The sequence below is a fragment of the Actinomadura livida genome (assembly GCF_014648675.1).
In the GTDB taxonomy this organism is placed as follows: domain Bacteria; phylum Actinomycetota; class Actinomycetes; order Streptosporangiales; family Streptosporangiaceae; genus Spirillospora; species Spirillospora livida.
This window is the reverse complement of sequence record NZ_BMRO01000015.1, coordinates 110,790-156,083: the sequence shown is the minus strand read 5'-3', so window position 1 is coordinate 156,083 and position 45,294 is coordinate 110,790. Positions and strand designations below refer to the sequence as shown.

47 protein-coding genes (1 of these 47 cut by a window edge) are annotated in these 45,294 nt (G+C 71.8%); 16 read left to right on the top strand and 31 right to left on the bottom strand.

From position 1 onward, the window contains the following. Window positions 1–61 precede the first annotated feature (61 nt). From IEZ03_RS30525 to IEZ03_RS30445, 17 genes are all read right to left on the bottom strand, one after another. On the bottom strand, window positions 62–970 hold the full coding sequence (locus IEZ03_RS30525; RefSeq protein ID WP_184879697.1) for an alpha/beta fold hydrolase: 909 nt from the start codon (window positions 968–970) through the stop codon (window positions 62–64). Continuing rightward, the gene (locus IEZ03_RS30520) at window positions 967–1,833 is read right to left on the bottom strand and encodes an NAD(P)-dependent oxidoreductase (protein WP_184879695.1); all 867 of its coding nucleotides are present in this window, start codon (window positions 1,831–1,833) and stop codon (window positions 967–969) included. The genes IEZ03_RS30525 and IEZ03_RS30520 overlap by 4 nt, the downstream gene beginning before the upstream one ends. 67 nt (window positions 1,834–1,900) lie before the next feature. Then, window positions 1,901–3,400 (bottom strand): aldehyde dehydrogenase family protein, encoded by a 1,500-nt coding sequence (locus tag IEZ03_RS30515; protein WP_184879693.1) that lies wholly within the window; start codon window positions 3,398–3,400, stop codon window positions 1,901–1,903. Then, window positions 3,397–3,699: an NIPSNAP family protein gene (locus tag IEZ03_RS30510; RefSeq protein ID WP_132044200.1), complete on the bottom strand. Its 303-nt coding sequence runs from the start codon at window positions 3,697–3,699 to the stop codon at window positions 3,397–3,399. The genes IEZ03_RS30515 and IEZ03_RS30510 overlap by 4 nt, the downstream gene beginning before the upstream one ends. 21 nt (window positions 3,700–3,720) lie before the next feature. Continuing rightward, the gene (locus tag IEZ03_RS30505) at window positions 3,721–4,356 is read right to left on the bottom strand and encodes a cysteine hydrolase family protein (RefSeq protein WP_184879691.1); all 636 of its coding nucleotides are present in this window, start codon (window positions 4,354–4,356) and stop codon (window positions 3,721–3,723) included. Beyond that, window positions 4,353–5,048: an MmgE/PrpD family protein gene (locus IEZ03_RS30500; protein ID WP_184879689.1), complete on the bottom strand. Its 696-nt coding sequence runs from the start codon at window positions 5,046–5,048 to the stop codon at window positions 4,353–4,355. The genes IEZ03_RS30505 and IEZ03_RS30500 overlap by 4 nt, the downstream gene beginning before the upstream one ends. After that, entirely contained in the window at window positions 5,045–6,400 is a 1,356-nt protein-coding gene (locus IEZ03_RS30495; protein WP_184879687.1) for an MmgE/PrpD family protein, read from the bottom strand. Before IEZ03_RS30495 ends, IEZ03_RS30500 begins: the two co-directional genes overlap by 4 nt. Then, window positions 6,397–6,765 (bottom strand): cupin domain-containing protein, encoded by a 369-nt coding sequence (locus tag IEZ03_RS30490; RefSeq protein ID WP_184879685.1) that lies wholly within the window; start codon window positions 6,763–6,765, stop codon window positions 6,397–6,399. Before IEZ03_RS30490 ends, IEZ03_RS30495 begins: the two co-directional genes overlap by 4 nt. Beyond that, window positions 6,762–7,625 (bottom strand): phosphoenolpyruvate hydrolase family protein, encoded by an 864-nt coding sequence (locus tag IEZ03_RS30485; RefSeq protein WP_184879683.1) that lies wholly within the window; start codon window positions 7,623–7,625, stop codon window positions 6,762–6,764. Before IEZ03_RS30485 ends, IEZ03_RS30490 begins: the two co-directional genes overlap by 4 nt. Window positions 7,626–7,689: 64 nt before the next feature. Continuing rightward, a complete protein-coding gene (locus IEZ03_RS30480; protein ID WP_184879681.1) occupies window positions 7,690–8,163 on the bottom strand; it encodes a hypothetical protein in 474 nt (157 codons plus the stop codon). Further along, window positions 8,160–9,758 (bottom strand): GMC family oxidoreductase, encoded by a 1,599-nt coding sequence (locus IEZ03_RS30475; protein WP_221480535.1) that lies wholly within the window; start codon window positions 9,756–9,758, stop codon window positions 8,160–8,162. The genes IEZ03_RS30480 and IEZ03_RS30475 overlap by 4 nt, the downstream gene beginning before the upstream one ends. 83 nt (window positions 9,759–9,841) lie before the next feature. Beyond that, window positions 9,842–11,071 carry a Tm-1-like ATP-binding domain-containing protein gene (locus IEZ03_RS30470; protein WP_184879679.1) on the bottom strand — a complete coding sequence of 410 codons (1,230 nt, stop codon included), beginning with the start codon at window positions 11,069–11,071 and terminating at the stop codon, window positions 9,842–9,844. Further along, window positions 11,068–11,964 (bottom strand): ABC transporter permease, encoded by an 897-nt coding sequence (locus IEZ03_RS30465; RefSeq protein ID WP_184879677.1) that lies wholly within the window; start codon window positions 11,962–11,964, stop codon window positions 11,068–11,070. The genes IEZ03_RS30470 and IEZ03_RS30465 overlap by 4 nt, the downstream gene beginning before the upstream one ends. Next, the gene (locus IEZ03_RS30460) at window positions 11,957–13,060 is read right to left on the bottom strand and encodes an ABC transporter permease (protein WP_184879675.1); all 1,104 of its coding nucleotides are present in this window, start codon (window positions 13,058–13,060) and stop codon (window positions 11,957–11,959) included. Before IEZ03_RS30460 ends, IEZ03_RS30465 begins: the two co-directional genes overlap by 8 nt. Continuing rightward, complete coding sequence (locus IEZ03_RS30455; RefSeq protein ID WP_184879673.1) at window positions 13,057–14,622, bottom strand: ABC transporter ATP-binding protein; 1,566 nt, start codon at window positions 14,620–14,622, stop codon at window positions 13,057–13,059. Before IEZ03_RS30455 ends, IEZ03_RS30460 begins: the two co-directional genes overlap by 4 nt. Window positions 14,623–14,629: 7 nt before the next feature. Then, window positions 14,630–15,658, bottom strand: a complete 1,029-nt coding sequence (locus IEZ03_RS30450) for a BMP family ABC transporter substrate-binding protein (RefSeq protein WP_184879671.1) — start codon at window positions 15,656–15,658, stop codon at window positions 14,630–14,632. 228 nt (window positions 15,659–15,886) lie between these two features. Further along, complete coding sequence (locus IEZ03_RS30445) at window positions 15,887–16,942, bottom strand: CapA family protein (protein ID WP_184879669.1); 1,056 nt, start codon at window positions 16,940–16,942, stop codon at window positions 15,887–15,889. Window positions 16,943–17,271: 329 nt separating this feature from the next. Between IEZ03_RS30445 and IEZ03_RS30440 the strand changes: the two genes are divergently transcribed. Continuing rightward, window positions 17,272–18,807, top strand: a complete 1,536-nt coding sequence (locus IEZ03_RS30440) for an aminotransferase-like domain-containing protein (protein WP_194506014.1) — start codon at window positions 17,272–17,274, stop codon at window positions 18,805–18,807. A gap of 65 nt (window positions 18,808–18,872) precedes the next feature. Here IEZ03_RS30440 and IEZ03_RS30435 read toward each other — a convergent pair whose 3' ends face one another. Further along, window positions 18,873–19,436 carry a dihydrofolate reductase family protein gene (locus IEZ03_RS30435; protein ID WP_184879665.1) on the bottom strand — a complete coding sequence of 188 codons (564 nt, stop codon included), beginning with the start codon at window positions 19,434–19,436 and terminating at the stop codon, window positions 18,873–18,875. A gap of 236 nt (window positions 19,437–19,672) precedes the next feature. Here IEZ03_RS30435 and IEZ03_RS38915 point away from each other — a divergent pair, with 236 nt between their 5' ends. The 5 genes from IEZ03_RS38915 to IEZ03_RS30410 all read left to right on the top strand — a co-directional run bounded on the left by IEZ03_RS38915 (window position 19,673) and on the right by IEZ03_RS30410 (window position 23,723). Next, entirely contained in the window at window positions 19,673–19,963 is a 291-nt protein-coding gene (locus IEZ03_RS38915; RefSeq protein WP_373293702.1) for a PadR family transcriptional regulator, read from the top strand. Further along, the gene (locus IEZ03_RS30425; RefSeq protein ID WP_221480534.1) at window positions 19,926–20,276 is read left to right on the top strand and encodes an HD domain-containing protein; all 351 of its coding nucleotides are present in this window, start codon (window positions 19,926–19,928) and stop codon (window positions 20,274–20,276) included. The genes IEZ03_RS38915 and IEZ03_RS30425 overlap by 38 nt, the downstream gene beginning before the upstream one ends. Window positions 20,277–20,319: 43 nt before the next feature. Further along, entirely contained in the window at window positions 20,320–20,475 is a 156-nt protein-coding gene (locus IEZ03_RS30420) for a hypothetical protein (RefSeq protein ID WP_184879660.1), read from the top strand. 389 nt (window positions 20,476–20,864) lie between these two features. Continuing rightward, window positions 20,865–22,616 carry a phospholipase D family protein gene (locus tag IEZ03_RS30415; RefSeq protein WP_184879658.1) on the top strand — a complete coding sequence of 584 codons (1,752 nt, stop codon included), beginning with the start codon at window positions 20,865–20,867 and terminating at the stop codon, window positions 22,614–22,616. Window positions 22,617–22,976: 360 nt separating this feature from the next. Beyond that, window positions 22,977–23,723, top strand: coding sequence for a DUF4386 domain-containing protein (locus tag IEZ03_RS30410; RefSeq protein WP_221480533.1), 747 nt, complete (start codon window positions 22,977–22,979; stop codon window positions 23,721–23,723). Between the two features lie 4 nt (window positions 23,724–23,727). Here the strand turns inward: IEZ03_RS30410 and IEZ03_RS30405 are convergent, their stop codons facing one another. Further along, the gene (locus IEZ03_RS30405) at window positions 23,728–24,264 is read right to left on the bottom strand and encodes an NAD(P)-dependent alcohol dehydrogenase (protein ID WP_221480532.1); all 537 of its coding nucleotides are present in this window, start codon (window positions 24,262–24,264) and stop codon (window positions 23,728–23,730) included. A gap of 75 nt (window positions 24,265–24,339) precedes the next feature. On the opposite strand from IEZ03_RS30405, the gene IEZ03_RS30400 reads away from it, so the two are divergent. Continuing rightward, entirely contained in the window at window positions 24,340–25,338 is a 999-nt protein-coding gene (locus tag IEZ03_RS30400) for a YxiH-YxzG fusion protein (protein ID WP_184879656.1), read from the top strand. A 19-nt stretch (window positions 25,339–25,357) separates the two neighbouring features. On the opposite strand, the gene IEZ03_RS30395 is transcribed toward IEZ03_RS30400, so the two are convergent. From IEZ03_RS30395 to IEZ03_RS30380, 4 genes are all read right to left on the bottom strand, one after another. After that, a complete protein-coding gene (locus IEZ03_RS30395) occupies window positions 25,358–25,723 on the bottom strand; it encodes a GntR family transcriptional regulator (RefSeq protein WP_184879654.1) in 366 nt (121 codons plus the stop codon). Then, window positions 25,720–26,499: a hypothetical protein gene (locus IEZ03_RS30390; RefSeq protein WP_184879651.1), complete on the bottom strand. Its 780-nt coding sequence runs from the start codon at window positions 26,497–26,499 to the stop codon at window positions 25,720–25,722. Before IEZ03_RS30390 ends, IEZ03_RS30395 begins: the two co-directional genes overlap by 4 nt. A gap of 62 nt (window positions 26,500–26,561) precedes the next feature. Continuing rightward, entirely contained in the window at window positions 26,562–27,521 is a 960-nt protein-coding gene (locus tag IEZ03_RS30385; protein ID WP_184879649.1) for an SDR family NAD(P)-dependent oxidoreductase, read from the bottom strand. Next, window positions 27,518–28,393 (bottom strand): NmrA family NAD(P)-binding protein, encoded by an 876-nt coding sequence (locus IEZ03_RS30380; protein ID WP_184879646.1) that lies wholly within the window; start codon window positions 28,391–28,393, stop codon window positions 27,518–27,520. The genes IEZ03_RS30385 and IEZ03_RS30380 overlap by 4 nt, the downstream gene beginning before the upstream one ends. Before the next feature lie 110 nt (window positions 28,394–28,503). On the opposite strand from IEZ03_RS30380, the gene IEZ03_RS30375 reads away from it, so the two are divergent. Continuing rightward, window positions 28,504–29,466: an AraC family transcriptional regulator gene (locus IEZ03_RS30375; RefSeq protein WP_184879643.1), complete on the top strand. Its 963-nt coding sequence runs from the start codon at window positions 28,504–28,506 to the stop codon at window positions 29,464–29,466. 98 nt (window positions 29,467–29,564) lie between these two features. Here IEZ03_RS30375 and IEZ03_RS30370 read toward each other — a convergent pair whose 3' ends face one another. Beyond that, entirely contained in the window at window positions 29,565–31,532 is a 1,968-nt protein-coding gene (locus IEZ03_RS30370; protein ID WP_184879640.1) for a DUF6461 domain-containing protein, read from the bottom strand. 399 nt (window positions 31,533–31,931) lie between these two features. Between IEZ03_RS30370 and IEZ03_RS30365 the strand changes: the two genes are divergently transcribed. From IEZ03_RS30365 to IEZ03_RS30355, 3 genes are all read left to right on the top strand, one after another. After that, window positions 31,932–33,689, top strand: coding sequence for a hypothetical protein (locus IEZ03_RS30365; RefSeq protein ID WP_184879637.1), 1,758 nt, complete (start codon window positions 31,932–31,934; stop codon window positions 33,687–33,689). Between the two features lie 106 nt (window positions 33,690–33,795). After that, window positions 33,796–34,419, top strand: coding sequence for a hypothetical protein (locus tag IEZ03_RS30360; RefSeq protein WP_184879634.1), 624 nt, complete (start codon window positions 33,796–33,798; stop codon window positions 34,417–34,419). A gap of 98 nt (window positions 34,420–34,517) precedes the next feature. Then, window positions 34,518–35,465: a hypothetical protein gene (locus tag IEZ03_RS30355; protein ID WP_184879631.1), complete on the top strand. Its 948-nt coding sequence runs from the start codon at window positions 34,518–34,520 to the stop codon at window positions 35,463–35,465. 17 nt (window positions 35,466–35,482) lie between these two features. Here the strand turns inward: IEZ03_RS30355 and IEZ03_RS30350 are convergent, their stop codons facing one another. Continuing rightward, window positions 35,483–36,466 (bottom strand): NAD(P)-dependent alcohol dehydrogenase, encoded by a 984-nt coding sequence (locus tag IEZ03_RS30350; RefSeq protein ID WP_184879628.1) that lies wholly within the window; start codon window positions 36,464–36,466, stop codon window positions 35,483–35,485. A 153-nt stretch (window positions 36,467–36,619) separates the two neighbouring features. After that, a complete protein-coding gene (locus IEZ03_RS30345) occupies window positions 36,620–37,339 on the bottom strand; it encodes a TetR/AcrR family transcriptional regulator (protein ID WP_184879625.1) in 720 nt (239 codons plus the stop codon). A gap of 123 nt (window positions 37,340–37,462) precedes the next feature. Here IEZ03_RS30345 and IEZ03_RS30340 point away from each other — a divergent pair, with 123 nt between their 5' ends. The 4 genes from IEZ03_RS30340 (at window position 37,463) to IEZ03_RS30325 (ending at window position 40,990) form a co-directional block, all read left to right on the top strand. Beyond that, complete coding sequence (locus tag IEZ03_RS30340; RefSeq protein ID WP_184879621.1) at window positions 37,463–38,230, top strand: aldo/keto reductase; 768 nt, start codon at window positions 37,463–37,465, stop codon at window positions 38,228–38,230. Window positions 38,231–38,535: 305 nt separating this feature from the next. Then, the gene (locus IEZ03_RS30335; protein ID WP_184879617.1) at window positions 38,536–39,501 is read left to right on the top strand and encodes an alpha/beta hydrolase; all 966 of its coding nucleotides are present in this window, start codon (window positions 38,536–38,538) and stop codon (window positions 39,499–39,501) included. Continuing rightward, entirely contained in the window at window positions 39,498–40,250 is a 753-nt protein-coding gene (locus IEZ03_RS30330; protein ID WP_184879614.1) for an alpha/beta fold hydrolase, read from the top strand. Before IEZ03_RS30335 ends, IEZ03_RS30330 begins: the two co-directional genes overlap by 4 nt. Then, entirely contained in the window at window positions 40,247–40,990 is a 744-nt protein-coding gene (locus tag IEZ03_RS30325) for an SDR family oxidoreductase (RefSeq protein WP_184879611.1), read from the top strand. The genes IEZ03_RS30330 and IEZ03_RS30325 overlap by 4 nt, the downstream gene beginning before the upstream one ends. 34 nt (window positions 40,991–41,024) lie before the next feature. Here the strand turns inward: IEZ03_RS30325 and IEZ03_RS30320 are convergent, their stop codons facing one another. From IEZ03_RS30320 to IEZ03_RS30305, 4 genes are all read right to left on the bottom strand, one after another. Beyond that, window positions 41,025–41,867 (bottom strand): helix-turn-helix domain-containing protein, encoded by an 843-nt coding sequence (locus IEZ03_RS30320; RefSeq protein WP_229808685.1) that lies wholly within the window; start codon window positions 41,865–41,867, stop codon window positions 41,025–41,027. Window positions 41,868–41,891: 24 nt separating this feature from the next. Continuing rightward, window positions 41,892–42,689, bottom strand: coding sequence for an alpha/beta fold hydrolase (locus tag IEZ03_RS30315; RefSeq protein WP_184879607.1), 798 nt, complete (start codon window positions 42,687–42,689; stop codon window positions 41,892–41,894). 61 nt (window positions 42,690–42,750) lie between these two features. Next, window positions 42,751–43,251, bottom strand: coding sequence for an HAD domain-containing protein (locus IEZ03_RS30310; RefSeq protein ID WP_229808684.1), 501 nt, complete (start codon window positions 43,249–43,251; stop codon window positions 42,751–42,753). Further along, window positions 43,248–44,450: a hypothetical protein gene (locus tag IEZ03_RS30305; RefSeq protein WP_184879603.1), complete on the bottom strand. Its 1,203-nt coding sequence runs from the start codon at window positions 44,448–44,450 to the stop codon at window positions 43,248–43,250. The genes IEZ03_RS30310 and IEZ03_RS30305 overlap by 4 nt, the downstream gene beginning before the upstream one ends. A 74-nt stretch (window positions 44,451–44,524) precedes the next feature. Here IEZ03_RS30305 and IEZ03_RS30300 point away from each other — a divergent pair, with 74 nt between their 5' ends. Then, window positions 44,525–44,725 carry an MmcQ/YjbR family DNA-binding protein gene (locus IEZ03_RS30300; protein WP_221480531.1) on the top strand — a complete coding sequence of 67 codons (201 nt, stop codon included), beginning with the start codon at window positions 44,525–44,527 and terminating at the stop codon, window positions 44,723–44,725. A gap of 96 nt (window positions 44,726–44,821) precedes the next feature. Here the strand turns inward: IEZ03_RS30300 and IEZ03_RS38285 are convergent, their stop codons facing one another. Next, window positions 44,822–45,294: the 3' portion of a transposase gene (locus tag IEZ03_RS38285; RefSeq protein ID WP_221480530.1), read on the bottom strand. Its footprint extends 10 nt past the window's final position; 473 of the gene's 483 nt are visible here — the last part of the coding sequence; the start codon falls outside the window, past its right edge; it ends in the stop codon at window positions 44,822–44,824.

Genomic DNA, 45,294 nt, shown 5'->3' with positions numbered 1-45,294 from the left:
TGCTGCGTGACGGGCGACTGTTCACCCCCACCCAGCCGGTCACGCAGGCGGCTTGACATCCTCATTGAGACTCCTTCGTTTCGGACGGCCCGGGGGTCATGCCGACGAGGCCCCTGCCCAGGGTGGCGGGGTCCCTCGGCGCCCATCGGCCGCCGGTGACCTTGTCGAGGAAGTCCTCGAGCACCGCGTTGAACGCCGCGGGCTCTTCCAGGTTGAGGGTGTGGCCGGTGCGCGGCAGCACCGCCAGGGCGGCACCGGGGATGGTCCGCTTGAGCATGATCTTGACGTCGAGGCAGCCGTCGTCCTCGTCGCCGACGACCAGCAGTACCGGGGTTCGCGTGGCCGCCAGGCGGTCCCGCAGGTCGTACAGCGAGGGGCGTTCCGCCAGGACCTGGGAGAACGTCAAGGACATCCCGATCGGGTCGCGGCGAGCCAGCCGGTCGCCGAACGAACGCCACCCGTCCGGGTCCTTGAGCCGGTACTGCACGCGGGTGGGGCCGTTCTGGTAGGCGTCCGCGGCGGCCCGCACGTCTTCCCGGAACATGCGGGCGGCGGTGCGCGCCTCCTCGGTGAACCCGGTCCGCTGGTGGGGGGCCGAGCCGTACCCTGCCCCGGCCACCGTGGCGCTGAGGCAGCGCTCCGGGTGCTCCAGCATCAGGTGGACGGCGCAGAAGCCGCCCATCGACGAACCGACGACGTGGGCCGCGTCGAGGCCGAGCCCGTCCAGGACGGCGAGCGCGTCCCGGACGGCGATGTGCTGCCCGTAGCGGTCCGGGTCCGCGGGGACGTCGGACGGGGGGTAGCCGCGCGCGTTGTAGCGGACGCAGGTGTACCGGTCGGCGAAATGAGCCGCCTGTGCCCGCCAGTCGTGCAGGTCACCGGCCACCTCGTGCAGGAAGAGCAGTGGCGGTCCGGAGCCTTCGACCTCGACCGCCAGGCGGGTGCCGTCGGGGGCGGTCACCGTGGTCATTCCCGCGCCTCCCCGGCCCGCGCGTCCTTCAGCGCGGCCCATGCCGGCCACACGTGCCGCATGAGCTGGAACGACAGCGCCGTGACGGGCATGGGGAAGTCGCCCTCGTCCGCTTCGCGCTGCACCGACCGCATGTCCTTCAGGAGGATGTCGAGGTCCTCGCCCGGCACGTAGTGCTCCCACCAGGGCTTGACGCGCCGCCAGTTGTCGACGACCCAGCTGCCGCCCACGCTGACCGACAGCATCTCCATCAGCCGGCCTTCGTCGACGCCGTACTCGTCGGCCAGCCGGATCGCCTCGAACACGCCCATCATGTTGATGCCGAAGGTGAGCTGCACGGCGAGCTTGGCCGCCTGCGCCGTGCCCACGTCCTCGCCGACGTGGAAGATGTTGCGGCCCATCAGGTCCAGCAGCGGGCGGAGCCGCCCGAACACCTCGGCCGGGGCGGACACCATCAGCGTCAGGGTGCCCGCCTCGGCTCCCCAGGGGCCGCCGGACATCGTCGTGTCGACGGCGGTCACGCCGTGCCCGCCGAGTTCGGCCGCCAGCGCCTTCATCGTGGACGGGTCGAGGGTGCTGGCCACGACGGCGGTGACCGGGCGGTCCGCGCGGGCGACGCCCTGCTCGCCGAGCAGGACCTCGCGCGTCTGCGCGGCGTCCCGTACCACGGAGATGACCACGCCGGAGGACGCCTTCGCCGCATCCAGCGGGGAGTCCACCAGTCGGACGCCCGCCTCGGCGGCCTTCTCACGGCGTTCCGGCGAAGGATCGTAGCCGTGCACGTCGTGGCCGCCCTTGACGAGGTTGGCGGCCATTCCCAGGCCCATCGCGCCGAGGCCGATGAAGCCGATGCTCTCCGTCATGTCCGCTGCGCTCCCAAGGAGGTGGAGCCGGGGCCGGTGGCGGCCGCCGGCAGGTCGACGACGAGGCTCACCGGGTCGGCTCCGTCCTGGCGAAGGGGCTCACCCGGGGCTCGCCGCGGAACTGCACCGTCTTGTACTCGGTGAACTCCCGCAGCCCCTCCTCGCCGGCCTCGCGCCCGAAGCCGGACGCCTTCACGCCGCCGAACGCCAGCGCCGGAGACCCGTCTGTGGCGGTGTTCACCCATACGGTGCCGGCCTCCAGGTCACGGCTGACCGCGAAGGCGCGGTCGAGGTTCGTGGTCCACACGGACTGGGCGAGGCCGTAGTCGGTGGCGTTCGCCAACTCGACGGCCTCCCGCTCGGAACGGAAGGTGGTCACCGACAGGACGGGTCCGAAGATCTCCTTCTGGAACACCGGTGACTCCCGCCCCACGGAAGCGATCACGGTCGGCGGGTAGAAGGCGCCCGCTTCCAGGTCGGGATCGCCGGGCGGGCTCCCTCCGGTGAGCACCTTCCCGCCGGCGTCCGCCCCGGCGAGCACGGCGGCGTGCACCCGGTCCCGGTGCTCGTGGTGGATGAGCGCCCCGATGTCCGCGCGGGGGTCGTCGGGCATCCCGACCCGCAGCGCGGACGCCCGGTCGACGACGGCGGCGGTGAACTCCTCGGCGACGGTCTCGTCCACGAGCAGGCGCGAGCTGGCGACGCACGACTCGCCCTGGTTGGCGAAGGCCGCGAAGACGATGCCGTCGGCCGCCGTCTCCAGGTCGGCGTCGGCGAAGACCACGTTGCCTGTCTTGCCGCCCAGCTCCAGGCCGACCCGGGTGAGGGAGCCGGCGGCCGCGCGCATCACCTCGCGGCCGACCCTCGTGGACCCGGTGAACGACACGTAGGAGATCAGCGGGTGGGTCACCATGGGGAGCCCCGCGTCCGGGCCCGTGCCGGTCACGACGTTCACCACCCCGGGCGGGATTCCGGCCTCCTCGCACAGGGCGGCGATCTCCAGTGCGCTGCCGGAGGTGAACTCCGACGGCTTGGCCACCACGGTGCATCCGGCGGCCAGGGCGTAGGGGAGCTTCTGCAGCAGGATGAGCGCCGGGAAGTTCCAGGGAATGATCAGCGCGGCGACCCCGACCGGTTCCCGGGTCGCGAGCGCGGTGTAGGCGGGGGCCAGGCCGGTGTAGGACTCGCCCTTCGACGTCCGCGCGAGCGCCGCGGCCTGCCGGACGTGCGCGATGCCCAGGTCGACGTCCCCGCGCGCGAACCGCAGCGGCTTCCCGACCTCCTCGGAGTCGAGTGCGGCGAGCCGGCCGGCGTCGCGTTCCAGGAGCGCGGCCAGGTTCTCCAGCAGCCCGGCGCGGGCCATCGCGGGGGTGCGCCGCCAGTCCGCGGAGGCGAACGCCTCGGCGGCGGCGCGGGCGGCGGCGTCCACGTTCTCCGCCGTGCCGGCGGCGTAGCAGGCCACGACCTGGTTCGAAGCCGGGGCCCGCCGGTCCAGGAGCGGGCCGTCCACCCGTTCCCCGGCGATGTGGTGACCATGGACGCGGACGGCGGTCGCCTGGGTGCTCATCGGCTCATCTCCACGATCTCGCTGCCCGCGATGTGCGGGACCTGTCCCTGGCCGGCCGCGACGACCGCCTGCCATTCGGGGTCCTCGCGGAACGCCGTCCAGCGGGTCTCACGGTCCTGCTCGTCGGTGAATTCCAGGACGTAGACGAGTTGTTCGCCCTTGGTCAGCCGCCGCAGCCAGGGGCCGTGCGCGGTGATGCCGTGCTTGGCGAACAGCGGCAGGCTCGTGTTGACGAACTGGTCGAACAGCGCCTCGGTGTGGCCGGGCGTGATGGTGTAGTAGCGCATTTCTGCGATCATGTGGGTTCCTCGTCGGTTCGTTCAGGCCCAGGCGGCAAGGACGTCGCGGGTCGCCGCGACAACGGCGAACCGGCTCTCGGCGGTGCGGAGCGCCGCGGCGTGCAGGTCCATGTCCCAGGACGCGCATGCGTCGGCGGCGATCGTGACGTAGAAGTCGCGGGAGAACGCCTCGCGGGCGGTGGTATCTACGCACACGTTCGTGGACACGCCGCAGCACAGGACGCTGTCGCGTCCCAGGCTGCGTAGGACCAGTTCCAGGTTCGTCCCGGTGAAGCCGCCGTAGCGGTATTTCTTGACGATGTGGTCTCCGGGCCGTGGCTCGACCTCTTCGACGATCCGCTGCCCCCAGGAACCGTCCAGGCAGATGTCCGGAGCGGAGTACGCGGCGCGTGAGCGCGCGTCCCGCCACACCGGCGAGTCACTGGCGCCGCCCAGCAGCGTGGTGTGCTGGCTGTGGATCACGACCGCCCCGGCCTTGCGGGCCGCGTCGGCGAGCTCGGCGACCACCGGCAGGATCCGCTGGGCGTGGCTCACGTCCCGGCCACCGACGGTGACGGCCTTGCCTTCCGGATGCACGAAGTCGTTGGACAGGTCGATGAGGATCAGCGCCGTCCGCTCCGGCCGCAGCCGGTCGGCCAGCGTGGCGAGGGCCGTCATGCCAGTGCCTCCGTCGCGTGCTGGAGCGAGCCCGGCCTTCGCTCCCCGCGGCCGGCCGCCGGGCCCCGTCCGGGTGCGGTCGGCAGTGCGGTGACGAGCCACCGCCGGCCGAGCCGGTCGGCCGCGGCGGCCGGATCCGCGGTGGGCGCCATCAGCGCGTACAGTCCGCGCCTGCCCTCCAGACCGGTGGCGGGAGCGGTCATGCCCGCACCGGCCAGCCGGGCGGCTTCCAGCCCGTTGCGGGCGGCCATCCGCCGCTGGAACGTTCCCAGCAAGGTGCCGGACAGCGTCTCGAGTCCGGACGCCTGGGTGACGGCGATGCCGAGCGCACGGAGCGCGGCCTCCCCGTCCAAGCCGTCGTGGCGGGCGGCGGCCGAGGCGGAGCCTACGAGCACCGCCGCGCACACCGGGTCCCAGCCGCCCTCGATGTGACCGTCCAGTGAGTCGTACACCCGCAGGGCGGGCTCCAGCCCGACGGCCAGGTTCTCCACCACTGAGGGTCCGTCGCCCCCCGCGTGGTGCAGGAGAGCACAGGCCACCCAGTAGGCGACGGCCGCCCGCTGGTCTCGCCCGGCAGCGGCCTCCAGTTCGTGGAGGTTCTCGCACAGGACGGTGGCCGCGGCGACCGCCGCGGGGGCGACGGGCGCCCCGGCGACGAAGTCCGCAACGCGCGCGGTCGTCTCCGTCGTCATCGGGCCGCCGCCTTCCGTCGCGATTCCTCTAGGAGCGCCTGGATGGTCCGTGGTCCGTCGTCCCGTGTCAGGTGAGTGACCGCGTCCCAGATCGGTTCCGCCCGGCCGGGCGCGAGAGCCTCGGCCTTGGCGATGAGCTCCTCGTCGGTCAGCGGGCGTAGCAGGCTGCCCCGCGCGTGCTCGACGACCGACTCGACGGTGCCTCCGCCGGCGGTGTGGATCTCCAGCACGGCCGAGTCCCGTGGCATGCGCGGTTCCGGGCACAGTTCGACGCGCGCGCGCAGCCCGGCCAGCGCCGGATCGGCCACCGCCGCGTCACTGAACTCGGCGAGCCCGCCGGTGCCGCGGACCAGGCCCGCCGCCACCCCGTGCACCGCCGAGAAGCGCGCCTGCAGACCGGTGCGCGGGTCGAGCCGTCCCATCAGCTCCGGGACCAGCGGATGGCAGCGGTAGCGGATCCGGACGACGTCCGCGGCGGCGACGCCGCGCTCGTGCGCCCGCACGGCCGCGTCGATGCCGGGATGCGCGACGATGCCGCACGGATAGGGCTTGAAGGTGTTGTCGGTCAGCTCCCACCGCGTTCCGAACCCCCCGAGGAGACGGCCGGGTGATCGGTCTCCGGGCGCGAGGGCCCGCAGCAGTCCGCCGATGTCGGGCAGGACGGCCGCGGCGTCAGCGGTGAACCGGCCGCGGGCGGCCTCCGCGGCGGCCAGCAGCCCGCCCGCGGCGGCCTTGCCGGCGTGGTACGGCTTGACCTCGGTGCCGAACGCCTCCCGGTGGCCGAGTGTCTGCAGGGACGCCAGGCGAAGCGCGGCCGAGATCCGGCCGCGGTCGAGTGCGCCGAGCAGGGCCGCGGTGACCGCGGCTCCGACGACCCCGCAGGTCCCGGTGATGTGCCAGCCCCGGTCGTAGTGCTCCGGGCTGACCGCCAGGCCGAGCCGCAGCTGCACCTCGCAGCCGAGGGCGAAGGCCGCCAGCAGGTCGCTCCCGGACGCGTCCGCGGTCCAGCCCGCCGCCCACGCCGCACCGAGGACGCTCGCCCCGGGGTGGATGACCGTCACCAGGTGGGTGTCGTCGAAGTCGTCCAGGTGCCCGGCGAAGCCGGTGAGCAGCGCCGCGTCGGCGGGACTCGCGGTTCCGCGCACTCCGGGAGCGGCGGGGATGCCGGACCCCGCCAGCGCGGCGGCCAGCCGGATGACCTGGAGGGATTCGGCCGCCCCCAGGGCCACGGCCAGCACGTTGAACAGCGTCCGGCGCGCGGCCGCGGCCACGTCCTCGGGGAGCGGCCGGGAGGCGGTGTCGAGCACCGCCTCGGCGATCTCCTCGTAGGACGGTGCGGACGGGGTGGTCATGTGCTCGGCTCCAGCCAGGTGATGGCGCCGAACGAGAAGGCCAGCTGGGCCAGTCCCTCGCCGGAGGCGCCGTGCCAGTGCTCTTCGCCCGGCTCGATCCACACGGTGTCGCCCGCCGTCACCTGGAGCGGCTCCTCGTCACGGCGTCCGACGAAGCCGGATCCCGACACGACGTGGATGACCTGGCCGTCCGCGTGGATGTGCCAATGGCCGCGCACGCCCGGATCGAGCCGGATCAGCGCGGTGGTCGCCTTGCTGGTGGGCCCGCCGTGGATGTCGGAGCTGAACGCGGCGCCGGTGAACCGCTCCGGCGAAGGTACGGGCGTCGGGTCCTGGAGCAGGTCCGCGGTGCGGAAGAGCTTCACGCCAGTGCCTCCGTCCGCTGCGAGCCGTCGTCGGTGGGAGTGATGGACACCTCGGTGAAGCGCCGCATGGTGTCGACGAGGGCGATCTCCGCCGGGAGGCGCTCCATACTGGAGGCGCCGAGGAAGCCGACGGCGCCGGGAACCATCCGCAGCACCTCCTGGGCGTCATCCGGGGTGGCGATGGGACCGCCGTGGCACACGACGAACACGTCCTCGCGGGCGGCCTTGGCCGCGTCGTGGATCTGCGCGGTCCGGGCCGCGGCGTCCGCCAGCGACATCGGGGACGTGGAGCCGATCATCCCGGCGGTCGTCAGACCGACGTGCGCGACGACGACGTCGGCGCCGGCGGCGGCCATGTCGCGCGCCTCGTCCTCGGTGCGCACGTAGGTGGCGGTGAGCATGTCCATCTCGCGGGCGGTGCGGACCATCTCCACCTCCTTGTCGAAGCCGTAACCGGTGGCCTCCAGGTCCGCCCGCACGCTGCCGTCCAGGAGGCAGACCGACGGGAAGTTCTGCACCCCGGCGAACCCGAGTTCCTTGAGGCGCCCCAGGAACAGCGGGATGTTCTTGAAGGGGTCGGTGGCACAGACGCCCGCCAGCACGGGCGTCCGGCTCACGACCGGCAGGACCTCGGCGGACATCTCGACGACGATGTCGTTGGCGTTGCCGTACGGCATCATTCCGGCCATCGACCCGCGCCCGGCCATCCGGAACCTGCCCGCGTTGTAGATGACGATGAAGTCGACGCCGGCCTCTTCCGCGCACTTGGCGGACAGCCCGGTGCCGGCGCCCGCGCCGATGAGGGCCCGGCCGGACCGGACCCGCTCGCGGAAAAGAGGGACGTGATGCTGGCGGCTCATGGCCGTTACCTCCAAGTGGGTGTGGGACAGGCTGCGGGTTCACCCGGCCGGTGCCGGTGCCCGTTCACGGGCGGTGCTCCGGCGGAGCGTCCGGGGGCAGCCGGTAGAAGGGCGTGCGCTCGGCGACCGCGTCGAGGAGGCCCTCCTCGACGACGACCGCGATGTCCCGCGGATCGACGATCTTGATCTCGGCGAAGCGGTACTTGAGCGGCGCGGTGACGCGCGAGGACATCAGGTAGCCGCCCGCGACGACCAGCGCGAGCGCCTCGTACAGCTCCGGTCGCCGTTCGGCCAGCCGCTCGACCGCCGCCAGGCCGGGGTCGGGACCCAGCTCGTCGAGCGCCCTCAGCAGCGGTGCGACCAGGTCGGGCCGCGTCTTGACCACCTGGTCGAGCAGGCCGGTGTGCACGCCGGCCTGCGCCCCGGACGGCAGCCCGGCGCCGCTCTCGATCATGGCGTCCGCGACCTGTCCGAGCCGCGCGCGGGCGTCCGGCGGCACGGTCGTGCCCCGATCCTCGCCCTTCCTCGCGGTCGTCATGCGGGCACCTCCACGTCGCGGCGGTGGGCGACCAGGGACCGGGCGCAGCGCAGCGCGTTGGCCGCGATGGTCGCGGTGGGGTTCACGCCCGAGGACGTCGGGAACACCGAGCCGTCGAAGACGTACAGGTTGGGAACGTCGTGGCACCGGCCGTGCGGGTCCACCACGGAGGCGTCCGGGTCCTCGCCCATCACGGCCGTGCCCATCAGGTGCCACCCCGTGCCGCGCAGGTTCGGGTTGAAGATCTTCTTCTTGGCCCCCATGGCGTCGAGCACCTCGGACAGGCGCTCCAGGTGCCAGGCCATCATGGCCCGGCTGTTGTCGGACGTGCGGTACTGGATCCGCACCCCCGGGACGCCGTCCGCGGCGGCCTGCTCGTCCAGCAGCACCCGGTTCGCGGGATCGGGCAGGTCCTCGCAGATGACACCCCAGATCGCCGAATGGCCGTGCCGTTCACGCAGCAGCCGGGTGAAGTTCGCGCCCCATACGGGCTCGTCGCCCCAGGTCCCCGGCAGCATGAAGGACAGCGGCGCGCCGGAAGGGAGCAGGTTCCACTTCGCACCGCGCACGAAACCGCGCGAGCGGTCGCTCTCGTAGAACTCCAGGGAGTGCAGGTACTGGCCGAGCGGCCCGCGCCAGGACTCCAGGTCCTCGTCGAAGATCCCGATCGCGTTCCCGAAGGGGTGCATCATCAGGCGCCTGCCGACGAGGCCGCTGGAGTTGGCGACGCCGGTCCCGTCGGCCGACGCGAGCAGGATGCGTGTCGTGCCGATCGCGTTGGCGCACAGCACCACCACCCCGGCGCGGATCTCATGCCGCACGCCGTCGGCGTCGAGGTAGGTGACGCCGGTTGCGCGGCCCCGGTCGTCCAGGAGCACCTGCTCGACCGTCGCCCGTACCGTCAGGCGCACCTGGTCCTTGGCCAGTGCCCGCCAGTGGGTGCGGTCCGCGGACGCCTTGGCACCGGTGGGGCAGCCGAAGGGGCAGGCGGTCCGCTGCGCGCACGCGTGCAGCGGGCCGTAGTCGGCGGTGGCGATGGCGTTGCTGCCGGGCCACCAGTGCCAGCCGAGCTTGTTCAGCGCCTCCGCGCCCCGCCGCCCGAGCTTGTTGAGCGGCACGGGCGGCAGCGGCGGCGGCGTGGTGGGGGGAAGCGCGGGGTCGCCCTCAAGGCCGCTCACGGCGAACTGTCGTTCGACCTCGTCGTAGTAGGGCTCCAGGTCCCAGTACCCGATGGGCCAGTCGTCGCCGACGCCGTCCATGGTGCGGGTGCGGAAGTCCGAGGGGAGGAAGCGCTCCCAGTGGGCCGCGTACAGGACGGTGCCGCCGCCCACGCCGTTGTACATCAGGGCGGTGATGTCCGACTCGGTGTCGTCGATGGGGTAGTCGCCGGCGGCACGGCGCTGGTTCGGGTCCCAGTTCCAGTACTTGCGGGACGTGAGTTCGAAGTCGGCGTGGCCCGCGCGGGCCTTCTCGTAGTCGGGCCAGTCGCCCTGCTCCAGGCACGTGACCCGCATGCCGGCGCGGGCGAACTCCTGCGCGGCGACCGCGCCTGAGGGGCCGGCCCCGACGATCAGGACGTCGCAGTCGTCGCGCACTTCCCGTCCTCTCCTTCGTCGATCTTCTTCTGGTCCATGACCGTACTGCTATGTATGGCCAAATGTCTACTTATTGTGTGGCGTTAATGTACTGCTGATGTACTGGCCAACAGGGTCAGCAGCAGCCGCGCCGCCCGCTCGCCGAACTCCGGCGTGTTCAGCGCCGCCGGGGAACGCTCGACGGCGACGTGCGGGGCCAGCGAGTCCAGCAGGGCCCGTTCGAGCGCCGCGTCCGCCTCCGGCCAGTGGAACGCCCCGCCCGGCTCCGACAGGGCGGAGAGCCCGCCGGTGGGCAGCAGCAGCGCGACCGGCCCGCGCGCGGCCGACATCTTCGCGCCGAGCCGCTCGCCGAGCGCGGCCGCCTCCCGCGGATCGGTGCGCATCAGCGTCGCCGTGGCGTTGTGCGGGTACAGCCGCCGTTCCCGGTACGGTTCCGGTACGGTCTCGGGCGCGCCGAAGTTGACGATGTCCAGCGCCCCGGTGGACACGACCTGCGGGATCCCCCGCCGGCCCGCGGCGGCCAGCCGGTCCGGCCCCGCGCTCGCCACGCCGCCGGCCAGGTCGTCGGCCAGTTCCGTGGTGGTGAGATCGAGCACGCCGGACAGCCATCCGTCCGCGGCCAGCGACTCCAGCGTCCTGCCGCCGAGCCCGTTGGCGTGGAACACCAGCACGTCCAGGCCCCGCGCCTCCAGCGTCCGGCAGGCGCGGGACACGCCGACGGTCGTCACCCCGAACATGCTGGCGGCCACCATCGGCGCTCCGTCCCCACCCGCGGCGGACGGCACCGGCCGGCCCAGTTGGGCTCCCAGCATCGCCACCGCCCGATCGAGGACGAAGCGGCTCAACGTGTTGAGCCCGGCGATGTCCACGATCGAGGGGACCAGCAGCAGATCGCTGGCCCCCACGTGTGGACGGGTGTCCCCGGAGGCCATCGTGGTGACGATCATCTTGGGCACGCCCAGCGGCAGCGCCCGGAAGCCGGGGGCCAACACGCTCAGCGCTCCCGAGCCGCCCATGCCGAAGGCGGCGTCCACCTCGCCGGTGTCCCGCAGGGATCCCAGCAGGGCGGCCACCCCTTCCGCCATGGCGGCCAGGGCCTCCCCGCGAGTGGGAAGCCCGGCGATCTCGCCCACGGCACGGCCCGCCGCCCGTGCCACCTCCGCGCGGGTCACGTCGGGCCTGGTCTGCGGATCCCCTCGGACGCCCACATCGACCAGCAGTGGACGCAGGCCCGCCTCCACCAGGAGATCGCGGACGTAGGCGTACTCGGCGCCCTTGGTGTCGAGCGCCCCGGCGAGGACGACATGGCTCACAGTGTTCGCTCCATCACCAGTGTCGGTTGTTCTCCCCTGCGCCGCTTGACCACGACCGTCGCCGAGATGGCGGCGATGGTCGCCGCGTAGGGCAGCATCAGGACGAACTGCGGGGGCAGGACGTCGTTGAAGTCGAGCTGCGACTGGATGCCGAACGCCAGCGCGGACCCGAAGAACACCGCCGCGACCGACACCCCGATCGGGGCCAGCCCGCCGAGCAGGACCGCCGCGAAGGCCAGGTATCCGCGTCCCTGCGCGATGTTGTCGGAGAAGGAACGCACCTGCGCCAGCGACAGCTCCGCGCCGGCCAGCGCGCACAGCAGCCCGCCGACCTGCAGGGACGCCATCCGGTAGAGGTCCACCGGCACCCCGGCGCTGCGCGCCGCGAACGGGTCGCTGCCGCAGGCGCTGAGCCGCAGGCCCGCCCGGGTCCGCCGGATCACCCACCAGGAGACCCAGGTGAGCGCGAACGCCGCGAACGTCAGCACCGACAGGCCCGCGAGCGGGCCCCCGACCCCGGCCAGCGGGCGCGGGAGCCCGATGGGCGACTGGATGGCGGCCTCGGTGTCGAAGAATGCCACCAGCGCGAAGCCCGTCGCCCCCGCGGCGCTCATCGACAGGCCGAGCCCGACGATGAGCACGTTCGCCTTGAAGTGCGTGACCAGGACCCAGAACAGCAGGGACAGCAGCAGGTTCACCACGATGGCGGCACCGACGGCCAGGAGGATGGAACCGGTGCGGATGGCCGTGGCGGTCGCCACGAACGCACCGCTGAGCAGCAGCCCCTCCAGCCCGAGGTGCAGGATGCCGCTGCGCTGGGCGAACATCCCGGCCAACGCCGCAAGCCAGATGGGGGTCGCCGCCTGCAGGCAGGTCACCACGAAGTCAACCACGAGAACTCACCACCTCCCGATCGCGGCGAGCGGGCTCACCGGATTGATCGCCGGCGCGGGCGGCGGCTCGCGCTCGCCGGCGTTTCAGCAGGACGGGCACCGCGGACACGGTGATCCACAGCGCGACCGTCCCGTTGAGCATGTCGAGGCCCGCCTGCGGCAGGTCGCTCACGATCGGCAGGTAGATCGTGGCCGCGCGCAGCGCGCCGAAGAACACCGCGGCCAGCAGCGTCCGGATCGGGCCGAACGCGGCGACCAGCGCCACGATGACCGCCATGAAGCCGACCTGCGGTGAGAACCCGACCCGCAGTCCGCCCGACGGGCCGTACGCCTCGACGGCGCCCGCGAGCCCGGCCGCCGCGCCGCTCAGCGCGAAGACCACCAGGCCGACCCTGGAAGCGCGGATGCCCATCCACTGCGCCATCACCGGATTGCGGCCCACGAGGCGGATCTCCAGGCCCAGCCGCGTGCGGCCGGTCAAGATCACGGCCCCGGCCACCAGGAGAGCGCACAGAACCAGCAGCGTCGGCGAGACGCCGCTGCCGTCGCTGAGCCGGAAGCCCGCCGGCAACGGGTCGGTGGTGGCGGCCTGGCCGGTGCCGTCGCGGCTCTTCAGGGGACCCGTGCAGACCCACTCCAGCAGCAGCACCGCGATGAAGTTCATCATCAGGCTGGTCACGACCTCGTCGGCGCCGAGGCGGGTCCGCAACAGGCCGGGCACCAGCGACCACAACGCACCGAGTGCGATCCCGACGGCGAAGGCGCACGGGACCACGACGAGCGCCGGACCGTCCCGCCACGCCAGGCCGACCGCGAGGGAGCCGATCGCCCCGACGTACATCTGGCCCTGGGCGCCGATGTTGAAGTAACCCGCCTGGAACGCGAGGCCGACTCCGAGCGCGATGATGAGCAGCGGGATGGCCCAGCGGATCGTCTGCGTCCACGCGGCCGCCGAGCCGACGCTGCCGTCGACCGTCCCCGCGACGATCGCCCCCACGTCGTAACCGGACACGGCGAAGATCCCGACGACCAGCAGCAGCGAAGCGGCGATGACCCCGACGGGCCGGGCCGCGGCCAGCTTGGGCAGCTGTCTCACGCGCCCTCACCCCTCACCATCGCGCCACCGACCCGGTCCAGGTCGAACGGCCGGTCGAACTCGGCCACCACCCGCCCGGCGAACATCACCAGTACGCGATGGCACACCTCGAACATCTCCTCCAGGTCCGCGCTGACGACGAGGACGGCCGCACCGGACGCCGCCGCGTCCACCAGCGCCGCCCGGACGTCCCCGGCCGCGGCGATGTCCAGCCCGCGCGTCGGATGCGCTGCGATGAGGAGCCGCACGTCACCGGTGATCTCGCGCGCCAGCACGGTCTTCTGGACGTTGCCGCCGGACAGGTTCCCGGCCGGCTGCGTCTCGCTCCGGTAGGCGACCCGCCACCGGTCCAACGCCTCCCGGCACCGTTCGCGCAGCGCCCTCGGATTCAGCAGCGGGCCGTCACCGGCGCGCCGCGGGGCGGCGTGGTTCTCCCACAGCGCACTGCTGAGACTGACCCCTTCCACGTTGCGCTCGAAGGGGATGACGCGCAGGCCGTGGTCGCGGCGGCGCCGCACCGAGGCGTTCGAGACGTCGGCGCCACCGAGGGACACCGTCCCGCCGCGGAGCGGCGACATCCCGACGAGCGCCTCGACGAGGCTGCGCTGGCCGTTGCCCTCGACCCCGGCGACGCCCACGATCTCACCCGCGCGGATCTCCAGCGATACGTCTGTCGCGGCGGCGTCATGCGAGCCGGACCGCGCGGTCAGCCGGGCGGTGCTCAGCACCGCCGGGGCGTCCGGCGCGGGCTCCGCGACCGACGGCACCTCCTTGACCGGGGCGTCGCCGATGATGGCCCGCGACAGCTCCGCCGGCGACAGGTCGGCGATCGGCGTGGGCTCCAGGACGAGCCTGCCGGCCCGCAGCGCGGTGACGGTGTCGGCGACGGCGAACACCTCGTCCAGCTTGTGCAGCACCACGATCACGCACAGCCCCGCCGCGGCCAGCTCGCGCAGCCGGCCGAACAGCCCCCGCATCGCGGGGGGCGGCAGTACCGCCGTCGGTTCGTCCAGGATCAGCACACGCGGGCCGGAGGCGAGCGCGCGGGCGATCTCGACCGCCTGCATGGTCTCGATCGGCAGCCTGCCGATCACCGCGTCCGCGGCGACGTCGGCGCCTCCGCGCTCCAGCAGGGTCCGTGCCCTGCGGTGCAACCGCGCCTTGGAGAAGCCGCCGAAGGGACGGCTCTCATCGTTGAACAGCTCCAGCGCCTGGGCCACGGTGAAGTCCGCGGGCAGCGCGAAGTGCTGGTGGACCAGCTCGACGCCCTGCCTCCTGGACTCGGCGACGTTCCCTCCGGTGAGCAGGTGCTCTCCCACCCGGACGGTGCCGCCGGAAGGTTCGACCAGCCCGGCCAGCACCCGCGCGAAGGTCGTCTTGCCGGCGCCGTTCTGACCGACGATGACGTGCACCTTTCCCGGGGGGAAGGTTCCGCTGACGCCGTCCAGGGCGCGGAAGTCGCCGAACCGTACCGAGACGTCCCGGCAGGCGACGGCCGCTCCAGCGCGGGACGGCGCGCCCGCCGGAGCATGTTCCGTGTTCTCGTCAGGTGGGGCCTGCATGGCTGACTCAGACGGGATCGGTGTCGAAGGGGACGTCGATGGAGCCATCGACGATCTTCTGCTTGGTCTCGTCGACCTTCTTGAACGCGGAGTCCAGGTCCGGGGCCCCGGCTTCGGCCCGGAACTTCTTGGCACGGTCCAGGAAAGTGCCGTCGTCAGCGAGCCCCGCCACGGTGCCGCCGGGCTTCCAGCTCCCGTCGTCGATGCCGCGCACCCGCTTGGCCATGGTGCCGCCATAGTGCTGCGACGCGATCGCGATCACGCTGCCGGCGGTCTGGTCGCTTTCCACGTTGTCGTAGATGACGTGGGTCTTGGCCTGGTCGGCGGCTTTCACGACGCCGACGGAGGAACCGCCCGCGTAGGCGAGCACCACATCGACCTTGTTGTTGAACATGGTCTGGGCGATCTGCTGCCCCTTCACCGGATCGCCGAAGGATCCGACGAACGCGCTCTTGAGGACGATGTCGGCGCGGGTGGCCTTGGCTCCCGCCTCGAACGCGTGGTAGTCGGCGTACAGCGAGGGGATCGCGGTTCCGCCGATGAAGCCGATGACGCCCGTCTTCGACACGGTGGCGGCCAGCACGCCGGCCAGATACGAGGGGCCCTGTGTGTCGAAGGAGACCGTCTGGACGTTCGGCATCTCGGGCTTGTACGGGTCGGAGTAGATGTGCACGAACTTGGTCTTGGGGAAGTCGGGCGCCACGGTCTTGAGGACCTGCGTGAAGTCCGAGAACGACACGACGATCACGGGCGTCCCCGACTGAGCCAGGTTGCGCAGCGTCGACTCGTGCGAGGAGGGGTCGGGCGCGGCGACGTGGCGTGTGGAATAACCGGCCGCCTTCAGCGTCGCCAGTCCGGAGACCAGGTTGTCGGTCGGCCCGCCGTCCCCCGCCTTCTGCGGGGTGACCAGCGCCACCGACTTCTCGTCCGCGCCCTTCGCCTCGCCGCCGCCGCAGCCGGTGAGCGCGAGGGCCGATGCGAGGCCGGCCGCGGCGAGGAAGCGACGGCGGCTCAGCGGTCCTCTCCCGAGATTCATTACTGGCTCCGTTCTGTCGGCCCGTTCACCAACACGGTCCCTACGTCCACCGGTGCTCTCACCGGCAGGTTCCGCTGAACGTACACCCCTTGTCATCTTGGTGTCTAGAGGATGTATGCATAACAATCAGCACGCTCTGAACAGAACACCGTGTGACGCCGGGGCGGCCGTCCGCCGTGCCCGACCCCCGGCGGGCACGGCGGGCACGGCGGGCACGGCGGACGAGGCTCAGCCCGTGACGTTCAGGCGGGCGCCGTCGAACGACACGACCGTGCCGAGCTGCGCAGACTCGCGGGCCAGCCGATCCGCTATGCGACGGGTGTCCGCGGGGCCGGGCAGGACCGGGAGCCCCTGGTCACTCGTCATGATCGGCACCAGCGACACGCGAGGCACGTCGCCGGCCAGGTCGGCGACCGTGACGAAGGCGTCCCTGCTGAACGCGTTGTAGATCGCTTCGATCTCCGGGGTGATGTTCTCTCTCGGCTGCTGGGCGACGAAGTTCCCCGGGCTGTACACGATGACCCTGTCCCGGTACACCTCCACGCCCTGCGGAGCGTGCACGTGGTGGCCGAGGACGATGTCGGCCCCAGCATCGACGAGCGCGTGCCCGAAGACCTGCTGGTACTCGGCACGCGCGCTTCCAAAGCCGAAACCCCAGTGGACGGTGACGACCAGGACGTCGACGCGTTCCCGCAGTTCCCGCACGCGGCCGATGACCCGCTCGTGGTCGGCCGGGCGCACCCGGGTGCGCACGACCGGGGGCACCCCCGGCTCCTCCAATTGAAACTCCCCGTTCACCACCCATTCGGTGTCCACGTGTACCGGTGAAATGCCCGGCTTGGCCGGGCCCGCCGCGGCTCCCAGCGGAAGCAGGCAGGACCAGGCGAGGATCCCGACGCGACGACCCGCGATCTCCAGGACGGCGGGCTCCTGGGCGGCCGCCAGATCCTCCCCCGCGCCGATCGGCGTCACCCCCGCCGAGCGCAACCTCCGCACGGTGTCTTGCAGGGCGTCCCAGCCGTAGTCAGAGCTGTGGTTGTTGGCGAGCGTCGCAACCCCCAGGTTGAAGGCGGCCAGCTCGTGGACGAGTTCCGGGCGCGCCCGGAAGTTGAGGATGCGGTCGGAGGGATGGCCCCGGTCGGAGAAGGGCAGTTCCACGCTCGACAGCACGCAAGAGGACGCTTCGAGCACCTCCTGAAGCGCCGCGAACCCGGCATCTGCGGGCATCTCGCTGAGAGACCTGGTGAGGACGATGTCCCCGGTGGCGGTCAGATGGGATTGCATGGGCGACGCCTCCTGTGCTGCGAACGGTCGCCGTACGGCCGCGCGCATCGTGGGGACGCGGTGGCGTCCGAGCCGACCGGGCAGGCGGCACGGCGGTGAGAACCGAGGTCACGGTGCCATGCTTGCATAACACCGTCAATACGTTTCGAGTACACCCACTCCGCGCACAGGCCCCTCTCGCTGCGCCAGCCGAACGAGCGCGAGCACCGCAGGTAAAAGGCCGGTAGTGCGAAAGGCCCTACGCCTACGGGCCTTGAGCAACCAGGGACCTCACTGGTGATTCGTCCTTACAACCGTGAGTGAGTGCGTACTGGTAGAATGTGTGCGTGATGCTTGAGGTGCAACAGCGGATAGCAGCCCTGCGCAACTCGTCAGGCAACGGGCGTCCGCTCTACGAGCGGGCCGCACACGAGATGGCCCAGGCGATCCGGACGGGTGAACTGCGTCCCGGCGAGCGGCTGCCGTCGGTCCGGCAACTGGCGACCGACCTCGGCCTCAGCGTCACGACCGTGATGAGCGTCTACACCCGGCTGGCCGAACTCGGACTGGTCCACGGGGAGGCCGGCCGCGGCACGTTCATCACCGAAACCCCGGAGATCGCGCAGGCGGCACCGACTCCCCGTGCGAGTGAGACCGTGCCGCCCGCCCGCGGCGGGAGTGCTTGGCGACGCCAGGTCCTCGCCCAGACCGAGGCGCGGCTGAAGCGCAGCCATCCCTCCGCGCGGGACCTCACGCGCGGAGGCCCGGACCCGTTGCTGTTGCCACTGGCCGTCGTCAAGCGCGCGTACGGGGACGTCGCCGCCCGGCTGCAGGCTCAGAACCTGGAGTACCCGGCGACGCTGAGCACCGAGCCGGAACTGGCCGAGGCGCTCGTCGGACGGCTCGCCGACGACGGGATCACCGCCGAGGCGGACGACCTGCTCATCGGCGGCTCCACACAGCAGTTCCTGGCGCTGCTGGCCGGGCTGCTGCAGCGGCGCTCCCCCGGCGAAACCGTCCTGGTCGGCGTCGAGGAGCCCGGTTACCAAACCGCCATGGACACCCTGGAGTTCCACGGGCTGAACCTGGTCCCCATGCCCTTGGACGGGGCCGGGGTGACCGTCGAGGGGCTGCGGGGCGCCATCGACGCGGGTGTCTCGGCCGTGCTGTTCACACCCCGCGCGCACAGCCCGACCGGCTGCTGCTGGACCGCCGAACGCAGACGCGCTCTGGCCGACGTCCTCACCCCCCACCCCGACGTATGGGTCATCGAGGACGACCAGTTCGCCGAGGCCGCGTCGTCCCGGGCGGGCTCGCTGTACACCGATCCCAGACTGCGGGAACGCGTCGTCTACCTCCGTTCCTTCTCCAAGTCCATCGCTCCCGACCTCCGCCTTTCGGCGGCCCTCGCCAGGCAGCCGATCCGGCATCCGCTCACGTTGGCCAAGTCCTTCGCCGACGGGTGGACGTCCCAGACCTCGCAACGCGTGCTGGCGGCGGCGCTGACCGACCCCGAGATCGACGACCTCCTGGCGACGGCCCGCACGGAGTACGCGCGCCGCCGGGCCGCCGTCCGCGAGGCCATCCGGCACACCGGCGCCTCCCGGGACATCGACCTTCTCGTCCCCGAACTCGACACCGACGGGCTGCACGTCTGGGTGACCCTGCCGGGCGGCTGCGACGCCGATCGGGTGGTCGAGGCCACGGCGCAACGAGGATTCCTGCTGGCGGCCGGACAGCCCTTTTTCCTGTCCCCCGGCAACCAGCGCCACCTGCGAATCAACGCGGGAGCACTGCCCGCCGGCCACGCCCCGCAACTTGCCGCGGCGATCTGCGAAGCCGCCGTAACACTGATGAGCCAGCCCACCGCCCTGCTCACTCCTTGAACCCGTCCGGCGATCCGAGAGCGAGGCCGGCCGGCAGCACACCGCAGTACCCAACGGCGAGGGGCTCAGCGCTTGGTTTCGTATCTGGTCAGGAGTACGCCGCCGGGGAAGGTCCGGGTTTCCGTGAGGGTGAGGTTCACCCAGTTGTCCAGGGCCGGGAAGCACGGGGTGCCGCCGCCCACCAGGACCGGGTGGGTGACGATCGCGTACTCGTCGATCAGGCCGGCCCGCATGGCCGCCGCGGCGAGTGTGGGGCCGCCGATGTCCATGGGGCCGCCGTCCTCGGCCTTGAGGCGGGTGATCTCGGTGACCGCGTCGCCGGTGACCAGGCGGGCGTTCCAGTCGACCGTGTCGATCTTGGAGGAGAACACCGCCTTGGGCATGTCCCGCCAGCGGCGGGCGAACTCCTTGTGCGCCGGCGTGGCTCCGGGCTGCTGGTCGGCGGTCGGCCAGTGGGAGCTCATCGTCTCCCACAGTCTGCGCCCGTACAGAGCCAGGCCGGTAGCCTCCACCCGGTCCGACCAGAACTGGAACAGCTCGTCGCTCGGCACGCCCCAGCCGAGGTCGTCGCCGGGCGCGGCGATGTAGCCGTCCAGGCTCAGGCTCATTCCGAAGGTCAGTTTCCGCATGGCGTCAGCCTCCTGTGAGTCGGTACTAGTCGGTATTCGGCGTACTGACCAGCACGGCGCGGAGAAATCATCGGTCAGCGCACGCCGAGGGCCGGTACACCACCACGCCTAGCGGACGCCCGTGTACGGAAGGGAACCCGTACGCGGCGTCCGGCGCCAGGACGTTCGGCCAGCGGCACCGATAGGGCCCCGGTTACGGCGAAGGTCGTCCGGCTTCATGGGCCTTTCGAGGCGGGTTGGGAGGAGGACCAGACGTAGGCCGGCCAGTCCGGCCCCGCGTCAGGCTTGAGTTGTGTGCGGAGACCGGGCAGCCCAGTGGCACCATCTATCCGATTCTGGCCCGGCTGGAGCGCTTTGGCCGGGTCGAGGGGCATAAGGAGTCTCCGGCCGAGCACCTGGCCGAGGGGCGGCGCGCCCGTTACTACTACACGCTCACCGACGAGGGTGCTGTGCGGGCGCGCGTTGCGCTTGAGCGGGCGCGGCGATCGCGTGGGCCGGGCGTCAAGCTTCGGACGGCGACCTCATGAGCGCCACCCTGGAGTCGTTGCTCGCCGAGCTGCCAGTAATCGAAGTGACAGGATCCGGCGCGCGTACGAGTTCGCCGACCGCTGCTACGCGGGCCGGTGCCGGAAGAGCGGCGATCCCTACATCACCCATCCGGTCGCGGTCGCGCAGATCGCCGCCGGCTCGGGTCTGGACGACGTGGTCGTCCGCGCCGCGCTGTTACACGACATCACCGAGGACACCGGACGCCTACGCGAGCAGTTCGGCGACGAGATCGCCGCCATGGTCGAGGGCATGATCGAGCTGGATCGCGACGAGGCGGCCATCGCCACCTAGCCGCTGGCTCCTGCGGACCGATCTGCGCACGTGGACGCCGCTCGTGTTCCTGGTCGGCTGGGTGGTCACGGAGACCGCCCGGACGAGCCTCGTTGAGGCGGTGGTCGTGCTGATCACTGTGCCGCCCGTCCTCCATGCCGGGGTCGCCTGGCTGCGAGCGGCACTCGGCCTCGACGGTGCGGACGGGACGTCCTCCTAGGAGGGGTGACCCAGGCGAAACACGGCCGCGTTCGCGGCGGGTGACTTCCCTGGCGGCGCGGCATCCACGTTTGGCCCGAGTGTCGCGCAAGCGGAGATCGCGGTGGGCGGGTGGTCTTGCGGTCAATTGATCCCTTTCGTAGCGGGTGATGTGACCATCTCGCGCACGTACGGGGGCGAGTGCCCGTTCTACGCCGCCCAAATTATCCGATATGCACCGCACTCAGCATGCATAGCGCATTCTGGTGGATTCGGCGTGTCAGTTGGCTGTCCAGAATCGGTCAGTGCTCGGCGTTAAGTGTTACCTCGTCGTCCATGGCGGATGGGTGTATTGCGGCCTTACCGTCAAGGCCGGTCCTTGACAGAAGGCCGGGAGAAGGGGGCACGGGGATGGATCCCACTACGAAGGCGCAGGCTCTGGTCGGCAAATATCTGGCCCGCGAGACGGACCGGGTTAAATGGAGCGATGGCGAGCGCGCGCCGCAGCAGGCGTTCGTCAGCGATCTTTCCGGTAACGCCGTCGACTACTACATCAACGGGACGGCGTACTTCAATGCGCTGGACGCCGAGATCGAGGCCCTGCTCACGTCCAAGGCGAAGGGCCGGTACCTGTACTTGTCCGCTTGGTGGCTCGGCCTGGCCAAGCTCTCGGCCGATACCGAGGTCCAGCCGCTCGGGGAGTTCGGCACCACCCTGGTCCAGAACTTCCCCTTCCTGAAGGACCTGACCAAGGCGGCGAAGATCGGCCGGGACTTTCCCGCGCTGACGCTTCCGAGCGGCAAGTTGCTGGCCAGGCGACTGGAGGATCTGTACCACTCCGGTGCCGACGTACGGATCCTCGCCTGGGTATCGCCGTTCGCGGCCAGGTTCCCGATTCCTCAGCTTGGCGGTATCCGCTTGCTGAACGTGCAGACGCTGCTCAGCGTCGCGGAGATGCGCAGCCGGTTCGGGGAGAAAGGGGCCGGCAATGTGATGGTCAACCTGGCCGCGCACCCGATGGGTGCGACGCACTGCAAGCTGGTGGTGGCCGGGGATCACAAGTCCACTCGCGCCTTCACGGGCGGCATAGACCCGGTGATTAACCGGATGGACCTGTCCTGGCACGATCTCGCGGTGCGGGTCACGGGGCCCTCCGCGGCCGCGATCCATCGGTTCTTCCAGCAATTGTGGGAAGAGAACCTCAAGCGTCCGGCCGAGAGCTTTGTGATCGACGGGCTGGCGATCGAATCGCGGCTCAAGACGGCTGTGGAGATCCCCGACCCGCCGGAGCCGCCGCGGGGTGATGGGCACGGATCGTATGTCCAGGTGCTCCGGACCGTCCCGCAGATGCGGTTCTCCGCGTCCGGTCCCGAGTGGCTGTACGAGAAGAATTCAGCGATACGGGCCCTCATCACCGCGGGTGCCGGCTTCAAGAAGGCGCCGATCAGTTTCGCGCCCGAGGGCATCTTCGAATTCAAGGTCGCACTGGAGAAGGCGATCAGCCGGGCGGAGAAGTACATCTTCATCGCGGACCAGGCCTTCAGCAGCCAGGAGATCATGGGCTGGATCAACGCCCGGCTGCTGGCCAAGCCGGATCTCAAGGTGATCCTGCTGCACGGCGGCGATCCCGCCGATCCGCCGAGCGGGGATCTGGCCGAAGCGGTCAACAACTACCTGATCCCGCACGTGCCGCCGCTTCTCCTGGGCAGTTCCAGTGGCCTGGACGGCCTGGAGTTCTATGGCTGGACCGACACCACCGTGCACTGCAAGGTGACGATCATCGATGACGTCTTCTGCATCGTGGGATCGGCCAACGCGATGCGTCGCAGTCTCTACACCGACACTGAACTGTCCGTGGCGATCCTGGACGCCACCGGCACCGGCGTCGTCCGCAACCTGCGCCGCGACCTGTGGGCCAAGTACTGCGGGATGTCTCTGCCCTCGGAAATGACGCTCATCAGTGCCCCGCAGACGGGCTACGACGACCTCCTCGACATCGACAAGGCGCTGTCCCTGTGGTGTTCGGGTTGGGGCGGCGGGCTCCCACCGGGGACGAAACTGCTGCCTGCGATCAAGGGCTTCTCACTGCCGATGGCCGCGACCACCGCCTACTCCCAGAAGCTCCATGACCAGCAGGACGCCGACTCCCGAAAGACCTTCTGAGGACATTCAGAAGGCGGCACGTCGGCGAGGCGGAGTCCGGGACCACGTCGCCGGGCTGACGGCCGGGCAGGACCTGTCCGAGTGCAGGACGCAACTCGCGGGGCCCGCACCGGGACCCCCGGCGGCGTCGGGCCGGGACGCATTCCGCAGCGCTGGCTGGCTCCGGGGGGTGAACTCGTCACCTATGTCCTGACCATCGGCGAGATGCGGCGCCGGCTCGTACCTGCGCGTGGTTGGTCCCGTGGCTACCGGCGAGGCTTGATCTGGCCATCGGCGGGTGGGGACAGGGCCCTTTTCCGCGTGATTATCTACGACTGTCCCGGCAGTCGGGCGGGGCGGATCGAAGCCTTGGAGAGTCGCGTGGACACGATCGAAGCCCGGGTGCCGGAAAGACCGGTGGACGCCGTTCAGCGGACCGCGAGGATCGCCGGTGTCTGGTTCATCCTCACCTTCGTCTTCTCGATCCCGGCGGTGTTGCTGTACGACCCGGTCCTCAATGACGCGGACTACATCCTGGGCGCGGGCGCGGACACGCAGGTGCGTATCGGAGCCCTCCTTGAGATCCTGACCGCCGTCGCGAACATCGCCACCGCGGTCGTGCTGTTCCCCGTCCTGAAGCGGCAGAGCGAAAGCATCGCCCTCGGCTACGTCGGCCTGCGGATCGTCGAATCGACCGTCATCGTGGTCGGGATCGTCAGCGTGCTCGCCGTCGTGTCGTTGCGGCAGGACCTGGCGGGCGGCGGAGCCGACGCCGCCCTGATCGGGCAGTCGCTCGTGGCGTTGCGGGACCAGACGTTCCTGCTCGGTCCGGCGTTCTGCGCGGGCTTCGGCAACGGGCTGCTGCTGGGCTACCTGATGTACCGGTCGGGTCTGGTGCCACGCCCCATGGCGCTCATCGGGCTCATCGGAGGGCCCATCGCCTGCGCCACCGCGACCGCTGTCCTTTGCGGCGCCTACGAGCAGCAGTCCCCAGTGAATTTCCTGTTCACGGCGCCGGAAATCGTCTGGGAGGCGTCACTGGGCATCTGGCTCGTCGCCAAGGGCTTTCGCTCCGTCCCCATCATCGCGGGAACAGCCCCGGCCGCACAGGAGCCTGGTAACGCGTGACCCCTCACGCTGAGATGGTTATGGCCAATTTGCCGGTGGGGTGGCCGGCTCTCAGAGCGTTGAGGGCGTCGGGGGTCTCGGCCATGGGGTAGGTGCGGTCGAGGGCCGGGGCGACGGCGCCGGAGTCGATGAGGTCGGTCAAGGTGCGCAGGTCGTCGGCGGACTCGGTGGAGATGAGGCCGGTCAGGCGATGGCGGACGAAGGGTGACAGCAGCACCGCCCTGATCGTGCGGTCGAAGCCTTGGAGTACGCGCCCCTCCCCGGGGCCGCCGACGATGACGAGCGTGCCGCGAGGTGTGAGGGCGCGGCGCAGCCGTTTCAGGGGGCGGTTCCCGGCGGTGTCGAGGATAAGGTCGTACCGGCCGGTGCCGGTGGTGAAGTCCTCCCGGGTGCGGTCGATGACGTGGTCGGCGCCGAGGGAGCGGACCAGGTCGGTCTTCGCGGTGCGGCACACGCCGGTGACCTCGGCGTCGTAGGTCTTGGCGAGCTGGACGGCGAAGCTGCCCACACCGCCGCCGGCGCCCGTGACGAAGACCCGCAAGATTGTTGACCCCCACCCCGAGCGCGGCGCCTGAAATCGGTGGCATCATCCGGATCGCGGTGGTGGAGTAATGGGGTGAAGATCAAGCGCAAGCGGTGGTCCACGGGGCGGGGGACGCCCCTGCCCGTACGCCACCACGCACGCATCGAGGCGGCCCAGCGCGGAGATGCGCGGGTGAGCGCCTCGGTCGGTCCCGGCGGCGAGGTCATCGCGCTGTGGACGGCCGCCGCCGATGAGGGGGCCGTAACGGCGAAGACGCAGGCGAGCGGGGCCGTCTTCCCGAATCCTCGCGCCACCCGCCCGGTGACCGCCCGGGTGACGGTGCACTCGCCAGAGCTGTCCGGCGTGACGACGATCCACGACTTCCCGCTCGCGTACCCGGCCGTCCAGCCGCTGCCGGACGGCCGGATCCTGGCCGTGGGCACCAGGGCCCGCTGGCACCCGGACGGCCCCGACCGCAACGCGATCGTCTACTCCGCCGACGGTGCCGCGCTGGCCGCCGAGACGCTCGGCGACGGCATCGAGCACGTCTTCACCACCGGCACCGGCCACGTCTGGGTCGGCTACTTCGACGAGGGCGTCTACGGCAACTTCGGCTGGGGCCACCGCGGCAGCCCGGAGCCGATCGGCGCCTGCGGGCTCGCACGCTTCTCCCCCGACCTGGAGGCCGACTGGCGCTTCCCCTCCAGCGACAACCCGTGGGGTGTGATCGACGACTGCTACGCGCTCAACGTCGACGCCGAGACCGCCTGGACGTGCTACTACTCCGATTTCCCCGTCGTCCGCGTCCGCGAAGGGGCCCTCACCGGCTGGCACGGTGACGGCACCGCCGCAAGCGCGCTCATCACCGACGGCTCACGCATCGCGCTGTACGGCGGATACGGCTCCGACGGCAACCGCCTGGTCACCGGACGGCTGGCCGACTCCCGGATGCGGCGCACCGGCCAGTACCGGCTCGTACTCCCCAACGGGCGAAGCCTTCCCGAGGACGCGCGCGCCATCGGACGCGGTCCCGACCTGCACATCATCACGTCCGACAACTGGTACCGGCTCGACCTCCACGACGTACCGTGACGCCGCTGGACGCGACGGCTCATGGCCTTGAAGCCTGGCCCAGTGCCGCCTCGACGATACGGATCGCCTCGGCGGGGTCGAGGCCCACGCCGGCGATGACCGCCGCGTAGTCGCGGGCGGCGCGGTGGGCCTGCTCGCGGGCGTGCTCGCCGGCGGCGGAGACGAAGGAGCCGGCCCGCCCGCGGGTCTCGATCAGTCCGGCCACCTCCAGTTCCCGGTAGGCCCGGCCGACGGTGTTCACGGCGAGGCCGAGGTCGGCGGCGAGGCGGCGGATCGGCGGCAGTCTCGTGCCGACGGCCAGCGTGCGGTCCTGGATCTGCCTGGCGAGCTGGGCCCGGAGCTGCTCGTAGGGCGGCGTCGGCGAGGCGGCGTCGATGACGATCATCGGGTGGCCATGGCCCGCCGCGCCGCCGTCGCGACACCGGCGGCGCGGTGATGGACCAGCGAGAGCGCGATGACGCCCGCCACCACGAGCGCCACCGAGGCCGCGTTCCACCAGCCCAGCGACTCCCCGTACAGGAAGATGGCGGGCAGCGACCACACCAGCGACGGTGTGACGAGGGCGCGGGCGTCCTCGACCCGCATGATGACATCGGCCGTGAGCGACGCCTCGTCCTCCGCCACGGCCGGGCTCGCCAGCACCTGGCGCACTTGCAGGACGATGCCGGTACCGGCGCCCGCCAGGCCGATCAGCACGACGGTCGCCCCGTACCGCAGGCCGGGGTCCGAGACCGGCAGGACGCTCACCGCCAGCAGCATCGCGGCGGCGAAGGTGGCGGCCGTGAACAGGGCGTAGGGCCTGCCCAGTACCGCCTGCCAGCCGAGCCGGACCGGCAGGGCCACCCGTCTGGGCAGCCGCGCGCCGGCCCGCTGGTCGGCCCGCCGCACCCACGCGGCGAGTAGCCACTGCGCCCCCAGGAGCCCGGCGACCAGCGCCGCCAGCACCAGCAGCGGCGGCCATGAGGACGTGGCGCCGGCGCCCAGTGCCAGCACGTGCGTGAGGGCCGCGCCGAGCAGGAATCCGGCCAGCAGGAGGCTGTCGAAGAGCTTGGCCCGCCGCCGCACCGCCAGCCGCGCCGCGAGCAGGGGGGACGGCTCGGTCTCGGCCAGGCCGTGCCGGGCCAGCCACCGCCCGGCCTCCGCGCGGTCCGCCTCGTGCATCCCGCCACCTCCGAATGTCGCAAGCTTTGTCTTAATAAGATGAGTCAAAGCTTGCGACAATGTCAACCCTCGATCGAGCAGCCGACGAGCCGGGCGCTGTCGTCCCACAGCGCGCGGGCCAGTTCGTCGCTGCGCGCGAGGGTCGAGGGCGCGGTCCAGGTGAGCCGACCCCGTCTCAGGGCGGCGTACGACTCTCCCCGCGGGGGCGGCGTGCATCGGCCGAGGGTCAGGTCGGTAAGGGCTTCACCCGCGGCGACTTGGCTGTTGAGCGTGGGGCTCAGCCTGCGCAGCGGCGCTCCCAGGACCGGGGTGCCCAGCAGCGACCAGGCCGTCCGCATGGGCAGCGGCAGGTGGTCCGCCAGTCCCGTGCCGAACACCTGGCCGGGGTCGTAGGCGATCACGGTGAGGCCCGGGCGCCCGGTGTCGGGGTGTCCGGCCAGTGCCCGTGCGGTGAGGACGGAGCACAGCTTCGACGCGGTGTAGGCGTGCTGGCCCGCCGTGCGCGCCCGGGGGTCCAGGTCGGGGTCCCGGTCGGGGTGCGCCAGCAGCTCGGCGTCGGCGTGGCGAGGGGTGGCGAGCCCGGCTCCGGTGGCGGGATCGTGCGTGCCGCTGGTCGTCAGGACGACGGTCGCGCGGTCCGCGAGGGCGGGTGACAGCAGGCGCAGCAGCAGGTAGTGCCCGAGGTGGTTGACGGCGAACGTCGTCTCGAAGCCGTCGGCGGTCCGGCCGGTGACGTCCGGGTGGATGACGCCGGCGTTGAGCACGAGCGCGTCGATGCCGGCGCCGCCGAGTCGTTCCCGGACCGCTGCCGCGAACGCGCGTACCGAGTCGAGGGACGTCAGGTCGAGCGGGATCGGCTCGCCGGACGGTGCCGCCCGGCGAGCCCCCAGGATCAGGCGGGTGTCGCCGTTGCGGGTCAGCCGCTCGGCTGTGATCGCCCCGAACCCGGATGTTCCGCCCGTCATCACGATCGTGGACTCGCCGCCGGCTCCGGAACCGGGGGCGGGGGCCGGCGGACTCATGCCGCGGGCGTTCCGGTGACGGCCCCGACGACGTGGCGCAGCGTCTCGTCGATCTCCGTGCTCACCGCCAGCCGGCGGTCTCCGCGGGGGTGGAACAGGCCGCGCTGTTCCGCGGCGTACAGCGCCGCGAGTTCGTCCGCGAACGACGCGGGGACTCCGGCTTGGAGCATCGCGTCGAGCCAGCCGGCCTGGGGGATGGTGACCACCTGGAGCGGCTTGCCGAGCACGGCCGCCAGCCGCTCGGCGACCTCCCGTTCGGTGTACTCGGGGGGCAGCAGGTCGACGGTCTCGCTGGCCGGCGGCGGCGCCAGGAGTGCCGCGGCGGCGGCCTTCCCGATGTCGCGGGTGGCGATCATCGGGGTGCGGACGTCGGCGTCCTCGCCGAAGACGGGGTAGATCCCGCCGTCCAGCGCGGCCGGGAGCACCGTCTCGACCTTCTCCTGGAAGTGCGGGGGACGGAGCGCGGTCAGCCGCACGCCGGTCCGGCGCAGCCGGTCCTCGAGATGGTGCAGCCAGCGGACCGGCCCGGTGCCCTCGGCCAGGTCGGCGCCGATCGAGGACAGCACGACCGCATGGCCGACACCGCTGTCGCCGACCGCGCCGGCGATCGAATCGGCCAGCCCCCGGTGCCCGGCGTCTCCGGCGGCCGGGACGGTGGGCAGCATGACGAACGCCCCGGCACTGCCCCGCAGCGCCTCGGCCAGTGCCGCTCGGTCGCCGAAGTCGGCGACCACGGCCTGCGCTCCCCGCTGCTCCCAGGCCGACGCTTTGGCCGCGTCCCGGACCACGGCCCGTACCGGCGCGCCTTGATCGAGCAGTTCCTGGGCGGTGACCGATCCGACATGCCCGGTGACTCCGGTGATGGTGTACATGGTGTCCTCCCGTGCTCGGTTGCTCTTCCTCTCTTCAGCCAAGCGGCACCGGGTGAGGCGATACATATTTGAAAAGCGCGCTTCCATGTCTGTGCGTCTACGATGAGGCCGTGGACCCCTTGAGCGACCTCCTGGAGGGCGTCCGCGCGCGGACGGCAGCCTTCTGCCAGGCGATCCTGAACCCGCCGTGGGCTCTGCGCATCGCCGACGGTGCCGCCCTAGCCCTGGCCACCACGTTGCGCGGGCACGCCTGGATCGTGCCGGACCACGGTGAACCGACGCTGATGCACACCGGGGACGTGGCCATCATCAAGGGCCCGCACCCCTACAACGTCAGTGACGATCCGGCCACCGTCCCCGACGTCATCGTCCACCACGACAACCGCCTGACCAGCGTGGACGGCACCGACATCACCGAAGCCGTGCGGCTCGGGCCGCGGACCAGCGGATTCACCCGCGACGGCTCCGCGATCGTCGCCAGCGGCACGTATCAGATCGGCAGCGACGTCACCGACCGGCTCCTCAACGCCTTGCCCGACATCGTGCTGGTACCTGCCGCCGAGGCCCAGAACCCGGTGATGACCTTGCTGGCGCAGGAGGTGGGCCGCGACGGCCCGGCGCAGGACATCGTGCTCGCACGGCTGCTCGACATCGCACTCGTCACCACGTTGAGCGCCTGGTTCGCCCGCCCGGACGCGCAGGCCCCCGGCTGGTACCGCGCGCAGAGCGACCCGCAGGCCGGCCCCGCGCTGCGCCTGATGCACGACGACCCGGCCCACCCCTGGAGCGTCGCCGAACTCGCCGCGAAGGTCGGCTGCTCACGGGCCGCCCTCGCACGCCGCTTCACCGCACTGGTCGGCGAGCCCCCCATCGCCTACCTGACCCACTGGCGGATGGCGCTCGCCGCCGACCTGCTCCGGACGTCCGACCTCACCATCGAGACGATCGCCCACCGAGTCGGCTACGCCAACGCCTTCGCCCTGAGCGTCGCCTTCAAACGCACCCGCGGCCTCTCCCCCAAGCAGTACCGCACCGGCGACCGGCTCGATGCGCTGAGCATCGTCGGCGAGTGATTCCATGGCCCGGGCCGCCTCGATGATCCGGACCCTTGGTCGGCGGGCGGGGGGAGTGGACCCCCGGGTGGCCCGTCGGTTCGGCGGCGCGGAGGGCGTCATGGTGTGCCGAGCTCGGTGATCCTGGCCTGGACGCCGCTGATCAGGTTCGCCGCGTGCGGGCCGGCGGCGTAGCGGGCGGCGTCGATGGCGTCGGTGGCCGCGGCGAGCGGGTCGGGGTTGGTCGCGCGGTGCAGGGCGAACCAGACCCACCGATGTTCACCGTCGCCGAGCTGGGACCGGCGGGCGCGCAGGTGCGCGGGCGGGGTCAGGGCGCGGGCGGCGACGCTCGCGGTGATGTCGGGGTCCTCGGCGAGTCCCGCGTAACGCGCCGCCTGTGCCGCGGCCCACCAGGCCAGGTCCCGCAGCGCAGGTTCGGTCAGCCCGGTCGGCGCCTCTGGTTGGCCGCCCGGCCGCGGGTGGTACGGGTGCAGCGCGGGCAGGTCTGGCACGATCCGGAACGCGATGTCGGCCGCCTCGATTCGGGCCAGGTCGGCGGCGGTGAAGCCGTGACCGGTGAAGCGCTCCACCGCGAGCGCGCCCATCATGTACTTGCGGCGGTGGTGGTCGGCGAAGTCGAGGTCGGCGAGCGCCGGGGCGATCTCCGGTGGCGCGTCGAGGTCGCCGAACGGTTCCTCCGCCCACAGCACTTCGCCGTGCTCGGCGAACGAGAGCCGGGTCAGCGCGTTGACGTTCCAGTACATGCTGGCGGCCCGTCCACCGGCGGAGGCCCTGGTCAGCACGGGCTCCTTGGAGCCCTGCCAGCCGTTGTACTCGACGGCGAGGACGGCGCCTCCTAGGTCGAGCACCGCAACCCAGGGATCGATCGACTGGTTGCGCAGCATGTCCTCGCCGATCGCCAGCAGCGACTCGGGACGGGCCGGGTCCGCGTTGAACGCGCGCAGCACGTCCGTGACCTCCGCCCCCGTCACCACCGTGACCGTCGCCGCCTCGGACAGGGTGCTGTGCCGCAGCCACCGGTAGCCGGCTTCGGGCGGTTCGGGCCGCGCCGGCTCCGGCTCGCCGCGCAGGCGGTGGCCGAGCCGGTCGGCGCGGGCGTGCACGATCTCGGGCGCGGCGGGCGCCGCCCACACCACCAACTCGTGGTACTCGGTTCCTTCGGCGTCGTCTCGGCCGCGCGCCTGGACCCGCAACCGGTAGTCGCCCGGCCAGGGCGGGGTGCACCTGCGGAGCTGGGACTCCACCGCCCCTGCCCCGACCACCGAGGCGCCGCCGGTGGCCGCCCGCCAGCTGACCTCGACGATCTCCTCCCAGCCGGTCGCGACGTCCGGCGGCGGTCCGTCCAGGACGGTCATCACCATGCGGACGTGGCCGGTCTCGGTGCCGGTGCGGATCACCGCGCCGCCCGGAACCACGGCGACCAGGCCGTTGCCGGTGAAGTCGGCGTCGGGGACGGGGCCGTCCTCCTCCAGCAGCGCGAACCGGTGCCCCGACACCGCTACCTGCCCGCTGGACCGGAGAGGCAGCAGGTACTCCTCCCGAACCTTGGCGAGTATCGCGGTGGCGTAGCCGGACGGCATCGGGGTCTCATGGAGCAGCAGAACCGCGGTGCCGAAGGCGACGCCGAGCAGTGCCGGTGGGCCGGCCGCCCAGGACTGGACGTCCACCCCGCGCAGGACGGCGGCGGCGGTCGACACGGCCAGCGCCAGCCGCGCCGCGCCGTGCGCCGCGGCCACCCCGAGCTCGTCGGTGATCTCGGGATCGACCGCGAGCAGCGGGGCCACGCGCGGGTGGGCCGCCAGCCGGCCGGCCAGCGCGGCGACCAGCGGCACCGCGCCAGGCCGGATGCGGTCCAGCATGGCCGCCCCGCTGATCGCCTCGCTCACCCCGTCCATGATCGCCACGCCGAAACCGCCGGTGAACGGCTCGCCCAGGAAACCGGTCAAATCCGGAACACCGGCCAGGTCCAGCTCCGGCACGGTCAGTTCCAGCGCGCCGAGCAGGCGTTCGACCAGCAACGACGGAAGCGAGGCGAGCGCCTCCCGCACCGGCGAATCGTCGGCCACGGGCCCTCCGCCGAAATGGAACCCTGCCGCGGCCCGGTGCCGGACGCCCGATCCGCGGACGGGCCACGTGCCGTCGGCTGTGGCACGCAACCGACCGAGCTCAGCCGCCGGCGCCTGCGGAACGCGGGCGATGACCAGGGGAATCGCCGCGGCGACCGGCCCGGCCAGCTCATCCAGAACCGCATCGGAAATCTCGACCACAGCACTCCCGCCGTCGGCACGTCCAAGACGGCCGAGACTGTAGCCGTCCCATGCGACAAAGCGGTTCAGTGCGGGGCGACGACAACCTTGCCCGGTGCCCCTCTCGGACGCGGGCGAGAGCTTTCTGGCACCTGTAGGCGCGGGGCTAATGCGTCTGTTGTCACAGACAGGGATGGGTTGTGGGCGCACGGTGGGTTGGTGCGGAATCTGACGCGGCAGGAGCGGAGACTGCGTGAGGCTTCCCGGACCGGGCGCAGGCTCGTGCTGGGCGGCGAGAGCGCGGAGCACGGCGCCGGCTGGGGAGCGGACCGGGTGATCCGCGCCGAGGTGATCCGGGACCTGCTGGTCGGGACGCCGGCCGGCGCGGACGGCGGGGTGTCCGCGCTGCGGCTGGTCGGCGCGCGGATCACCGGGCGGCTCGACCTGCGGTTCGCCACCGTGGGACGTCCGCTGAGCCTGCGGTCCTGCTACTTCGACTCCAAGCTCGACCTGCACGGCGTGAAGTGCCGGGAGATCGACCTGACCGCCTCGCATCTGCCCGGCGGGCTGCGGCTGTCGACCGCCGAGATCGACGGGCACCTGCTGCTGGAGGAGACCTGGATCGACAAGTCGGTCCGGATGATCGCCACGCATGTCGCCGGGGCGCTGTTCCTGAACGGCGCGCGGCTGCGGGGCGGCGAGACCCGCTCGACCGCGCCGGCGCTCGAGGCCGACATGCTCCGGCTGGACGCGGACCTGCTGTGCAAGGACGGCTTCCAGGCCCACGGCGAGATCCGGCTGCCCGGGGCCGCCATCGGCGACACGATCAACCTCGACGACGCGCGCCTGCTCAACGACGACCGGTGCGCGCTCAACCTCGCCCGCGTGACGGTCGGCGGCGACCTGCTGTGCCGGAACTCGTTCGAGGCGAAGGGCGAGGTCAACCTCGAAGGCGCGCAGGTCCAGGGGCGGCTCTGCATGGAAGGCGCCCGGATCCGGCGGCCCGGCGAGCAGGCCCTGGCCGGCGACCGGCTGGTCGTGCGCGGTGAGCTGCGGCTCGCCCGGCTCCGGACCGAGGGCGGCGTGCGCCTGCTCAACGCCCAGGTCAGCGGGCCCGTCACCCTGGACACGGCCGAGATCCGCAACCCGGGCGGGGTGGCCGTGCACGCCAGCGGCCTGACCGCCGACGGGATGTACTGCCGCATGGGGTTCACGAGCGAGGGCGAGATCCGGCTGTCCGGGGCGCGCATCACCGGGCCGCTCGACTTCCGCGGGGCGCTGCTGGACGACGGCGGCGAGCTGAGCCTGGGCTGCTGGTACGTGACGGCCCGCGAGCTGATCCTGCTCCTCGGCCGGCCGGTCCGCGGCCGCATCGACCTGCGGTACGCCGAGCTGGGCCTGCTCAACTTCTCCCCGGAGGCGCTGCCCGCCCAGTTGCGGCTGGACGGGCTGTCCTACAACGCGATCGCGCCCGCCGGCGACGTCCGGGACGGCCTGCGCCTGCTCGCCCTCGCGCCGACGGGGTTCCGGCCGCAGCCGTACGAGCAGCTCGCCAAGACGTACCGGCTGATGGGCCACGACGGGCACGCCCGCGCGGTGCTGCTCGCCAAGGAGCGGCACCGCCGCTCGGGGCTGTCGCGTCCGGTCAAGCTGTGGGGGCATCTGCAGGACGCGGTCATCGGCTACGGCTACAAACCCGTCCGCGCCGCGGCCTGGCTCGCCGCCCTGGTCGTCGCCGGGACGGTGCTGTTCCAGATCTCGCCGCCGCAGGCGGTCGGCTCGGGACGCGCTCCGGCGTTCAGCGCGTTCGTCTACACCGTCGACCTGATGGTGCCGCTCATCGACTTCGGGCAGCGCAAGGCGTACCTGCCGCCGAACGGCTGGCAGCAGGCGCTCACCTATCTGCTGGTCGCGCTCGGCTGGATCCTGGCCACGACCATCGCCGCCGGGCTGACCCGCGTCCTGCGCCGCCAATGACCTCGGCGCAACGCGGGACGGGCGGCGGTGGGCGGTCGGTTGGGGGCGGGTATAGCGGGTACGGCTGCCTGAAATGACGTCTATCACCTGGTCAGGGGGGATTCTCATGACCGGGACAATGCGGGCACCGCGCAGCCGCGGCATGATCAGCGGGCTGCTGCTGGTGCTCCTGGCAATCTGGGGCGGGCTCATTCCGTTCATCGGGCCGTACTTCGACTTCGGCTTCGGTTCGGACCAGGCGTGGGTCTACACCGCCGACCGGCTTGTGCTGTCCATCCTTCCGGCGGTCGCCGTGGGGCTCGGCGGGCTGATCCTGCTGGCCACCGCGAACCGGCCCGTCGCCCAGTTCGGCGGCTGGCTGGCCGCGGCCGGCGGGCTGTGGTTCGTCGTCGGCAACACGGTCGCCGCGCTCTGGAACATGGGCGTGGGCGCGCCTCTCGGCGGCGAGGGACGGCAGGTCGCCGAGCAGATGTCGTTCTTCGAGGGCCTCGGCGCCGTGATGATCCTGCTGGCGGGGCTGGCGCTCGGACGGTTCCTGGTGATCGGCATCCGCGAGGCACGCCAGGCCGGCATGGAACGCCGGCTCGCCGATGACCGCGTCGGCGCGGGCGACCGCGGAGAGGCGACGGCCGTCCCGACCCAGCAGAAGCGCGGCCACTTCCACCTGGGACGCCAGAAGGCGGGAGCCTCGGCGGGAAAGGAGCGGCACACCACTTCGCGAAGGGACTGAACGACGGACGTCGGGCCCACGGCCCCTCCGGCCGAAGCGGGCAGTGGGCCGGACGCCGGTGGCCTTCCGGTGTCGTGACCGTCGGATAGCGTCACGGGGTGATCGAAGACCTGGTAGCGCGAGTAGAGGCCGGTGAGGACGCGGCCGTTGAGGAACTGGCCGACCTGGCGGCGGCCGACCCTGCGGCGATGGCTCCGTACCTGCTGCGGCTGCTGGACGCGGGAGCCGTGTGGCGGGCCGATGTCCTGTACCGCGGCGCGGACGAGGACTTCCAGCGCGAGGTCGTGGCGCGGATCGATTCGGGTGCGCACCAGCGGTCGGACCAGCTGGGGCACCTGCTGGCGCAGACGCGTGGACCTGTCGTCGAGGAGGCGTTCCGCCGCTGGGCGCAGGCACCGCCGCCCGGGGACTTCGACCCCTTCCAGCGGGGCGCGGCGGCGCTGGCCCGCGATGGAGGCTGGGAACTGACGGCGGACGGCCTCCGGGAACTCTGCGGGTCCAGCGCTTACCGCTTGGTGCCCGGGGCGGACGGTGATCGTCCGAAGGGAACGTGCCCGTGGTGTGAGAGTCCGCTGTGGACCGCTCTGGACGTGGACACCGCCGACACGAAGGTCGCCGCCGCGCTGGCGCACACCGGCTGGCGCGGGAGGCTGCACATCGTCACCTGCCATTTCTGCACGTGCTACGGCACCACGTATGTCGACGTCACCGAAGGCGGGGACGCGGGTTGGTCCGCGCGCAACGTCCGTCCCGACTACCTTCCCGGCATGCCGCCCGAGGAGCCGCCACTGGTCGGATTCGCGCCGGGGGAACGGCGGCCCACGCCTTACCTTTCCAGCGCTTGGGCGAGGGAGGGGTCCACCCTTGGCGGATTCCCGGACTGGATCCAGGACCCCGCTTACCGCGACTGCCCGAGTTGCGAGAGGGCGATGGATTACGTCGGTCTGATCGGCGGCGCCGACCTGCACGACTACGGCGAGGGCGCCTACTACCTGTACGTGCACGCGCCGTGTGGGCTGGCCGCTGTGGAGTACCAGCAGAGCTGACGAGAGCGGCGTGCGGGCTAGAGGGTGATGGCGACTTTGCCGCGGGCGTGGCCGGGTTCGATGTAGCGCAGGGCTTCGGGGAGTTCGGCGAACGGGTAGGTCCGGTCGATGACGGGGGTTACCTGTTCCTTCTCCATGAGGTCCGCCAGGAAGCGCAGGTCCGCGGAGTTGGGCTTCCACTGGACGGTGGCTATGCGCTGGCCGACGAAAGGGGAGATCAGGGCACCGCGGAATTGCTGCGCCGCGGGGCCGAGCAGGCGGTCGCGGCCGGAGGCGATGCCGCCCACGAGGACGAGCGTCCCTTTGGGGGTCAGGGGGCGTCGTAGGTGCGCCAGGGGGCGGTTGCCCACGATGTCCATGGCGAGGTCGTATCTGCCCTTGCGAGTTGTGAAGTCCTCGGCGGTGTAGTCGATGACGTCGTCCGCGCCCAGGGAGCGGACCAGGTCGATGTTGCGGGTGCTGCACACGCCGGTGACCTCCGCACCGAACGCCTTGGCGAGCTGGACGGCGAACGTGCCGATGCCCCCGGACGCCCCGTTGACCAGGACGCGCTGACCCGCGGAGATCCGTCCGACGTCCCGCAGTCCCTGCAGCGCGGTGTGCGCGGCCATCGACACCGATGCCGCCTGCTCGAACGTGAGGCGGGCGGGCTTGACGGCCAGCCTGTCCTGCGGGACGGCGGCGGCCTCGGCGAACGAGCCCAGCCGGACTTCCCCGAAGACCTCGTCGCCGGCGCGCAGGTCGGTCACGCCGTCGCCCACCCGTTCGACGACTCCGGCGAGGTCGGCGCCGAGGACCAGGCCGGGCTTCGGCCGCCGCAGTCCGACCCCGCTCAGCCGGACCAGCTTCGGGTCGGCGCGCAGGTGGCGCCAGTCGTAGGGGTTGACGGACGCCGCGCGAACGCGGACGAGCACCTCACCGGCGGCGATCTCGGGTTCGGCGACGTCCGTGAGGTGCATGACGTCGGGCGGTCCGTAGCGGTCCCAGCTCCAGGCTTTCATCGCGGCTGCCTTCCGGGCGGGCCGTAGCTGTCGTACGGCGTAAGGTTCTCTTACGTCGTAAGATTATCGTACGCCGTAAGGCAGTCAAGGGCAGCAGCGGAAATGGACTCGGCCGGTGACCGGGAGTGAGGGCGTCAGGCGCCTTCGGGAAGGTCAGGAGCCGGCGGCGCGGCGCCGTTCCAGTCCGTCGAGGATCAGGTCCAGCGCGAACTCGAATTCGAACTGGTCGTCGCAGAAGCCCAGGGTGCCGTCCGGGTCGTCGTGGACGGCGTCCGCCAGCATCCCGACGATGTTCGGGAACCGGTCGGCCATCTGCTCCATGAGCGCGGCGGCCTCCTCGTCCGGAGTGCCGGTGCCGTCGGGCCGGAACAGTTCCTGGGTGAAGCCGAGCGCGCGGCTGCCCAGAACGTGCAGCGCGCGGTGGGCCAGCTCGAACGAGAACCCGCCCGCCCGGAGGATGGCGACGACCCGGTCGTAGTAGGCGATGACCAGCGGGTTCGTGGTGGTACGGCTTTCGAGCACCTGCGGCGCCCAGCGGTGGCCGAGGAAGACCTCCCGGGCGGCGAGGATCCGTGCGCGCAGCGCCGCTCGCCAGTCCGCGTCCGGGGACGGGGCCTCGACCTCGTCCACCGCAACCATGACCTCACCGAGGACCACCTCGGCGACGCCGTCGAGGACGGCCTCCTTGTTCGCGACGTGGTGGTACAGCGACATCGCCTCGACCCCGAGCTCCTGCGCGAGTTGGCGCATGGTGAGCGAGTCGATGCCGTCGCGGTCGGCGAGCCGCACGGCGGCGCGCAGGACCCGCCGCCGGCTCAGCGGGATGCGCGGCTGCTCGGCCAGCTCGTCGGCGTCGGTCGTCCGTGGGGTCATGGGATCTTCCTCCCGACGCACCTTACCCGTACACGGTAAGTCTCTCCGGGGGCCGGGGCGGCGGGGCGGCCGACGTCACAAGGCGGCACGCGCAGACGTCGCGTCCGTGGGCAGAATCCACCTATGACTAAGACTGTGAACCTGCCCGGCGGCACCGCCCTGCCGATGATCGGTTTCGGGACCTGGCAACTCGGGTCCAAGGCTGCGTACGAGTCGGTGCGCGCGGCGCTCGACGTCGGCTACCGGCACGTCGACACCGCGACGCTGTACAAGAACGAGGCGGACGTCGGCAAGGCCGTGAAGGACAGCGGCGTCGACCGGGAGCAGATCTTCATCACCACCAAGCTGCGCCCCCAGGACGCGCGGAACGCCCGCAAGACCCTGGAGTCGAGCCTTCGCCTCCTCGACACCGACTACGTGGACCTCTGGCTGATCCACTGGCCGACCGGCCCGGACGACCTCGTCCCGACCTGGGAGGAGCTGCTGCGGGCCAAGGACGAGGGCCTGATCCGCAACGCCGGGGTCAGCAACTACAGCCCGGCGCAGATCGACCTGCTGACCGAGGCCACCGGCCAGCGGCCGCCCGTGAACCAGATCCCGTGGAGCCCGGCAGAGCACGACCCGGACCTGCTGGCGGAGCACCGCCGCCGGGACGTCGTCGTCGAGGGCTACAGCGGCCTGAAGAACACCGACCTGAACCACCCGGTCCTGACCGGGATCGCGCAGCGGCACGGAGTCACCACCGCCCAGGTCGTCCTCCGCTGGCACCTGGAACACGGCATCGTCATCCTCCCCAGATCCGCCCGCCCGGAGCGCATCGCCTCCAATTTCGACCTCGAAGGCTTCACCCTCACAAAGGAAGACGTCACCGCAATCGACACCCTCGCCTGACCTCGCCGGGCTGCGGATGAAGCGCGGCGATAGCGCCGCCTAAAGAACAGGAGATCCAGGGTCGGGATCGTTCAAAGAAGCGGTTCCGATAATTTGCCATGCCCGGACGCGCGTGCCGCGAGAACCAGCTAAAGAACCCTCCGATCACCGCTCTGACCTGTGGTCCACAGGTCTCAGGCAGTCATGCCATGCCTCCCCCTAAAGGCAAAGAGATCATATGAGCGCAGGTTGGCCGCCGGACGTCCGTGGGGAGGGAGAGCGGACTACACGAATCCCCATCCATCATCGAGAAAGGGGAAGTGACCGTGAAGGCCAATGTTCTCGAACCCGCGGCGCGGGAGTTCGCCGACGCCACCGCCAAGCCGCCGTTCCCGTACGAGCTGGGGCCGGAGGGCGCCCGCCAGGTCCTGGACGACCTCCAGGCCGCCCCCGTCGCCAAGCCCGAGGTGGACGACGAGTGGCTCACCGTGCCGGTCGAGGCCGGCGAGGTGCGCGTCCGCATCGTCAGGCCCGCCGGGACGGCCGGCGAGGTCCTGCCGGTCGTGCTGTTCATGCACGGCGGCGGCTGGATCCTCGGCAACGCCGGGACCCACGACCGGCTGGTGCGCGAACTGGCCACCGGGGCCCACGCGGCGATCGCCTTCGTGGAGTACGACCGGTCGCCGGAGGCCCGCTACCCGGTCGCGATCGAGCAGGGCTACGCCGCCGCCCGGTTCCTGGCCTCCGACGGCGCGCAGCGGAACCTGGACGTCTCCCGGATGGCGGTCGCCGGCGACTCGGTCGGCGGGAACATGGCCGCGGCCCTGACCCTCATGGCCAAGCGGCGCGGCGACGTCCAGTTCGTCCAGCAGTCGCTGTACTACCCGGTCACCGACGCCGCCCAGGACACCGGCAGCTACCGCGAGTTCGCCACCGGCCCGCACCTGACGGCCGCGGCCATGGCCTGGTTCTGGGACGCCTACGCCCCCGACCAGGCCCAGCGCGCCGAGCCGACCGCGTCGCCGCTGCGCGCCACCCTCGACGACCTGGCCGGGCTCCCGCCCGCGTTCGTGGTCGTCGACGAGAACGACGTGCTCCGCGACGAGGGCGAGGCGTACGCCCGCAAGCTCATCGAGGCGGGCGTCCCGACCACCAGCGTCCGCTACAACGGCACGCTCCACGACTTCATGATGCTCAACCCGCTCAGCGGCACCCGCGCCACGCGGGCCGCCGTGAACCAGGCGGTCGCGGCTCTCAACAACGCCCTGCACACCGGAAAGGCCGGCTCATGAGCACCAACGATCAGCCCGTCGTCGTCCTCGTCCACGGAGCCTTCGCCGAGTCGGCGAGCTGGAACGGCGTCATCCGGCGCCTGGCCGGCCGCGGCCTCCGCTCGGTCGCCGCGGCCAACCCGCTGCGCGACCTGGAAGGCGACGCCGCGTACGTGCGCGACGTCATCGCCGGCATCGGCGGGCCCGTCGTCCTCGTCGGCCACTCCTACGGCGGTCTGGTGATCAGCCGGGCGGCGGCCGGCAGCCCCGCCGTGCGGTCCCTCGTCTACGTCGCGGGGTTCGCCCCCGAGCCCGGGGAGGACGCGTTCCAGCTCTCCGGCAAGTTCGAGGGGAGCACCCTGGGCGGGACCCTGGTCACCTATCCGGTCTCGTCCGGGGGCAACGAGTTCCGGATCGACGACGACAAGTACCACCAGCAGTTCTGCGCCGACCTTCCCGCCGAGGAGGCGGCCCTGATGGCGGCGACCCAGCGCCCGGTGACCGAGCGGGCGCTGACCGGCGAGGTGGCCGCGGACGGAGCCGCCTGGCGCGACCTGCCGTCCTGGTTCGTCTTCGGCGAGCTGGACCGCAACATCCCGGCCGAGCTCCACCGGTTCATGGCGGAGCGCGCCTCCTCGCGGGGCACCCGGGAGATCGCGGGCGCCTCGCACGCCGTCGCGGCGTCCCAGCCCGACGCCGTGGCCGCCTGCGTCCTCGAAGCCGCCGGACAGGCGGACGAAGCGGCCCGGCGGACAGGAGGTGCGTCATGAAGATCGTGGTAGTCGGCGGCACCGGGTTGATCGGGTCCAAGGTCGTGGCGAAGCTGAGCGAGGACGGCCATGAGGCGGTGGCGGCCGCGCCCGGCACCGGCGTCAACACGCTCACCGGGGAAGGGGTCGCCGAGTGCGTGGCGGGCGCCGCCGCGGTGATCGACGTGTCGAACTCCCCGTCCTTCGAGGACGCCGCGGTGCTGGACTTCTTCCAGACGTCCACCGGCAACCTGCTGGCCGCGGAGAAGGCGGCCGGGGTCGGCCACCACGTCGCGCTCTCGGTGGTGGGCACCGAGCGGCGGCCGGACGTGGGCTACTTCCGGGCGAAGCTCGCCCAGGAGAAGCTGATCGAGGATTCGGGAATCCCGTACTCCATCGTGCACGCGACGCAGTTCTTCGAGTTCGTCGGTCCCATCGCCGAACAGGCCGCGGAGGACGGGACGGTCCACATGCCGCCGGTGCAGTTCCAGCCCATCGCGGGCGAGGAGGTCGCCCGGACGGTCGGCGGGACCGCCGCCGGGACCCCGCTGAACGGGCCGGTCGACATCGCCGGCCCACGCCGCTACCGGATGGACGAGTTCTTCCGCGAGGCGCTGGCCGCCATGGGCGACCCGCGCGAGGTCGTCACCGACCCGCACGCCCACTACTTCGGCGCCGAGATGACCGAGCGGGACCTCGTCCCGGCGGACGGCGCGACCCTCGGCGAGATCGAGTACGACGAGTGGCTGAGGAGTCGTTGACTCACGGCCTGCCATAACGAGAACACGCCGCCAGTCACCGGTTTCGGCGTGGCCAGGCGACGTCGTCGATCGCCAGCCAGGGGGCGGCGGCCACGGCCGTAGGGGTGAGGCCGGTGAAGGCCTTTGCCTCGCGGTGGAGGTGCGACTGGTCGGTGTAGCCGCTCCGGACGGCCGCGACGGCCGCGGGGTGGCCCGCCGCCAGCAGGTGGGCGGCGCGGTCGAAGCGCGCCAGCCGGGCGGCGCGTTTCGGCGTGATGCCGAGCTGGGACCGGAAGCGCGACCACAGGCGCTTGCGGCTCCAGCCGACCTCGTCCGCCAGGCCGTCGACCCGCACGCGACCCGGACGGGCGAGCGTCCGCCGCCACGCGTGGGCGACCTCCGGGTCGACCGGCGGGCGGGCGCTCGTCTTCCGGCGGAGCAGCGCCGCCGCGAGCGCGAACCGGTCGTCCCAGGACGCGGCGGCGCGCAGCTCGTCCTCGGCGCGCCGGGCGTCGCGGCCCCAGACGTCCGCAAGCGGCACCGCCATGCCGCTGAGCTCGGCCGATGCGCCGAGCACCGCGGCCGCCGCGACCGGCTCCAGCCGGATCTGGAGGCACTCGCCCGCCCGGCCGCCCGCCCGGAGCTCACCCGGGAGGAGCCCGACGGCGACACTGCCGCGCTCGCGCCGGCCACCGGTGGCGCAGCCGAACCCCTCGTCCTCGCTGAGATCGATGAACAAGGTGACGGCGGGGTGCGCGACCATGGCGATCTCCGCGGAGACGGGGGCGCGCGCGCCGAATCCGGCCATGCTGATCCCGGGGAGCCGGTGGGCGGGGCGCGGGACGGCGACGTCCACCCAGGCCCAGTCCCAGTCGGGTGGTGTCCCGTTCGGAAGCACGTGCCCAGTCTAGATTTCCGGGATTCAGGGACTCTTGGCCGTGAAGTCCAGCAGGAGCCCGGCGGTCATCTCGGGCGCTTCGAGCATGGGGATGTGCCCGACGCCGGGCAGCATCTCGATCCGTGCCCCGGGCACCTTCTCGTACTGGCGGGCCGAGGACGGTTTCCAGCGCGGGTCGGCGGCGCCGAAGAGCACCAGCACGGGGACTTCGAGCTCGGCGAGACGCCCGGGCACGTCCTGCTCGGTGATGTACGCGGTGTTCCTGCGCGACACCGTCCTGAACGCGCGGTACGTGGTGCCCCGCATCTCCGCGATCAGCCCGTCCGGGACGTCCACCGCCCGGGCGGCCGTCGCCTGGATGCCCTTGCGGATCATCGCGTCCGACCGCAGGGGCCAGAGGAGCGGGCCGGCCGGCGGCCCCAGCAGGATCCGGAGGATCAGCGGCTGCGGAAGCAGCGCGTCCATGCTCGGGCCGGTGCTGATCAGCGCGAGCGGTCCCACCAGGTCGGGCCGCTGCCCAGCGAGCGCGGTCGCGACGTAGCCGCCGCTGGAGTGCCCGGCGACGGCGACGCGGCGGTGCCCGAGGTCGTCGAGGAGGGCCGCCACCCTGCTCGCCTGGTCGGGGACGTCGTAGGACTCCGGGGGCGGCGACTGGCCGCAGCCCGGCAGGTCGACCCGGATGACGCGGTGGTGCGCGGTGAGCGCCGGCACCACCGGGTCCCAGGAGCCGTTCGAGGCCCCCGAACCGTGGATGAGCAACACCGGCGGCGCATCCGGCGGACCGTCCGAGACCACGTGCATCCCATGCGAATGCTCACTCATACCCGGACTATGCACAGCCGCCCGGCCACCGGTCTTGTACGAATGTTCCCCGCGGGCCCTGCTACTCCGCGAGCCAGCGGCGGATCAGGGAGTAGTCCGCTTTGGTGAGGCCGGTGTGTGGGTCGACTCGGTGCAGTAGTGCTCTGCAGCCATGGTGTGATGCCACCCATTGCCGGTCGGCTTCGGTCAGTTCGTCGTCCAGCCAGATGAACGGGCGGCCGGCCGCCCATTCGGTGATGGGTTCCGTCTTCCAGTGCAGGCCATGCGGCGGGTCCTCGTCCGTGTCGGGCCATTCGACTACGGCCAACTCCGGAAGGCCCAGCAGAGGCGAGATGACCTCGTTCGCGTCCGCCATCCACGTTGTCGCCCAGACGAGTTCGCAGTTCAGTGCCAGCAGCCTTTGCCCATCATCCGGGTCCAGCCGGTGGAGCAGCGGATTGCCGTAGCCGCTGAGTTCCTCGTCCCGAAAGGTCCGGTGCCCGGGCGGTCTGGAGCTGAGCGGAATCAGCGGGCCGTCGACATCCAGGAAGATCAAGGGGCGGTCGGTGGCGCCGGGGATCACTGGAAGAAGCCACCCAGGCGGACGGGGTTGGCTTGCAGGTTGCTCTCGCCGCAGGGCCATACGCCGGTGTCCATCGGAGGCAGGTCGGTGTCGGCGATCACGAGTCTGGCATCGCCCTTCGCCCAGTCGGAGGTGAGGACGAAGAACAGCCGGCCCTGTTCCAGCAGCAGCATTCTGCCGACGCCCTCCCCTTCTCCTTTCCACAGGGTGTGGACGGACAGGTCGGGGTCGACGATCTGGAGTTCGCCGTTCCGGAAGAACGCGGCCCTGCCGTCGCCGCCCAGCGCCGGCCCGACGGTGTAGTAGCCCGGAATGAACGGGCCGTCGGTCATGGTGCCGTCGCGATGCAGCCGCCGGAGTCGCCGAGGCGAGGAGTCGTTCGCCATTTCCACGACGCGGATCCTGCCGCGGCTGCTGACCAGGAGGCGGCCGTGGCTGGGCCATTCCACGACCGTCGCGCCGTCCCGGTCGTACAGCCGTGTGGAGAACGCGCCGTATCCCTGGCTGCCGACCAGGAATGCGCCCGGTCCGGCGATCGCCCGGTCCCCCGTCGGGTGCGGCGGCGTGATCCACACCAGCTCGCCGGTCGCCAGGTCGAGGCAGAAACCCATGCCGATGCCGCTGGACCAGTCGAGGTAGGTGGCGAGCACCCGGTCCGCCGAGACGAGCAGGCCGGAAGGGCGCTCGGGGGACAATTCCCGAGGGCGCCACGGCGCCATGGGGGTCGCCTTCCAGTTGTTCGCCGCGCTCATCTCGACAACGCCCTCGTAGGACAGGCGCGCGTCGGGCAATTCGGCCGACCAGCGCCTCACCCCCGATCCGTCGACGCGTTCCACCCGCGCAATGCGATACGGCTTGCTCTGCCACGCCACCACGAACCCGTCGGGCAGGACGACGAACTCTCCGATCCGCTCATCGGGCGCGTGGGAGAGGGCTATCTGCCGGCCCGGCGCACCCGATGCCGTCGTTTCGGCGAGGGCCGCTTCGTCGGCCAGCCACACTCCCCCGTCCGGCGCGACGCGCATAAGACCCGGCGTCGCGTTCAGCGGACGGCTCCACCGCACCCGGCCGTCCAGGCCGAGCGCACACAGGGCGGATCCCGACGACGACCAGGTCAGGGCATAGACCGGCCCCGCCGGCCCCGCCGCGGCCAGCGGCCCGTACCGCCCGGTCAGTTCCACTGGTTCGACGCCCGGCACGCACATGATCGTCCCGGTATCGGGGCCCGGCCACAACCCTGACGGGCGACCGGATCGGCATTACGCTGGGATTCATGGCCGATGGCGAGAGCCGGCCCGCGCGCGTCGAGGACGTCCACGAGCTCGCGCTGGCCATGCCGCACGTCACCATCTACCCCGGCACCGAGGACAGACCGGTCTACCAGGTGGGCGGCAAGTCGTTCGTCTTCTTCCGCACTCCGCGGCCGGACGCGGTCGATCCCGGGACCGCGGAACGCTCCCTGTTTCGTCGGTAGTGCTCCGTCCTTCAGGGCGGGGGTGAAGCCGACCCTCCTGCGGAGCGGGACAAGGGTGGCCGGATCGCTTCTCGGGCGATCAGGTGTTCACCGGTTTCAAGCGGGGCGGTTCTGGTGCTCGATGTATTGGCGCAGGACGCTGATGGGTGCGCCGCCGACCGTTCCGGCGAAGTAGGAGCCCGACCATGGCTTGTTGGCCCGCCAGTAGTGGCGGGCCGGTTCGGGGAGATCTTGGCGGCGGCCTGCCGGCCCAGGTCGATGGTGCCGGAGTGCTTGATCTCGTCCGGGGACAGCCAGACCGTGACGTCGTCGAAGGCGACCAGCCGGCCGCCGCCGTCGGTCGGCGTGGCACGGAAGTCCCGGAGGTCGCGCGGGGCGGCGAGGCGTGCGGTGGCGAAGTCGATCGCCGCCTGCTCGTCGCGCCGTCCGGCGGGGACGAAGGTGCCGTTGCGGAAGTACACCGTCGTCTGCGCGGGGTCGCCCGCGGCCAGCGCCACCCGGGACGCGGTGAGCGGCGGTTCCACCGGGAACGTCTGGCCCCTGTGTCGGCCGGTCTGCGCGATCCCCAC

Coding starts and splice junctions, on each gene's coding strand:
- IEZ03_RS30525 (WP_184879697.1), bottom strand. CDS start 970: ATGACCACGGTGACCGCCCCCGACGGCACCCGCCTGGCGGTCGAGGTC.
- IEZ03_RS30520 (WP_184879695.1), bottom strand. CDS start 1,833: ATGACGGAGAGCATCGGCTTCATCGGCCTCGGCGCGATGGGCCTGGGA.
- IEZ03_RS30515 (WP_184879693.1), bottom strand. CDS start 3,400: ATGAGCACCCAGGCGACCGCCGTCCGCGTCCATGGTCACCACATCGCC.
- IEZ03_RS30510 (WP_132044200.1), bottom strand. CDS start 3,699: ATGATCGCAGAAATGCGCTACTACACCATCACGCCCGGCCACACCGAG.
- IEZ03_RS30505 (WP_184879691.1), bottom strand. CDS start 4,356: ATGACGGCCCTCGCCACGCTGGCCGACCGGCTGCGGCCGGAGCGGACG.
- IEZ03_RS30500 (WP_184879689.1), bottom strand. CDS start 5,048: ATGACGACGGAGACGACCGCGCGCGTTGCGGACTTCGTCGCCGGGGCG.
- IEZ03_RS30495 (WP_184879687.1), bottom strand. CDS start 6,400: ATGACCACCCCGTCCGCACCGTCCTACGAGGAGATCGCCGAGGCGGTG.
- IEZ03_RS30485 (WP_184879683.1), bottom strand. CDS start 7,625: ATGAGCCGCCAGCATCACGTCCCTCTTTTCCGCGAGCGGGTCCGGTCC.
- IEZ03_RS30480 (WP_184879681.1), bottom strand. CDS start 8,163: ATGACGACCGCGAGGAAGGGCGAGGATCGGGGCACGACCGTGCCGCCG.
- IEZ03_RS30455 (WP_184879673.1), bottom strand. CDS start 14,622: ATGCAGGCCCCACCTGACGAGAACACGGAACATGCTCCGGCGGGCGCG.
- IEZ03_RS30450 (WP_184879671.1), bottom strand. CDS start 15,658: ATGAATCTCGGGAGAGGACCGCTGAGCCGCCGTCGCTTCCTCGCCGCG.
- IEZ03_RS30445 (WP_184879669.1), bottom strand. CDS start 16,942: ATGCAATCCCATCTGACCGCCACCGGGGACATCGTCCTCACCAGGTCT.
- IEZ03_RS30440 (WP_194506014.1), top strand. CDS start 17,272: ATGCTTGAGGTGCAACAGCGGATAGCAGCCCTGCGCAACTCGTCAGGC.
- IEZ03_RS30435 (WP_184879665.1), bottom strand. CDS start 19,436: ATGCGGAAACTGACCTTCGGAATGAGCCTGAGCCTGGACGGCTACATC.
- IEZ03_RS30415 (WP_184879658.1), top strand. CDS start 20,865: ATGGATCCCACTACGAAGGCGCAGGCTCTGGTCGGCAAATATCTGGCC.
- IEZ03_RS30395 (WP_184879654.1), bottom strand. CDS start 25,723: ATGATCGTCATCGACGCCGCCTCGCCGACGCCGCCCTACGAGCAGCTC.
- IEZ03_RS30390 (WP_184879651.1), bottom strand. CDS start 26,499: ATGCACGAGGCGGACCGCGCGGAGGCCGGGCGGTGGCTGGCCCGGCAC.
- IEZ03_RS30385 (WP_184879649.1), bottom strand. CDS start 27,521: ATGAGTCCGCCGGCCCCCGCCCCCGGTTCCGGAGCCGGCGGCGAGTCC.
- IEZ03_RS30380 (WP_184879646.1), bottom strand. CDS start 28,393: ATGTACACCATCACCGGAGTCACCGGGCATGTCGGATCGGTCACCGCC.
- IEZ03_RS30360 (WP_184879634.1), top strand. CDS start 33,796: ATGACCGGGACAATGCGGGCACCGCGCAGCCGCGGCATGATCAGCGGG.
- IEZ03_RS30350 (WP_184879628.1), bottom strand. CDS start 36,466: ATGAAAGCCTGGAGCTGGGACCGCTACGGACCGCCCGACGTCATGCAC.
- IEZ03_RS30345 (WP_184879625.1), bottom strand. CDS start 37,339: ATGACCCCACGGACGACCGACGCCGACGAGCTGGCCGAGCAGCCGCGC.
- IEZ03_RS30340 (WP_184879621.1), top strand. CDS start 37,463: ATGACTAAGACTGTGAACCTGCCCGGCGGCACCGCCCTGCCGATGATC.
- IEZ03_RS30330 (WP_184879614.1), top strand. CDS start 39,498: ATGAGCACCAACGATCAGCCCGTCGTCGTCCTCGTCCACGGAGCCTTC.
- IEZ03_RS30325 (WP_184879611.1), top strand. CDS start 40,247: ATGAAGATCGTGGTAGTCGGCGGCACCGGGTTGATCGGGTCCAAGGTC.
- IEZ03_RS30315 (WP_184879607.1), bottom strand. CDS start 42,689: ATGAGTGAGCATTCGCATGGGATGCACGTGGTCTCGGACGGTCCGCCG.
- IEZ03_RS30300 (WP_221480531.1), top strand. CDS start 44,525: ATGGCCGATGGCGAGAGCCGGCCCGCGCGCGTCGAGGACGTCCACGAG.